Source organism: Bordetella tumbae (assembly GCF_965139195.1).
GTDB classification, from domain to species: domain Bacteria; phylum Pseudomonadota; class Gammaproteobacteria; order Burkholderiales; family Burkholderiaceae_B; genus Bordetella_A; species Bordetella_A tumbae.
In genome coordinates, this window is the sequence record NZ_CBCSJH010000042.1 from 1 (window position 1) to 45,311 (window position 45,311).

General features: G+C 59.8%; 34 protein-coding genes. 21 read left to right on the top strand and 13 right to left on the bottom strand.

Going from position 1 to position 45,311, the window contains the following annotated elements; translation table 11 throughout:
- Positions 1-139 precede the first annotated feature (139 nt).
- Positions 140-880 (bottom strand): 16S rRNA (uracil(1498)-N(3))-methyltransferase, encoded by a 741-nt coding sequence (locus ACNA0J_RS25925; protein ID WP_415821807.1) that lies wholly within the window; start codon positions 878-880, stop codon positions 140-142.
- Positions 881-1,113: 233 nt separating this feature from the next.
- On the opposite strand from ACNA0J_RS25925, the gene tkt reads away from it, so the two are divergent.
- The 4 genes from tkt to ACNA0J_RS25945 all read left to right on the top strand — a co-directional run bounded on the left by tkt (position 1,114) and on the right by ACNA0J_RS25945 (position 7,135).
- Positions 1,114-3,150, top strand: coding sequence for a transketolase (gene tkt / locus ACNA0J_RS25930; protein WP_415821777.1), 2,037 nt, complete (start codon positions 1,114-1,116; stop codon positions 3,148-3,150).
- 15 nt (positions 3,151-3,165) lie between these two features.
- Positions 3,166-4,176 (top strand): type I glyceraldehyde-3-phosphate dehydrogenase, encoded by a 1,011-nt coding sequence (gene gap / locus ACNA0J_RS25935; RefSeq protein ID WP_415821778.1) that lies wholly within the window; start codon positions 3,166-3,168, stop codon positions 4,174-4,176.
- A gap of 6 nt (positions 4,177-4,182) precedes the next feature.
- Positions 4,183-5,376, top strand: a complete 1,194-nt coding sequence (locus ACNA0J_RS25940) for a phosphoglycerate kinase (RefSeq protein WP_415821779.1) — start codon at positions 4,183-4,185, stop codon at positions 5,374-5,376.
- A gap of 395 nt (positions 5,377-5,771) precedes the next feature.
- Positions 5,772-7,135, top strand: a protein-coding gene (locus ACNA0J_RS25945; protein WP_415821780.1) for an IS3 family transposase whose coding sequence is annotated in 2 segments (ribosomal slippage) — positions 5,772-6,234 and positions 6,234-7,135 — 1,365 coding nt in all. Because the reading frame shifts where the segments join, the coding sequence is not laid out codon by codon here.
- A 669-nt stretch (positions 7,136-7,804) separates the two neighbouring features.
- On the opposite strand, the gene tal is transcribed toward ACNA0J_RS25945, so the two are convergent.
- A complete protein-coding gene (gene tal / locus ACNA0J_RS25950; protein WP_415821781.1) occupies positions 7,805-8,758 on the bottom strand; it encodes a transaldolase in 954 nt (317 codons plus the stop codon).
- A gap of 255 nt (positions 8,759-9,013) precedes the next feature.
- Here tal and carA point away from each other — a divergent pair, with 255 nt between their 5' ends.
- The 3 genes from carA (at position 9,014) to ACNA0J_RS25965 (ending at position 14,301) form a co-directional block, all read left to right on the top strand.
- The gene (gene carA / locus ACNA0J_RS25955) at positions 9,014-10,171 is read left to right on the top strand and encodes a glutamine-hydrolyzing carbamoyl-phosphate synthase small subunit (protein WP_415821782.1); all 1,158 of its coding nucleotides are present in this window, start codon (positions 9,014-9,016) and stop codon (positions 10,169-10,171) included.
- A gap of 10 nt (positions 10,172-10,181) precedes the next feature.
- Positions 10,182-13,424 (top strand): carbamoyl-phosphate synthase large subunit, encoded by a 3,243-nt coding sequence (gene carB / locus ACNA0J_RS25960; RefSeq protein ID WP_415821783.1) that lies wholly within the window; start codon positions 10,182-10,184, stop codon positions 13,422-13,424.
- Positions 13,425-13,542: 118 nt separating this feature from the next.
- The gene (locus ACNA0J_RS25965; RefSeq protein WP_415821784.1) at positions 13,543-14,301 is read left to right on the top strand and encodes an SDR family oxidoreductase; all 759 of its coding nucleotides are present in this window, start codon (positions 13,543-13,545) and stop codon (positions 14,299-14,301) included.
- A 211-nt stretch (positions 14,302-14,512) separates the two neighbouring features.
- Here the strand turns inward: ACNA0J_RS25965 and ACNA0J_RS25970 are convergent, their stop codons facing one another.
- The 5 genes from ACNA0J_RS25970 to ACNA0J_RS25990 form a co-directional block, all read right to left on the bottom strand.
- The gene (locus tag ACNA0J_RS25970) at positions 14,513-15,151 is read right to left on the bottom strand and encodes a histidine phosphatase family protein (protein WP_415821785.1); all 639 of its coding nucleotides are present in this window, start codon (positions 15,149-15,151) and stop codon (positions 14,513-14,515) included.
- Between the two features lie 40 nt (positions 15,152-15,191).
- Positions 15,192-16,133, bottom strand: coding sequence for a LysR family transcriptional regulator (locus ACNA0J_RS25975; protein ID WP_415821786.1), 942 nt, complete (start codon positions 16,131-16,133; stop codon positions 15,192-15,194).
- Between the two features lie 8 nt (positions 16,134-16,141).
- Positions 16,142-17,227, bottom strand: coding sequence for an ABC transporter ATP-binding protein (locus ACNA0J_RS25980; RefSeq protein WP_415821787.1), 1,086 nt, complete (start codon positions 17,225-17,227; stop codon positions 16,142-16,144).
- A gap of 2 nt (positions 17,228-17,229) precedes the next feature.
- Positions 17,230-18,933, bottom strand: a complete 1,704-nt coding sequence (locus tag ACNA0J_RS25985) for an ABC transporter permease (protein ID WP_415821788.1) — start codon at positions 18,931-18,933, stop codon at positions 17,230-17,232.
- 76 nt (positions 18,934-19,009) lie between these two features.
- Entirely contained in the window at positions 19,010-20,332 is a 1,323-nt protein-coding gene (locus ACNA0J_RS25990; RefSeq protein ID WP_415821789.1) for an ABC transporter substrate-binding protein, read from the bottom strand.
- Between the two features lie 269 nt (positions 20,333-20,601).
- Here ACNA0J_RS25990 and ACNA0J_RS25995 point away from each other — a divergent pair, with 269 nt between their 5' ends.
- Both ACNA0J_RS25995 and greA read left to right on the top strand, forming a co-directional pair.
- Positions 20,602-21,924 (top strand): solute carrier family 23 protein, encoded by a 1,323-nt coding sequence (locus tag ACNA0J_RS25995; RefSeq protein ID WP_415821790.1) that lies wholly within the window; start codon positions 20,602-20,604, stop codon positions 21,922-21,924.
- Positions 21,925-22,269: 345 nt separating this feature from the next.
- Positions 22,270-22,746 carry a transcription elongation factor GreA gene (gene greA, locus ACNA0J_RS26000; RefSeq protein WP_415807848.1) on the top strand — a complete coding sequence of 159 codons (477 nt, stop codon included), beginning with the start codon at positions 22,270-22,272 and terminating at the stop codon, positions 22,744-22,746.
- Between the two features lie 95 nt (positions 22,747-22,841).
- Here greA and ACNA0J_RS26005 read toward each other — a convergent pair whose 3' ends face one another.
- The gene (locus ACNA0J_RS26005) at positions 22,842-23,450 is read right to left on the bottom strand and encodes a YhbY family RNA-binding protein (RefSeq protein ID WP_415821791.1); all 609 of its coding nucleotides are present in this window, start codon (positions 23,448-23,450) and stop codon (positions 22,842-22,844) included.
- An 18-nt stretch (positions 23,451-23,468) separates the two neighbouring features.
- On the opposite strand from ACNA0J_RS26005, the gene ACNA0J_RS26010 reads away from it, so the two are divergent.
- The 5 genes from ACNA0J_RS26010 (at position 23,469) to ACNA0J_RS26030 (ending at position 29,361) form a co-directional block, all read left to right on the top strand.
- On the top strand, positions 23,469-24,104 hold the full coding sequence (locus tag ACNA0J_RS26010; protein ID WP_094822496.1) for an RlmE family RNA methyltransferase: 636 nt from the start codon (positions 23,469-23,471) through the stop codon (positions 24,102-24,104).
- Between the two features lie 148 nt (positions 24,105-24,252).
- Positions 24,253-26,142, top strand: a complete 1,890-nt coding sequence (ftsH, locus tag ACNA0J_RS26015; protein WP_415821792.1) for an ATP-dependent zinc metalloprotease FtsH — start codon at positions 24,253-24,255, stop codon at positions 26,140-26,142.
- A gap of 27 nt (positions 26,143-26,169) precedes the next feature.
- Positions 26,170-27,012 (top strand): dihydropteroate synthase, encoded by an 843-nt coding sequence (gene folP / locus ACNA0J_RS26020; protein ID WP_415821793.1) that lies wholly within the window; start codon positions 26,170-26,172, stop codon positions 27,010-27,012.
- A complete protein-coding gene (glmM, locus tag ACNA0J_RS26025) occupies positions 27,009-28,352 on the top strand; it encodes a phosphoglucosamine mutase (protein ID WP_415821794.1) in 1,344 nt (447 codons plus the stop codon). The genes folP and glmM overlap by 4 nt, the downstream gene beginning before the upstream one ends.
- A 208-nt stretch (positions 28,353-28,560) precedes the next feature.
- Positions 28,561-29,361 carry a GNAT family N-acetyltransferase gene (locus ACNA0J_RS26030; protein ID WP_415821795.1) on the top strand — a complete coding sequence of 267 codons (801 nt, stop codon included), beginning with the start codon at positions 28,561-28,563 and terminating at the stop codon, positions 29,359-29,361.
- A 146-nt stretch (positions 29,362-29,507) separates the two neighbouring features.
- Here ACNA0J_RS26030 and ppx read toward each other — a convergent pair whose 3' ends face one another.
- Entirely contained in the window at positions 29,508-30,995 is a 1,488-nt protein-coding gene (gene ppx / locus ACNA0J_RS26035) for an exopolyphosphatase (RefSeq protein WP_415821796.1), read from the bottom strand.
- Between the two features lie 179 nt (positions 30,996-31,174).
- On the opposite strand from ppx, the gene ppk1 reads away from it, so the two are divergent.
- The 5 genes from ppk1 (at position 31,175) to pstB (ending at position 37,296) form a co-directional block, all read left to right on the top strand.
- A complete protein-coding gene (ppk1, locus tag ACNA0J_RS26040) occupies positions 31,175-33,244 on the top strand; it encodes a polyphosphate kinase 1 (protein WP_415821797.1) in 2,070 nt (689 codons plus the stop codon).
- A 143-nt stretch (positions 33,245-33,387) separates the two neighbouring features.
- Positions 33,388-34,428: a phosphate ABC transporter substrate-binding protein PstS gene (gene pstS / locus ACNA0J_RS26045; protein WP_415821798.1), complete on the top strand. Its 1,041-nt coding sequence runs from the start codon at positions 33,388-33,390 to the stop codon at positions 34,426-34,428.
- Positions 34,429-34,539: 111 nt separating this feature from the next.
- The gene (gene pstC, locus ACNA0J_RS26050) at positions 34,540-35,556 is read left to right on the top strand and encodes a phosphate ABC transporter permease subunit PstC (protein WP_415821799.1); all 1,017 of its coding nucleotides are present in this window, start codon (positions 34,540-34,542) and stop codon (positions 35,554-35,556) included.
- 30 nt (positions 35,557-35,586) lie between these two features.
- On the top strand, positions 35,587-36,444 hold the full coding sequence (pstA, locus tag ACNA0J_RS26055) for a phosphate ABC transporter permease PstA (protein WP_415807859.1): 858 nt from the start codon (positions 35,587-35,589) through the stop codon (positions 36,442-36,444).
- A 42-nt stretch (positions 36,445-36,486) separates the two neighbouring features.
- Positions 36,487-37,296, top strand: coding sequence for a phosphate ABC transporter ATP-binding protein PstB (gene pstB, locus ACNA0J_RS26060; RefSeq protein WP_415821800.1), 810 nt, complete (start codon positions 36,487-36,489; stop codon positions 37,294-37,296).
- Between the two features lie 194 nt (positions 37,297-37,490).
- Here the strand turns inward: pstB and ACNA0J_RS26065 are convergent, their stop codons facing one another.
- A complete protein-coding gene (locus ACNA0J_RS26065) occupies positions 37,491-39,725 on the bottom strand; it encodes a TonB-dependent siderophore receptor (protein ID WP_415821801.1) in 2,235 nt (744 codons plus the stop codon).
- Positions 39,726-39,916: 191 nt separating this feature from the next.
- Between ACNA0J_RS26065 and ACNA0J_RS26070 the strand changes: the two genes are divergently transcribed.
- Entirely contained in the window at positions 39,917-40,927 is a 1,011-nt protein-coding gene (locus tag ACNA0J_RS26070) for a helix-turn-helix transcriptional regulator (RefSeq protein WP_415821802.1), read from the top strand.
- 26 nt (positions 40,928-40,953) lie between these two features.
- On the opposite strand, the gene ACNA0J_RS26075 is transcribed toward ACNA0J_RS26070, so the two are convergent.
- From ACNA0J_RS26075 to ACNA0J_RS26085, 3 genes are all read right to left on the bottom strand, one after another.
- Positions 40,954-41,811, bottom strand: coding sequence for an amidohydrolase family protein (locus tag ACNA0J_RS26075; protein WP_415821803.1), 858 nt, complete (start codon positions 41,809-41,811; stop codon positions 40,954-40,956).
- Between the two features lie 220 nt (positions 41,812-42,031).
- A complete protein-coding gene (locus ACNA0J_RS26080) occupies positions 42,032-43,195 on the bottom strand; it encodes a mandelate racemase/muconate lactonizing enzyme family protein (protein WP_415821804.1) in 1,164 nt (387 codons plus the stop codon).
- A gap of 34 nt (positions 43,196-43,229) precedes the next feature.
- The gene (locus ACNA0J_RS26085; protein WP_415821805.1) at positions 43,230-44,195 is read right to left on the bottom strand and encodes a Bug family tripartite tricarboxylate transporter substrate binding protein; all 966 of its coding nucleotides are present in this window, start codon (positions 44,193-44,195) and stop codon (positions 43,230-43,232) included.
- A gap of 112 nt (positions 44,196-44,307) precedes the next feature.
- Between ACNA0J_RS26085 and ACNA0J_RS26090 the strand changes: the two genes are divergently transcribed.
- Positions 44,308-45,231, top strand: a complete 924-nt coding sequence (locus ACNA0J_RS26090; protein WP_415821806.1) for a LysR family transcriptional regulator — start codon at positions 44,308-44,310, stop codon at positions 45,229-45,231.
- The last annotated feature ends 80 nt before the right edge of the window (positions 45,232-45,311 follow it).

Consider the following 45,311-nt stretch of genomic DNA (forward strand, 5'->3'; position numbering starts at 1 on the left):
GGCCCGCTTCGCGGGCTNAATCGCNGCTCAACGGCCCGGTGCGGCTTNCAGGCACCCGGCTGGGACTCACAGTAGTGGCATGATGGCCCCTGGCGCTAAAGAACTCCTACGACGAATAATTCCAACACTCCCCGCCGCATTACCAACCGAGCATCGCCGTCACCGCCGAGATCAAGGCGAGCCCTGCCGTTTCGGTACGCAACACACGTGGCCCGAAACGCACAGACTGGACGCCACATTGAGCAGCCAGAGCCAGTTCGGCCTCTGACCACCCGCCTTCCGGCCCAACGAGCAGGCTGAGCGATTGCAGCGGTTCGCGCTCAGCCGACGCGGTGAGGACATCGGCCAATGTCGCAATAGCATCCGGATGGCAGAGCACACGCAAGCCAGTGCCTGGTTGTTCCAGCCATTCACGTAATCCCATCGGAGCATCGACGGCCATGAGCCGATTGCGCCCACACTGTTCCGCGGCGGATTGAGCGATGCGAGTCCAATGTGCCACACGCTTTTCCAGCCGAGCACCGCTGAGTTGCAACACGCTGCGTTGCGCGGCAATGGGTATGACACGGCTTGCGCCGAGTTCGACGGCTTTTTCTATCACCCAGTCCATTTTGTCGCCTGAAGGCAAGCCCTGCACCAGCGTGATGCTGCCCGCCAACTCGGCCTCGCGAGGGTCATGATCGCCCAATTGCGCCCAGGCCGATTTGCCGTCGACGCCGAGCGTCGCGGGATACTCTCCGCCCTGGCCGTTAAAGAGCACAATAGGCTCGCCATCTCGCAGACGCAGCACGCGTACGGCGTGATGCGCCAACGCATCGGGCAGAGTCAGGCGGACGCCCGGGGAAAGCGGGGTATCGCAGAAAAAGCGCGGCAACGGCATGGCGGTAGAGGTAAAAAGGCGCGTAAGGCACGGACGAGCGAGCAAGTGTGTAGCCTACCACTCTGATCACGCGATGGTTGGGGGCTCTGTCCAGCCGCTCGACGGCCAGGCGAAATCCAGGGTTCGGCTCGGCTCCACATCGGGGTATCCCCGGATGCTAAAATCGTAAGCTTCACAATTCCTGTCACCTGGCCCCATTTTTTGACTGGCCAGAGCCTACGAGCCTTTTCCGCATGAGCCCATCCACTGCCCAACCCTTGGCCCTGGCCGACGCCATTCGCGTTCTAGCCATGGATGCTGTCCAACAAGCAAATTCGGGACACCCCGGCGCACCGATGGGGATGGCAGAAATAGCCCAGGCGCTGTGGCTGGGCCATTTGCGGCACAATCCGGCCGATCCGGCATGGGCCAACCGCGACCGCTTCGTGCTGTCCAATGGCCACGGCTCGATGTTGATCTACGCGCTGCTGCATCTGAGCGGCTACGATCTGCCGATCGAGGAATTGAAACAATTCCGTCAATTGCATTCCCGCACGCCGGGCCACCCCGAGGTCGGTATCACCCCGGGCGTCGAGACCACCACCGGTCCCTTGGGCCAGGGCGTGGCCAATGCCGTGGGCATGGCGCTGGCCGAGGCGCTGCTGGCCGCCGAGTTCAACAAGCCCGGCCTGCCGATCGTAGATCACTACACCTACGCATTCGTGGGCGACGGTTGCCTGATGGAAGGCATTTCGCACGAGGCTTGTTCCTTGGCCGGCACACTGAAGCTCTCCAAGCTCGTCGTGCTGTACGACGACAATGGCATTTCCATCGACGGTCATGTCGAACACTGGTTTGGCGACGATACCGGCAAGCGTTTCGAGGGCTATGGCTGGAACGTCATCCGTGGCGTCGATGGCCATGATGTGGCTGCCGTCGATGCCGCGATTGCCCAGGCGCGCGCACAGTCTGACAAGCCCTCGCTGATCATTTGCCGCACCATCATCGGCAAGGGCGCGCCCACGATGGCGGGCACGCACAATGTGCATGGCGCACCGTTGGGCGCCGAAGAAATCGCAGCGACGCGTGCGGCGTTGGGCTGGACGGCTGCGCCGTTCGAGCTGCCGCAGGCCGTGCGCGAGGGCTGGGATGCCCGCCAGGCTGGCGCCGAGGCGCAAACTGCGTGGCAAACCGGCTTTGATGCCTACGCGGCAAAATACCCCGCAGAGGCGGCTGAGTTCACCCGCCGCATGAAGGGCGAGCTCCCCGCAGACATCACCGAAAAACTTCAGGCCTTCATCCAGGCCACCGACGAAAAAGCCGAGACGGTCGCTACCCGCAAAGCCTCTCAGTTCGCAATCGCGGCACTGGCTGCTGCATTGCCCGAACTGCTGGGCGGCTCGGCCGACCTGACGGGCTCGAACTACACCGACTGGAAGGGCGTTGCACCGGTGCGTGCCGGCGAGCAGGGCATTCAGTTTGGCCGTCACATCAACTACGGCGTGCGTGAGTTCGGCATGTCCGCCATCATGAACGGTATTGCGCTGCATGGCGGTTACCTGCCGTTCGGCGGCACGTTCCTGACCTTCTCCGATTACTCGCGCAATGCCATCCGCATGGCCGCGTTGATGAAACAACGTGTGGTGCACGTGTTCACGCACGACTCCATCGGCCTGGGCGAAGACGGCCCCACGCACCAATCCATCGAGCACGCCTCCAGCCTGCGTTTGATACCGAATCTATCGGTATGGCGTCCCTGCGATACCGTCGAGACGGCCGTGGCCTGGGCTACTGCCGTGTCGAGTCCGGCCAGCATCGGCATGGACGTGCACGATGGCGGTCCGACCGCATTGCTGCTGTCGCGCCAAAACCTGCCTTTCGTCCCGCGCGACGCTGACACGCTGAAAGCGATTGTCCGCGGTGGTTACGTTCTGCGAGACGCAGAGGGCGCGCGTGCCGTTATCATCGCCACGGGCTCCGAGGTCGCTATCGCGCTGGCTGCACAAGAGCAGTTGGCCGCACAGGGGATCGCGGTACGTGTGGTGTCCATGCCCAGCACTGACGTGTTCGACCGTCAGGATGCCGAGTGGAAACGCAGCGTATTGCCGCCGGGATTGCCGCGCGTCGCCGTCGAGGCGGGCACCACGGCGCTGTGGCACAAATACGTGGGTCTGGAGGGCGCCGTGGTCGGTATCGACCGTTACGGCGAATCCGCACCTGCGGGAGCCTTGTTCAAGTTCTTCGGTCTGACTGCCGACAAGGTAGCCGAGACTGTCAAGCAAGTTTTGTAAAAGGAGCTCTTAGTCATGACCATTCGCGTCGCCATTAACGGATACGGCCGCATCGGCCGCAACGTCCTGCGTGCCCACTACGAGGGCGGTAAAAAACACGACATCGAGATCGTTGCCATCAACGACCTGGGTGACCCCAAGACCAACGCGCACCTGACGCGCTACGACACCGCCCACGGCAAGTTCCCCGGCACCGTCGAGGTCGAAGGCGATTACATGATCGTCAATGGCGACAAGATCCGCGTCTTGGCTAATCGCAACCCGGCCGAATTGCCCTGGGGCGAGCTGAAAGTCGACGTCGTGATGGAATGCACGGGCTTTTTCACCTCGAAAGAAAAAGCCAGTGCGCACCTGAAAGGCGGCGCCAAGAAAGTCATCATCTCGGCCCCCGGCGGCAAAGACGTGGACGCGACCATTGTGTATGGCGTGAACCACGGCGTGCTGAAAGCCACCGACACCGTCATCTCGAACGCTTCGTGCACCACCAACTGCCTAGCCCCGCTGGTCAAGCCGCTGCACGACGCCCTGGGCCTGGAAAGCGGCCTGATGACCACGGTGCACTCGTACACCAACGATCAAGTCCTGACCGACGTCTATCACGAAGACCTGCGCCGCGCCCGTTCGGCCACCATGAGCATGATCCCCACCAAGACCGGCGCTGCTGCTGCTGTGGGCCTGGTATTGCCCGAGTTGAATGGCAAGCTCGACGGCTTCGCTATTCGCGTGCCGACCATCAACGTATCCCTCGTTGACTTGTCGTTCGTAGCCAAGCGCGACACTACCGTTGACGAAGTCAACAGCATCCTCAAGGCTGCCTCCGAAGGCGAGCTCAAAGGCATCCTGAACTACAACACCGAGCCTCTCGTCTCGGTCGACTTCAACCACAACCCGGCTTCCAGCACCTACGATTCCACGTTGACCAAGGTCTCGGGCAAGCTGGTCAAGGTCTCGTCGTGGTACGACAACGAGTGGGGCTTCTCGAACCGCATGCTCGACACCACTGTCGCGCTGATGTCGGCCAAGTAATCCGCCATGGCCAAGGTCAATACCCTGTCCGCGCTGGCCAAGGCTGGCGCGCTGCATGGCAAGCGGGTGTTCATCCGTGCCGATCTGAACGTGCCGTTTGACGACGCGGGCCAGATCAGCGAAGACACGCGCATCCGCGCTTCGGTGCCGGGCATCCGCCTGGCACTCGATAGCGGTGCCGCTGTCATGGTGACCTCGCACCTGGGGCGCCCCACCGAGGGTGTACTGACCGACGCCGACTCGCTGGCCCGTGTGGGCCAGCGTTTGTCGCAACTGCTGGGCATGCCCGTGCAGTTGGTCAAAGACTGGGTCGACGGCGTGACCGTCAATCCGGGCCAGGTCGTGCTGCTGGAAAACTGCCGCGTCAATCCCGGCGAAAAGAAAAACGACGAAACCTTGTCGCGCAAGATGGCGGCATTGTGCGATGTCTACGTCAACGATGCTTTCGGGACAGCACACCGTGCCGAGGCCACCACGCACGGTATCGCGCGCTTTGCGCCGATCGCATGCGCGGGGCCGTTGCTCGAGGCTGAGCTGGACGCCCTGGGCCGTGCGCTGCACGATCCCAAGCGTCCGCTGGTGGCCATCGTCGGCGGTTCCAAAGTCTCTACCAAGCTCTCCATCCTGCAATCGCTGGCCGACAAGGTCGACCAGTTGGTGGTGGGCGGTGGTATCGCCAATACCTTCATGCTGGCGGCTGGTTTGTCCATTGGTAAATCTTTGGCCGAACCCGATCAGGTCGAACAGGCCCGTGCCGTGATCGACATCATGAAAAAGCGCGGCGCGGAAGTCCCCATCCCGACGGATGTGGTGTGCGCCAAGTCGTTTTCTGCCGATGCCGAAGCCACCGTCAAGGCAGCTGATGCGGTTGAGGACGATGATCTGATTCTGGACATCGGCCCGCAGACTGCACAGCGTCTGGCTGGCATTCTGCAGCAGGCAGGCACCATTGTCTGGAACGGCCCCGTGGGTGTGTTCGAGTTCGATGCGTTTGCCAACGGCACCGAAGTCCTCGCCAAAGCGATTGCCGAATCACCGGCGTTTTCGATCGCAGGTGGCGGTGACACGCTGGCAGCCATCGCCAAATATGCGATCGCTGACAAGGTCGGGTATATCTCCACCGGTGGTGGTGCGTTCCTGGAATTCCTGGAAGGCAAATCCTTGCCGGCTGTGGCTATCCTCGAGGAACGGGCTGCCTGATTGTCGATGGGTTGTCGCTGTTGTTAGCTGGAGAAATGCCAGGCATGTGAAGTGCTTGGCATTTTTTTGTTGATCGGTGTTCAGTGTTCTGTTGGTCGTCGAGCCGAGGCAATCGGCCCGGCCGGGCTTCACAAAGTCGGTCCGGCGCNNNGTCCGCGCCTTCGCGCTACCTNCGGTGGCTGCTCGCTCGACTTTGAGGCGCCCGGCCGGGCCGATTGCCTCGGCTCGACTCGCAGTAANTCAAGCTCATCACACCGCTGGCACGAGTCTCTTGCTTGGCGTTTTTNTGNTGCNCTGATNGTAAAGAGAAAGATCTTGCAGGGCTGCGATTCGCGNGTGCCCTGTGAACTGACCCCCAGAAGTTGGACAAAAATCCAACCTTCGGGGGTTTTTATATGGCGCAGTACGATGAGCGATTCAAGCTCAAGGTAGTCAAGCGGTATCTATCAGGTTCAGGCGGGATCAAGTCGTTGGCCGCTGAGTATGGTTTATACCATTCCGCCGTGCGCAGATGGGTCATGCGCTATCAAGCGCACGGCATGTCAGGGTTGCGGTACAAGAGAGAGAGCTACGACGCCGCGTTCAAGCTGAAGGTGCTCAAGCGGATGTGGCGTGAGGGCTGGTCTCAGACGCAGACAGCAATAGCATTTGATATTCGTTCGGAGTGCCGCATTGGTCGGTGGGAGCGGCAGTATCATGAGGGTGGAAACCAAGCCCTTGAGCGCCGTCGGAGCGGATGTAAAGCCATGTCAGATCACCCACCGAAACAGAAGCCGTTAGAGCCCGCAGTCCAAGAACAGAAAACGCTTGAGGAGGTGCTCAAAGAAAATGAGTACCTCCGAGCGGAGAACGCGTATCTAAAAAAGCTCGATGCCTTGATCCAGCAAAAGAGAGCGGCAGCGCAGAAAAAGCGCAGTTGATCGCTGGGTTGAGGCAAGAACATCGCGTAGGTGTGCTGTTAGCCGTTGCAGGGCTCTCGCGCAGCACGTTCTACTACCACTTGAAGGCGCAGGGCGTGGCAGACAAGTTTGCTGGGCTCAAGGCCAGGATCAATGCCGTCTATGCACGCCACAAGGGCCGCTACGGCTACCGGCGCATCACGGCTACGCTGCGCCAGGCCGGTGAGTGCGTGAACCACAAGACGGTGCAGAAGCTGATGCAGACGATGGGGCTGAAATCTTTGGTACGCCCGAAGAAATATCGTTCGTACCGGGGTGAGGAGGGCCGTGTGGCGCCGAACCTGCTGGCACGCCAGTTCGAGGCCGAGCGGCCCAACCAGAAATGGGTCACCGACGTGACCGAGTTCAATGTACGTGGCCGGAAGCTGTATCTGTCGCCGGTGATGGACTTGTACAACGGCGAGATCGTGGCCTACGAGACCAGCACGAGCCCGTTGTTCGGTGGGCTGGTGCGGAGCATGTTCCAGAAGGCCATACGCCGCCTGTCACCGGGCGAGCAGCCGCTCTTGCACTCGGACCAAGGCTGGCAGTATCAACAATCCAGTTACCGACGCATGCTGGCCGAGCACGGCTTGGTGCAGAGCATGTCGCGCAAGGCCAACTGCCTGGACAACGCCGCCATGGAGAGCTGGTTCGCCACACTCAAGACCGAGTGCTTCTACCTAAACCGCTACGACAGCATCGACCAGTTAAAGAAAGCCATTGGCCAGTTCATCCACTACTACAATCACCAACGCATCCGGCTCAAACTACAAGGCATGAGCCCGGTGCAATATCGGGCCCAGGCCTTGGGTGTTTAGTGTTCTAAACTGTCCAACTTCTGGGGGTCAGTTCACTGCACACACGCGAATCGCTATCGGTCCGGGCATGCAACGGGGTGGCGTGGTGCTTGGTTGGAAGATCTGCNTGGCTAGAGTTGTTGCATGCGAAGAAGCGTCGCACATTTTTGGATATCGCGAAACTGTGGGGCGGACAATCGTCTGCTGATTTATGAGAAAACGTTGTTCGAAAGATCTTCTGCTGGCCTATGAAAAATCGTCGATCGAGAGATCTTCTGTTCATCGCCAACGCCAAAGCCGTCGCATGCAGATCACGAACGCTATGCATAGGCGCGCCCGTAGGCGCCTATGCATAGCCGCCCTGCAAAATATTCATCCTTGCAAAAATCCGATCCTACGAAGCCTACGTAGACCGCTCGTGCCAGCCACGAGGGAATCAGAGACGATGCGAGTCGAAGCGGGGCAGTGACCGTGTTGGCGCGCCTCGGAGTCGCGCGAGCGGAAGTCGNAGGAAGGCCCGAAGGGGCCGTACGAGACGAGCGATGCGGCAGTCGGACGCGAAGGCGGCCGACCGACTCCGTGAAGCACCAACACGGTCACTGCCCCGCTTCGACGCCCAATAGAACTCGATCCCCGCCCTGCCCACAACTGCAAACCTGAACGATCAAAACAGGGTCGATTCAGACCCGACTAATTGGCAGCGGCGAGCAAAGCGTCGAGTTTGACCGCATCGGCCGAGAACAAACGAATCCCCTCGGCCAGTTTTTCCGTCGCCATCGCATTTGCGTTCAACTCGGTGCGGAACCAGATCTCGTCAGCCGTACGGTGCGCGGGGACGTCCGTACCTATATTGTCGATGCTCAAGCGCGCGGGCACATCGCCTTCGGTCTGATCCAACTCGGTGAGCAATTCCGGACTGATGGTCAGCAGATCGCAACCGGCCAAGGCCCGGATCTGGCCGGCATTGCGAAAGCTCGCTCCCATGATCTCGGTCGCGATGCCGTGACGCTTGTAATAACGGTAGATCTCGGTGACGGACTGCACGCCGGGATCATTTTCCCCGGCACGTTCGGACTCGACCCAGTCGGCGCCGGCGGATTTCTTGTACCAGTCGTAGATACGGCCCACAAACGGCGAGATCAATTGCGCGCCTGCGTCGGCGCATGCCATGGCTTGCGGCAGAGAGAACAACAGCGTCAGGTTGCAGCGGATGCCGTCGGCTTGCAGCGCGCGGGCGGCCTGGATGCCTTCCCAGGTGGAGGCGATCTTGATCAGCACGCGTTCGCGCGCAATGCCGGCCGCCTCATAGAGCGCGATCAGGCCACGGCCCCGCTCGATCGTGGCGCGGGTGTCGAACGACAAGCGGGCGTCGACTTCGGTCGATACCCGGCCCGGTACGATTTTCAGAATCTCACGGCCAAAGGCGACCAGCAATCGATCCGTCTGTTCGGCCGCAGACGCGCCTCGATGTTCTTGGACAACCTGTTGCAACAACGGCCGATAGGCGTCTTTCTGGACGGCCTTCAGGATCAGCGAAGGATTGGTCGTGGCATCAGTCGGGCGTAATGCCCGCATGGCTTCGAAATCGCCGGTATCGGCAACAACCGTGGTGTGACTGCGTAAAGCTTCAAGCTGGCTAGACATGGGACGGGTCGGCGTAGGCAAAGGTTGACGATAAAGGCCTAGGGTATCACTACGCGCAGCCCCTTTTTTTGACAAAAAGTACCGCCAAGCTGCGTTTTCGGCTCTCCGCCCTGACGGAGCATTTATTACATTTTGTGGAGGTTCCTCAGCCGAAAATACGGCTCCCGGCCTTAATTGGCGCGGTTTTCGGGGAAAAATGGCCCGAGAGGGTATAATTACAAGGTTTGATTATCGATTCTGAAACCGGGGTTTACTGTGCTGCCGCAACTTTTTCCCGAGGGCGCTGATCGCTTCCCTCCTGCAATTCTAGCTTTGGCGGACGGTACCATTTTCCGAGGCGTGTCCATCGGCGCGCCGGGTCACACAGTCGCCGAGGTCGTGTTCAACACGGCCATGACAGGCTACCAGGAAATTTTGACCGATCCTAGCTACAACGGCCAGATCGTCACACTGACTTATCCGCATATAGGCAATACCGGCGTCAATGCCGAGGACGTCGAAACCTCTCGCGTCCTGGCGTCTGGCCTGGTGGTGCGTGACTGCCCGTCGCGCGTCTCGAATTTCCGTGCGACGCAATCGTTGCCCGACTACCTGGCTGCCCAGGGAGTGGTTGCGATTTCCGGTGTGGACACGCGCAAACTCACGCGTATTTTGCGTGACGGCGGCGCTCAGGGTGCTTGTATCCTGGTCGGCGACGATGCCGATCGCGCCGTCGAATTGGCTCGAGGCTTTCCCGGCATGGCCGGCCAAGACCTGGCCAAGGTCGTTTCCGTCAAAGACTCGCTCGACTGGAAACAAGGTACCTGGCAATTGGGCGAGAGCTTCACGTCGCCCGCCCAAGACCGCTTTCACGTGGTCGCGTACGACTTCGGCGTGAAATACAACATCTTGCGCCTGATGGCCGACCGTGGCTGCCGTATTACGCTGGTGCCGGCCCAGACGTCTGCCGAAGACGTGCTCAAACTCAATCCGGACGGCGTGTTCCTGGCCAACGGCCCTGGCGACCCAGAGCCTTGCGACTATGCAATCGAGGCGACCCGTGTGTTCCTCGAACGCAAGATCCCGACGTTCGGTATCTGCCTGGGCCACCAGATCATGGGCCTGGCTGTTGGCGGCAAGACAGTCAAGATGAAGACCGGCCACCATGGCGCGAACCACCCCGTGCAGGACCTGCAATCCAAGCGCGTGTTCATCACCAGCCAAAACCACGGCTTTGGTGTGGATGCGGCGACCTTGCCGGCCAATACCCGCACGACGCACGTGTCGTTGTTTGATGGCACCTTGCAGGGTTTTGAGCTGACCGATCGTCCTGCTTTCTGCTTCCAGGGCCACCCCGAGGCCAGCCCGGGCCCGCACGACATTATCGTGCTGTTCGACAAATTCATCAGCCTGATGGCCGGCCAGAAGAAATAAATACCGCATTATGCCCAAGCGTACAGACCTAAAAAGCATTCTCATCATCGGTGCCGGCCCCATCATCATCGGGCAGGCATGCGAGTTCGACTATTCCGGCGCCCAGGCGTGCAAGGCGCTCAAGGCCGAGGGTTACCGCACCATTTTGGTGAACAGTAACCCCGCCACCATCATGACCGACCCGGAAACGGCCGATGTGACCTACATCGAGCCCATCACCTGGCAGGCCGTGGAAAAAATCATCGAACGCGAAAAACCCGATGCGCTGCTGCCCACGATGGGCGGTCAGACTGCATTGAACTGCGCGTTGGATCTGGCCCGTCAGGGCGTGCTGCAAAAGCACAACGTCGAGCTGATCGGCGCCAACGAACACGCCATCGAAAAGGCCGAAGACCGCCAGAAATTCAAGCAGGCCATGACCGATATCGGTCTGGAGTCGGCCAAATCGGGCGTGGCGCACAGCATGGATGAGGCCTGGGAAGTCCAGCGCCGCATCGCCAGCGAAACCGGCACGTCGGGTTTCCCGGCCGTGATTCGCCCTAGCTTCACCATGGGCGGCTCGGGCGGCGGTATCGCCTACAACGCCGAAGAATTCGAAACCATCTGCCGTCGCGGCCTTGAGGCCTCGCCGACCAGCGAACTCCTGATCGAAGAATCCCTGCTGGGATGGAAAGAGTTCGAGATGGAAGTCGTGCGCGACAAAGCCGACAACTGCATCATCGTTTGCTCGATCGAAAACCTGGACCCCATGGGGGTACACACCGGTGATTCCATCACGGTGGCGCCTGCTCAGACGCTGACCGACAAGGAATACCAGATCATGCGTAACGCATCCATCGCGGTGCTGCGCGAGATCGGTGTGGATACCGGCGGTTCGAATGTGCAGTTTGCGGTCAATCCGGACAATGGCCGGATGATTGTCATCGAGATGAACCCGCGCGTATCGCGTTCGTCGGCACTGGCCTCGAAGGCCACCGGTTTCCCTATCGCCAAGGTCGCCGCGCGCCTGGCCGTGGGCTATACCCTGGATGAGTTGCGCAACGAAATCACCGGCGGCGCTACGCCGGCTTCGTTCGAACCGTCCATCGACTACGTCGTCACCAAGGTGCCGCGTTTCGCGTTCGAAAAATTCCCGCAGGCCGATTCCCGCTTGACCACCCAGATGAAGTCTGTGGGCGAAGTCATGGCCATCGGCCGCACGTTCAAAGAGTCCTTCCAAAAGGCTCTGCGCGGCCTGGAGGTCGGTGTCGACGGCCTGAACCAGAAAACCACCGATCGCGAAAAACTGCAGATCGAGTTGGGCGAGCCGGGCCCCGAGCGTATTTGGTACGTGGGCGATGCGTTCGCACAAGGCTTCACCCTGGAAGAAGTCCACCAGATCACGCACATCGATCCGTGGTTCCTGTCGCAGATCAAGGAAATCGTCGACATCGAGCTCGCGCTCGAGCAAAAGACGCTGGCCGATCTGGACTACGACACGCTGTGGCACCTCAAGCGCATGGGTTTCTCGGATCGCCGCCTGGCGTTCCTGTTGGATTCCGTTGAGTCCGAGATCCGCAAACTGCGTCATCAGTTGAATGTGCGCCCGGTCTACAAGCGCGTAGACACCTGCGCTGCCGAGTTCGCCACGCGTACTGCCTACATGTACTCCACGTACGAAGACGAGTGCGAGGCGCAGCCGACCGATCGCAAAAAGATCATCGTGCTGGGTGGCGGCCCGAACCGTATCGGTCAGGGTATCGAGTTCGACTATTGCTGCGTGCATGCGGCATTGGCGTTGCGCGAAGATGGTTACGAAACCATCATGGTCAACTGCAACCCTGAAACCGTGTCCACTGACTACGACACGTCCGATCGTCTGTATTTCGAGCCGTTGACGCTCGAAGACGTATTGGAAATCGTGCACAAGGAAAACCCTGTCGGCATGATCGTGCAGTATGGCGGTCAGACCCCGTTGAAACTCGCGCGTGCGCTCGAGGCCAATGGCGTGCCCATCATCGGCACCAGCCCCGAGTCCATCGACGTCGCCGAGGACCGCGAGCGTTTCCAGAAGCTGCTGAACAAGCTCGGCCTGCGTCAGCCGCCCAACCGTACCGCTCGTACCGAAGGCGAGGCGCTCGCCCATGCCGCCGAGATCGGTTATCCCTTGGTGGTGCGTCCCAGCTATGTGCTGGGCGGCCGCGCCATGGAAATCGTGCACGAGCAGCAGGATCTCGAGCGCTATATGCGCGAGGCGGTCAAGGTCAGCAACGATTCACCCGTGCTGCTCGATCGCTTCCTGAACGATGCGACCGAAGTCGACGTGGACTGCCTGGCCGACGGCGAAACCGTGTTCATCGGCGGCGTCATGGAACACATCGAGCAAGCCGGCGTGCACTCGGGCGACTCCGCCTGCAGCCTGCCGCCGTACTCGCTATCGCCTGAGATCATTGCCGAGATCAAGCGCCAGACCTCGATGATGGCGCGTGCGCTGAACGTCAGCGGCCTGATGAATGTGCAGTTTGCGATCCAGGGCGGCGACGTCTACGTGCTCGAAGTCAACCCGCGCGCATCGCGTACGGTGCCTTACGTGTCCAAGGCCACCGGCCTGCAGCTTGCCAAGATCGCGGCTCGCGCCATGGCAGGGCGTACGCTGGCCGACCAAGGCATCACGCGCGAAGTCGTGCCGCCGTATTACTCCGTCAAAGAAGCTGTGTTCCCGTTCGTGAAATTCCCGGGTGTGGACACCATTCTGGGACCGGAAATGAAATCGACCGGCGAGGTCATGGGTGTGGGCATGAGCTTTGGCGAGGCTTTCGTCAAATCGCAGCTTGCAGCCGGTGTGCGTTTGCCCGAAAACGGCACTGTCTTTATCAGCGTGAAAGACCAGGACAAAGCCCGCGCCGTCGAAGTCGCGCGTGGTTTGCACAACTTGGGCTTCAAGCTCGTGGCGACCCGCGGAACTGCCGCGCAGATTTCCGCTGCCGGCATTCCGGTGCAAATGGTCAACAAGGTCACCGAAGGCCGTCCGCATATCGTGGATATGGTCAAGAACGGCGAGATCTCGCTGGTGATCAATACCGTCGAAGAACGCCGCAATGCGATCGCCGACTCTCGTACGATCCGTACGCAGTCGCTGGCCGCTCGCGTGACGTTCTTTACGACGATCGCCGGTGCTCGTGCCGCGGTCGAGGGTATGCAATACCTGCGCCAAGGCCTCGGCCTGCAGGTGTATCCGCTGCAGGAACTGCACGCCAGTTTGCCTCAGCAATAAGCTCATCCGTCGCGCTGCGGTAAAAACAGGCCCTGTATGGGCCTGTTTTTATTTCTGGCTCTACTATCATTGACGAATATCCTCCTGGCCCGTGTTTGGGTCGATCTTGCGAGTTGCCATGACAGCGGTTTTTATTACGGGTGCTTCCAGTGGTCTAGGCCGGGCCTTGGCGTGGCGTTATGCCCGTTCGGGCGCACGGCTCGGCTTGGTCGCGCGACGTGGCCAGGCGCTGCGTGAGTTGGCCGATGAGTTACCGGGAGAACACCTTTGCTATGCGCTGGATGTGCGCGACCGCGATGCTTTGCATGCTGCCGCCCAGGATTTTTTGGCGGCGAATGAGGGGCGAGTCGATGTCGTCATTGCCAGTGCGGGAATCAGCGCGGGGACACTGACTGAGTACACGGAAGACTTCGACGTTTTCAAAGCCATCGTCGATACGAATCTGCTGGCTACTGTCGCTACGTTCGAGCCGTTTATCGAATCGATGAAGCGGGCGCAGAACGGCCGGCTTGTCGGTATTGCCAGCGTAGCGGGGATTCGAGGCTTGCCTGGCGCGGGTGCCTACAGTTCATCTAAAGCCGCGGTGATCACCTATTGTGAAAGCCTGCGGCTGGAGCTCGCGAGTGCTGGGGTCGATGTGGTCACGATTGCGCCAGGCTACGTAAAAACCGCCATGACCGAGAAGAACCCATACGGTATGCCGTTCTTGATGGAAGCCGATGCGTTTGCCGCTCGTGCTCAAGTGGCTATCGAACGCGGGGTGTCGTATACCGTCATCCCTTGGCAAATGGGCGTTGTGTCAAAGCTAATGCGCCTGCTGCCGAATTGGATCTACGATCGCGCGGCGCGCAATGCGCCGCGGAAGCCCCGGCGCTGATTGATGTTGGGCGCTATTGGTCGTTTGCTGGCGGAGATCAGCGCTTTGGGGGACGTCCCTGGCGGGTGCCTGNAAGCCGCGCGTTACGGGTCAAGCGGTCCGCGCGAGTGTCAAACGTTGCGTGTTACGGGTATCAAAGGTTGCGCATTACGGGTATCAAACGTTGCGCATCAAGGGTGTCAATCGTTGCCGATCGCTGGGGTGGTGGCCGTTATGGCACGATGTCGCTTGTTGATTCCATGTCCAGGTGGGCGATGTCTGCCCATTCCAGGACGTGCCATTGGCGTCCCTCGATGCCGATGCGGTTGATGCTGGCGTTGAGTAATGGCACGGGACGCGGGCCGTCCAGGGCCACGCTGGAGGCGTGGCGCCAGATGATGTCCAGCACGCCGCCGTGTGTGACGGCGAGGATGCGTTCGTTGGCGTGGCGTTGCGCGAGATCGTTGACGGTGGCGATGACGCGGGCTTGGAATTGGCCCAGGGATTCGCCGCCTTCGATGGGGCGGTGCGGGTCGCGGCTTTTGCGGGCGGCCGCGGCTTCGGGCGCGAGTTCGTCGATGCGTCCCAGGTCTAGGCCTTCCAGGACGCCAAAGCCGCGTTCGCGGATGCCGGGTTCTGTGCGTATGCGCAGGCCCAAGCCGGCGGAGATGGGCTCGGCGGTGGCGTAGGCGCGCTGCAAATCGCTGCTGTAGAGCGCGTCGAAGGTCTGTTCGACAGTAGCGATGCGTGCGGCCAATTGGGCTGCCTGTTCGCGCCCGCTAGGGTTGAGTTCGATGTCTTGCCAGCCTTGCAGGCGGCCTTCGCGGTTCCAGGAGGTTTCGCCGTGGCGAATAAACCAGATTTCAGTCATGCGAGTGGTGGTGAAGGATAGGCCCGGAATGGGCGGTAGGCTATAGGGTAACCCGGTTGGTGGTTTGCTCGGCCGTAGCCTCGGGTTCCATAGGCAGTCGCCGCGATTTCCAGATTTTCTGCATGAGGGAGCTCAACGCGACCAGGACGGGTTCGCTGGCGCGTTCGTGGGGCATCATGAATCCCAATGTGGCGTCGGCGCGAGCCTGCCCCCAGACGATGAAATCTCCGCCGGCAGCACCCGCGAGGGCGGTTTCCTCCCGGAGCAGGGCGCAGCCGGCACCGGCTCGGACCAGTGCATCCAGGTTGGCCTGGTCGTCGTGCTGCATGACGATGCGCGGGGCCAGACCATGCCGTTCGAACATGTCGCGCAGCAATAAATGGGCGTGACTGCCCGCCGGGCCATCCAGCCAGGGAAGCTGCGCGACTTCGCGCCAGCCGCCGCGCTTGAGCGCGTTGGCCAGCGGTAACGGGAGCGCGATCCGGTAGCGGACGCTGCGTAACGGCATCCAATGCACGGCGCGAGGCGGATTGGCGGCGATGGTGAGCGCCGCATGCAGCCGGCCGGTGCTGATGTGTTCGTGCAGGACCGAGGTGGGCAGTGTCAGGGTCTTGAGTTCGATGAGCGGCAGTTGTTCCCGCACCGCCGAGGCGAGCTCACCTAGCCGCAGAAAATCCGGTTGTTCGCTGGGAACGCCCAGTTCGATGGCGCCGTGCAGGCTGCCTTGCAGTTGTTGCGCCTCGGCTTTGAGCTGAGCACCCAGGACCAGCAAAGATTCTGCGGTCGGCAACAACACCTCGCCGGCTTTGGCCAAGGTCAAGCGGCCTGCGGCGCGCTCGAACAGTGCGACGCCGAGGCTCTGCTCCAGGGCTTTGATCTGGGCTGTGACGGCGGGCTGTGTGAGCGAGAGGGCATCCGCAGCCTTGGTCAGGTTGCCCAGGCGGGCTACCGTGACAAAGGCGCGAATTTGATAGATCTCCATGACGGCGATTATGCCGCCAGTAGGCGAATCTGAGAGGGCTCCAGTCCGATCGAGACCGGCGACCCAACGGGAAAGGGCGATAGGCCCGCCAGATGGGACTGATCGGCAGTAACGCGATGATCGCCCACCTGTACCTGATAGCGGGTGAATTCGCCCAGGAATTCGCTGGTTTCCACCACACCTGGCAGCCAGACGTAGCGTGCATCTCCCAGTCCATCGGCCATGTCGATCTGGACCGTGTGCGGGCGAAAACTCGCGGCGAGTTTGTCGGAATCGGGAGCTTCGTTTGTCAGAGGCAGATGCAGGTCGCCGACGCCGGGTACGGCCAGTATCAGATTGCTGCGACTGCGTTCGCGCACCGTGCCCTCCAGGACGTTCATCGTGCCGACAAAGTTGGCGACGAAGCGATTGACGGGGAAGTCGAACAATGTGGTTGGCGCACCGATCTGCTGGACGATGCCGTGATCCAGAACAGCCATGCGATCGGCTGTGGTCATGGCTTCTTCCTGGTCATGAGTCACGAAAATGGTCGTGATGCCCAGGCGGCGTTGCAGATTGAGCAAGTCCTGGCGCATCTGTACGCGGAGCTTTTTATCCAGATTGGATAGCGGCTCGTCCAGCAACAGCACCTGGGGCTCAATGACTATCGTGCGGGCCAGCGCGACGCGTTGTTGTTGTCCTCCGGATAGTTGATTCGGCCTGCGGTTGCCGTACTGCGACAAGCCGACCAATTCCAGTGCGGCCTCGACTTTATTGCGTATCTCGGCACGCGGCAGGCGGCGCTCGACCAGACCAAACGCGACGTTGTCCCATACGGTCATGTGCGGCCACAAGGCATAGTTCTGGAACACCATGCCGATATTGCGTCCCCACGGCGGCGTGTTGCCAATGTCCTTGCCGTCGATCAGCAGTTGGCCATGGCTTTGTTGATTGAAGCCGGCAATCAAGCGCAGCAGGGTGGACTTTCCTGAACCAGAAGGACCGAGCAAGGCGAAAAACTCGCCCGGCTCGATGTGAATATTGACGTCTTTCAGGACTTCGGTTTTGCCATAGGACAGCCGGATATTGCGGCATTCGACGCTGACTTTTTTCATCGTTATTCCTCATTGCGCACAGGGCGTTGGCGCGCCGACGCGCGCTCGACCAACAAATGCGATACGTATGTGCCGATGCCAACCGCGATGACGGCCAGTACGCCTAGCGCAGCGCCGGGACCGCGTCCGGCAGCGCTTTGCATGTAGAGATAAATGCCATAGCTCATGGGGGCCTGGCTGTCGCGGGTCACCAGCATGATGGTCGCCGATAACTCCACCGCCGCCGTGACGAAACTGGTCACAAAACCCGCCAGCATGCCGCCGGCCATGAGCGGTATGACGACACGCCGGATGGTGCTCATCCGGTTTGCCCCCAGCGACTCAGCGGCCTCCTCGAGCGAGACATTGATTTGCTGCAGCGCCGCCACGCATGATCGCAACGCGTACGGCAGCCGCCGCACCGAATACGCGATCATGATGAGCAGCCACGACGATGTGATCAAGGTCCCCGTCAACGGAAACTCGAGCCCGCGGAAAGTACGCAGCATGCCGATCGCCAACACAATGCCCGGGATAGCCAGCGCGGCAGATGCGAGAAAATCCAGCCATTGCCGGGCCGGCAGACGCGTACGCAGCATGAGATACGCAATCGCTGTTCCCAGGATCACGTCTACCCCTGCCGCCAGACCGCAATACAGCAGCGTGTTGGTGATCATGCCGTGTGATTCGGTAAAAATCGCGGCGTAGTGTTCCAGGGTGTAGCCATCAGGCAGCGGGGCATAGCTCCATACCGTAGCGAGCGATAGCAGCAGCACCCCGAAATGAGGTGACAGCACCAACAGCAGGACCAGCGCGATCCAGCCATAGGCGAGGATGCTTTCTCCCGTGTTGAGTTTGCGTTTCTGGATCGAGCTGCCGCCTTTTTGCAGCGTGGAGTAGTCCTTGCCTTTGAGGACGCGCGCCGATAGCCATAGCGCCAGAATGGAAAAACCGATCATGATGACGCTGATCACATAACCCAGCGGGTCTTCCAGGCCGACTTGGGTAATACGCAAATAGGCTTGAGGCGCCAGCATATTGGTGGTGCCCAACACCAGCGGCGTGCCCAGATCATCAAAGACTTTCACAAACACGAGCGAGGTGCCCGCGACGTAGCCGGGCAGGGCCAGTGGAAAAATCACGCGGCGAAACAGCCGAAAGCCACGGGAGCCCAAGTTGAAAGCGGCTTCTTCCATGGACCCATCGATGTTGCGCAACGCGACGACCAGGTTCATCAGGATGAACGGAAAGTAGTGCAATGACTCGACAAAGATGACCCCGTTCAGGCCCTCCATGAACGGGATGGTGAATCCGAACCAATCATCCAGCAATAGATTGACTGTGCCTGATCGGCCAAAGATCAATTGCATCGCCACTGCGCCGACAAAGGGCGGCATGATCAGAGGCAGCACGCCGAGCGTCTGAATCAGCAAGGCGCCGCGAAACTCAAAGCGCACAGTGAAATACGCCAACGGCACGGCGATGAGCGACGCCAATAGCGCCGACCAGCCCGCGACATAGAGGCTATTGAAAAAAGCCTCTTGCATCAGCGGCTGGGCGAAAAAAGCGCCAAAATGCCCGAGCGTGAAGCTGCCGTCGGCGTTGACAAAAGCGGTGTAGAACACCGTGCCCACCGGTACCACCAAGAACAGGCCCAGAAAGGCCAGTACCAGTAGCGCCGTCAGCAGCGGACCGGCGGGCAGGCGCGAGCGGCTCGCGAACGTCATCAATGGCTCCGAGAAAGCCCCGCGAGTTCACGCGGGGCAGGATGTCAAAACATCATCGCAACAGTTTGTGCGGCCATTACAGCGCGGCGGCTTGCCGAGCCAGTTTGACCGCTTGCTCGTAGTTCGCCTTGGCTTTGCCGCTCCACTCGCCTTCGAGTTGGGTGATCTGCTTGTTGGTCGAGGCGTCCTTCTTGTCGCGGGTAAAGACTTTCAGGAACTCCGGATCCGCGGCGGTTTTGGGATCGATCAGCGGCGACCATGCCAGCTTGCGGGCTTGGTCCAGCAGCTCGGCAGCCTGGCCTGTCTTGGCCTTGTCGCCGAGTTTTTGCTCGGCTTCGTAAATGGCTTTGGTGGCGGCCTGCAGATCGCTTAAGCGAAACGTGATGGTCTGGTCGAACAGCGCTTGGACGACGTAATAGCGCGTCTGGGACAAGTCGGCATCGAAATGCACCTTGCTGCGCTGGGCAATTTCAGCGGGATCCGGATAACCCTGCGGAATCTTTCCGGCCAAATCCTTGTAGGGCAATACCGGCAGCCGCGAAATCTTGGGCTCCAGCAGCAGTTCCTGCCCGGCTTTGCTGAGCGTGAATGCGATGAATTTTTTGCCTTCTTCGGTATTCTTGGCGCCCGCAATCAACGCAATATTTGCGGGCACGACCGAAGTTTCAGACGGATAGACGAACTCGACCGGGAACTTGGAATATTTGCTGGACAAGCCAAAGAAATCGATGACAGGGCCGGCTCCGAATTGGCCGTTGTTCACTCCATCGGGGACACCAAATGATCGCTCTGTCATCTGGCTGGCGTTACCCGACATGCGCAGCAGCGTTTGCCATCCATCGGCCCAGCCTTCGCCTTGCAGTATGGTCTCGACGGTCAAGTGCATGGTGCCCGAGCGTGACGGCGCGGTCATGCCCAGGTGGCCAAACCATTGCGGCGCCAGCAGATCTTTCCATTCGACCGGCGGCGTGAGCTTGTGGGCTTTGATGTACCGGGTGTTGTACATGATGCCGTAGCCGGCCAGGGCCTGACCCATGTACAAGCCGCCCGGATCATTGATGGGATAGCTGCCGATTTTGTCCGGGACCTCGGCATTGGCGGCGTCGGGCGCGGGGCTCAACAGTTTTTCGCGGCCCAGCACTTCAAAGGCATCGGGGGCGCTGGCCCAGAACACCTCGGGCCGTTGGCCTGCTGGCGTCTCGCGTACGTAGGCAATGCCTGACACCGTGTTTTTGTTCAGGATTTCCAGCGTGATGCCGGGGTTGGCTTTTTCGAATGCTGATTTATACGCCTGGGTCAGGTCCTTGGGAAAAGACGTGATGACCGTGACGGTGCCGGCCAGCACGGGCGCGCAGGCAGCCAGCAGGGCTGACGCGAGGACAGTGCGCATGATGGGCATGATTTGTCTCCGTAGTGTTTTGAAATTGTTGGAACAAGGTAGCGACGGAGGTGCCTAGCGTCCAATCACAAATTTTGATGCGGCCCATTAGTCAGCGTGGTTTGCTGCAATGCATTTGAATGTGCATCGGTTCGTCGATAGCGGGCTTATTTACTCAATATGATCAGCGTCTTTCCCGTTCACGGGCTTAACCGGATTGCCGGCAAACGCGCTGGCCCCTACACTTCCGCCCGCCGACCAATTATTCCTGTCTGAATACAGGGGATTCCATGCCCAATTCTTATTTTCCGCGTTGGAAACTGGCCGACGATACCGTGCCTGGCGTCGTCATTGCGCCCGATGAGCGCCTGTCCGGGCCCAAAAACATTGCCATGGGTGCTCAACACGTGGTGGCCATGTTCGGCTCGACCGTACTGGCGCCGTTGATCATGGGCTTTGATCCTAATGTCGCCATCCTGATGTCGGGGATCGGCACGCTGATCTTTTTCCTGTTTGTGGGCGGTAGGGTGCCGAGCTATCTCGGATCCAGCTTTGCTTTTATCGGCGGCGTGGTGGCCGTCACTGGCTATGCGGGATCGGGCCCGAACGCCAATATAGGCATAGCGCTAGGCGCCATTATTGCGTGCGGCCTGGCCTATACCCTGATCGGGATCATCGTGGCCGCGGCCAATGCGCGGGGCGATGGCGGCGCTGCCTGGATCGAACGTCTGATGCCGCCGGTCGTGACGGGCGCGGTCGTTGCCGTGATCGGACTGAACCTGGCGCCTATCGCAGCCAAGGGCGCGATGGGCAGTTCGGGGTTTGAAACGGGGATGGCGATCGTGACCGTGTTGTGCGTGGGCGGGATTGCCGTCTATACGCGTGGCACGATTCAGCGTCTATTGATCCTGGTGGGGCTGCTCTTGGCCTGCGTGATTTATGCGGTGTGCGCCAATGGCCTGGGCTTGGGCAAACCCATCGATTTTTCGGGGGTTGCCGCGGCGGCGTGGTTCGGTTTGCCTCACTTCACCGCGCCCGTATTCAAGGCCGACGCCATGGGCTTGATCGTACCGGTTGCGATCATCCTGGTGGCCGAGAACCTGGGGCATATCAAGGCCGTCAGCGCCATGACCGGGCAGAATCTGGACCGTTACATGGGACGTGCCTTCATCGGCGATGGGGTCGCCACGATGGTGTCCGGCGCGGTCGGTGGAACGGGCGTGACCACCTATGCGGAAAACATCGGCGTGATGGCCGTGACGCGCATCTATTCGACGCTGGTGTTCGTGGTGGCGGCGGTGATTGCGATCCTGCTGGGGTTTTCGCCTAAATTCGGCGCGTTGATTCAGACGATTCCGGGGCCGGTATTGGGCGGTATGTCAGTCGTGGTGTTCGGGCTGATTGCCGTCGCGGGCGCGCGGATCTGGGTGGTGAATCAGGTCGATTTCAGCGATAACCGCAATTTGATCGTGGCTGCCGTGACCTTGGTGCTGGGAGCCGGCGATTTCACGATCAAACTCGGGGATTTCACCCTGGGGGGAATCGGTACTGCCACGTTCGGCGCGATCATTTTGTACGCTTTGTTGCAACGCAGCGGCCGCCAGGTGGTGTAAAGCCCTAGAGGCTTTTTGCGCTGAACTGCCTGGAATAAGGGGTTCCTGGACGGCTTGCAATTCTGGCGGATTTTGACCACAATGATGTCTTGCTTGCCCCGGTTCCAAATCCGAGCCGGGGTTTTGTTTTGGTCGCCGGCATACGTATTTGTGCCTATGGGCTGACCGGGACGAGAGGCCAGGAACCCTACTAATAATCGGGCCCGATATCGTTCCTGCCTGTTCGATCTTTAGTTTGTATCATTGACTTGTCCCGCCGTCGTGGCGCAGGGCTTAAGTCTGATTGCCTTTTTTTACCGAAACGCTCCCATTCGGGGCGTTTTCTACTTTTTGTTGGGAAACGACATGTCTGCCATTCCTCTGACCGCGCGCGGAGCCGAGCGTTTGCAAGCCGAATTGCACAGGTTGAAAACCGTTGAGCGCCCCTCCGTGATCAATGCTATTGCCGAGGCCCGTGCCCAGGGTGATCTGTCGGAAAATGCCGAGTACGATGCTGCGCGCGAGCGCCAAGGCTTCATCGAAGGCCGCATTTCAGAGCTCGAGGGCACGCTTTCCAACGCGCATGTGATTGATCCGGCTGCATTGAATGCAGAGGGCCGTGCGGTATTTGGCGCAACGGTGGATATCGAAGACCTGGATTCGGGCGATCGCCTGTCCTATCAAATCGTGGGGGATCTCGAGGCTGACATCAAATCCAACCTGATTTCGGTGTCCAGTCCGGTCGCTCGTGCGTTGATCGGCAAGTCCGAAGGCGATGTCGTCGAAGTAAAGGCCCCCTCGGGCATTCGCGAATACGAAGTCCTGAGCGTTCGCTACCTGTAATGTGATGGGTATCCGCCCCAAGCGATGCCAGGCCAGAGCGGGTGTTGGCATTGAGTTGGGGCTGGCCTGCTGCCAGGCCAGCTTGCTTCACTGTTTTATTTTTTGGTGGTCTTGCGTCCTGCCGAGGCGCGCAGCCCGCTGCGGGCGCCGGCTCGCAGGCTGAGCGCGCTGCCCGAACGGCGCGGAATGCCATGCGCTGTGGTGCTGGATTTTTTCTTGGTCGACGGGCGCATCGGGCGGCCAGCGCTATTGAGGTCATCGCGTCCGACAAAGGACTTTTTGGCCGGCGCTTCGGGCGTGGCTCGTTTGCGAGCGGGCGCTGATTTGGACACGGTTTTGCCCTCGGCCGCCATTTTCTTGGGGGTATGAGGGTCGGATGCCTTGCGACGTGCGGGGGTGCCTTCTGCCGGGGCAGAGGCTACATTACCGGACAGCGGGCGGAACAAGATCAACATCTTGCCCAAATGATGCACCGGTGCGCACGACAGCGTGTCGCAAATGGTCGCCAGCATGGCCTCGCGCTCGTCGCGGTCGGCGCCGCCTGCGCGTACCTTGATCAGCCCGTGGGATGTCAAGGCGCGGTCGATTTCTTTCAAGACCGCGTCGGTCAGCCCGTTGTCTCCGATCAGGACGACCGGATTGAGGGGATGGGCGGCCGAGCGCAATTCGCTGCGCTCGCGTGAGGTGAGTTCTAATATAGGCATGCGTGGAATTGTACGGTAATGGCCAAAAAGAAATTCTCTAAAGACTGGATCCACCAGCACATCAACGACCCATATGTGAAGATGGCGCAACAAAAGGGCTATCGGGCGCGTGCTGCCTTCAAATTGATCGAGATCCTCGATGCCGAAAAACTGATGCGCCGGGGCAACATCGTGGTCGATCTCGGCTCGGCGCCAGGCAGTTGGTCCCAGGTGGCGCGCGAGCGTCTGGCCGGTCCCGGCGGCGCAGTCGATGGCCGCATTATCGCGCTGGATCTCCTGCCTATGGAACCTGTCGCCGGCGTCGAATTCATCCAGGGTGATTTTCGCGATGACGACGTTTTGCAACAGTTGCAAGAATTGGTGGGTGGTCAACCGGTAGACCTTGTTATTTCGGACATGGCCCCCAACTTGTCAGGAGTTGGTGTCGCCGATTCGGCTCGCATTCAGCATGTTTGCGACCTGGCGCTGGAATTTGCCTGCAACCACCTCAAGCCCGACGGCGCGCTGATCGTCAAGGCTTTTCACGGCAGCGGTTTTTCGCAGATCGTGCAAAGCTTCAAACAGCGCTTCAAGCGTGTGGTGGAACGCAAGCCCAAAGCCTCCCGGGACAAGTCCTCGGAGACATTTCTAGTGGCGCGTGACCTGAAACTTTAGGTTTTTTGACAATGATGTATCAGGCGCCTATCGGGCTTTCAGACGGAACCCCTCCCGACAGGGTAGAATGAACTATTGACATACTTGTGACTGTGCCATATGCGCGGGGGCGCGGTCACCGGTCGGAATCAAAAGCAGGAGATCGACCTTGAACAACTCATTTTCTAAAGTCGCGGTCTGGATGGTGATCGCACTGGTCCTGTTCACGGTATTCAAACAGTTCGATGGGCGTGCGCAATCGCAAGACGGCGTGAGTTACACCCAGTTCATGGAGGATGCCAAGGCAGGCCGTATTCGCAAGGTAGACGTGCAGGCGGATGTTCTGTATGTCACCCCTGATACGGGCCGTTCGTACACCCTGACGTCGCCGGGCGACATCTGGATGGTGTCCGATCTGCTGAAGTACGGCGTGGACGTCTCGGGCAAGGCCCGCGAGGAGCCGTCCCTGCTGATGAGCATCTTCGTATCGTGGTTCCCCATGCTGCTGTTGATTGGCGTCTGGGTATTTTTCATGCGACAGATGCAGGGCGGTGGCAAGGGCGGGGCGTTCAGCTTCGGCAAATCGCGTGCCCGTATGCTGGACGAGAACACCAACCAGATCACGTTTGCTGACGTGGCTGGCTGCGACGAGGCCAAAGAAGACGTCCAGGAACTGGTCGATTTCCTGCGCGATCCCACCAAATTCCAGAAACTCGGCGGGCGTATTCCGCGCGGCGTGCTGATGGTCGGTTCGCCCGGTACTGGTAAAACCCTGCTGGCCAAGGCCATCGCTGGCGAGGCCAAGGTCCCGTTCTTCAGTATTTCAGGTTCTGATTTCGTCGAAATGTTCGTCGGCGTGGGCGCTGCCCGCGTGCGCGACATGTTCGAGAACGCGAAAAAACAGGCGCCTTGCATTATCTTTATCGATGAAATCGACGCCGTGGGGCGCCAGCGTGGTGCTGGCCTGGGCGGCGGTAACGACGAGCGCGAACAGACGCTGAACCAGATGCTGGTCGAAATGGACGGCTTTGAGTCGGGCCAGGGCGTGATCGTGATTGCCGCGACCAACCGTCCCGATGTGCTGGATCCTGCTTTGCTGCGTCCGGGTCGTTTCGACCGCCAAGTCGTGGTGCCGCTGCCCGACATCCGTGGCCGCGAACAGATCCTGCGCGTGCATATGCGCAAGGTTCCGCTGTCGACCAACGTCGATGCCAGCATCCTGGCGCGCGGTACTCCGGGTTTCTCGGGCGCTGACCTGGCCAACCTGGTCAACGAGGCCGCCTTGTTTGCGGCGCGCCGTAATGGCCGCACCGTCGACATGACCGACTTCGAAAAGGCCAAAGATAAGATCATCATGGGCGCCGAGCGCCGCTCGATCGTCATGCCCGAAGAGGAACGCAAGAACACGGCGTACCACGAGTCCGGCCATGCCATCGTGGCCCGCATGCTGCCCAAGACCGATCCCGTGCACAAGGTCACCATCATCCCGCGCGGCCGTGCCCTGGGCGTGACAATGCAGTTGCCTGAAGGCGACCGCTACAGCATGGACAAGGACCGCCTGCTGAACACGATCGCCGTCTTGTTCGGTGGCCGTATTGCCGAAGAAATTTTCATGAACCAGATGACGACGGGCGCTTCGAATGACTTTGAGCGCGCCACCGCCATTGCCCGCGATATCGTCACCCGCTACGGAATGACGAGCGAACTGGGCCCCATGGTTTATGCCGAAAACGAAGGCGAGGTGTTCCTGGGCCGCAGCGTGACCAAGACCACCCATATGTCCGAAGCCACCATGCAAAAAGTGGATTTCGAGATCCGTCGCATCATCGACGAGCAATACGGTGTGGCGCGCAAGATCCTCGAGGATCACCGCGATATGGTCGAGGCAATGACCCGCGCGCTGCTCGAATGGGAAACCATCGACGCGGATCAAATCGAGGACATCACCTCGGGCCGTCCGCCGCGTCCACCCAAGACGCCGCAAGGCCCGGCAGACAGTACCGATACGCCTCCCTCCGGGTTGGCGCCGGGTGGCAGTGGTACGCCAGCCGCGGTCTAAGCTGCTTTCGAGTTTTTATCGTTTTCTATGGCCAACACCTTTTTGTGCGGGCGCTTCGAGTTTGATCTCGAGCGCCCGCTCGTCATGGGCATCGTCAATATCACGCCCGATTCGTTTTCCGACGGGGGCCAGCACGCAGATACCGATTCTGCAGTGAGCCACGCGCGGCGTTTGATTGATGAGGGCGCGCAGATTCTGGATCTGGGCGGCGAGTCCACCCGGCCGGGAGCCGATCCAGTGCCGGTTCAGGACGAGCTGGCGCGTTTGCTGCCTGTCATCGAGGCGCTGCGCGATTGTGGCGTCCCGTTATCCATCGACACTTTCAAACCAGAGGTCATGCGCGCTGTGCTGGATGCGGGCGCCGACATGATTAACGACATCTACGGCTTTCGCCAGCCTGGGGCCATCGAAGCCGTGGCGCAGTCGCGTTGCGGGCTGTGCATCATGCACATGAAGGGTGAGCCCGGCACGATGCAGCAGGCGCCGGAATACATCGATCTGCTCGGCGAGATCGGCGTATTCCTGGGGGCTCGTGCGCAGCGTCTGCGTGCCGCCTGGGTCGATCCGCGGCGTATCGTCCTGGATCCGGGATTTGGCTTTGGCAAGACGGCGGATCACAACTATCAACTATTACGCAGGCTCTCCAGTCTGCGCGTATCCAGTTATCCATTGCTGACAGGGTTGTCACGCAAAACCATGATTGGCGACGCTACCGGCAAGCCCGTGGCCGATCGCCTGGCCGGCAGCATTGCCGGTGCGCTGGCCTGCGTGGCGCACGGATCCTCGATCGTGCGCGTGCACGACGTGGCCGAGACGGTAGATGCCCTGAAGGTCTGGTACGCATCTGAACAAGGAGCTATTCGAGCATGACGCAACGCAAGTATTTCGGGACTGACGGGGTGCGCGGCGAGGTTGGCGGCGAGGTGATCAATGCGGCTTTCGCTTTGCGTCTAGGATACGCGGCAGGACGTGTGTTGGCGCGGCAGTACAGCGTGCGCGGCCACGGCCGCCCGCAAGTAGTAATCGGCAAGGACACGCGTATTTCCGGTTACATGCTTGAGTCGGCACTGGAGGCGGGCCTGTCCGCCGCTGGCATCGACGTGTTGCTGGCCGGTCCTTTGCCGACGCCGGCCGTGGCGTACCTGACCCGCACGTTCCGCTTGGCGGCGGGCATCGTGATCAGCGCGTCGCACAATCCTTACCAGGACAACGGCATCAAGTTTTTCTCGACGCAGGGCATGAAGCTGCCCGATGAAGTCGAGGCCGAAATAGAAGCTGCGCTGGACGAGCCCTTGGGTTGCCTGGGGTCTGAAGCACTGGGCCGCGCCCGCCGGATGCAAGATGCACAGGGTCGCTATATCGAGTTTTGCAAAAGCACGTTTCCCAACGAGCTGGATTTGAATGGTCTGAAGATCGTTGTCGATGCCGCGCATGGCGCCGCGTATAACGTCGCACCGCACGTATTTCGCGAGCTGGGCGCCGATGTGCACGCCATTGGCGTTTCGCCTGACGGTTTCAACATCAACAAAGGCGTGGGGGCGCTGCATCCCGAGTCGTTGGTGAAAGTCGTCCAGGCGCGGGGCGCAGACTTGGGCATCGCCCTGGATGGCGACGCCGACCGGCTGCAGATGGTCGATGGCGAGGGCCGCATCTATAACGGTGACGAGCTGCTGTACGCCATCGTGCGCGAACGCATGATGCAGGGGCCGGTCGCCGGTGTGGTCGGGACCTTGATGACCAACTATGGTTTCGAGCGGGAAATGCAACGCCTGGGTGTCGGGTTCGAGCGCGCCAAGGTCGGCGATCGCTATGTGCTGGAGCAAATGCAGGCACGCGGCTGGTTGTTCGGCGGCGAGAGCTCCGGGCACCTGTTATGCCTGGATTGCCATACCACCGGCGACGGCATCATTGCCGCCTTGCAAGTGCTGACGGCTTTGCGCCGCAGTGGCGAAAGCTTGGCCCAATGGCTGGGTGACCTGCGCATGTATCCACAGAAAATGATCAATGTCGCCTGGACACCTGGGACTGACTGGAAATCGCATCCGGGCCTCGTAGCGGCAGCGCAAGCCGTCGAAGCCGAATTGGCAGGGCGTGGCCGTGTGCTCATTCGAGCGTCTGGCACCGAACCTAAATTGCGATTGATGGTCGAAGCAGAAGACGCTGCTTTGGCTGAGGCTAGCGCTGAAAAATTGGCGGCCAGTCTCAACTGATTCACTGTCATGAGTACTAAAGGGGGGCCGGGTCCTGGTGGAGCCGGCCCTTTATTCGTCAAACGGGTTTGTTTGATTTATTTTGATTTATATTGCTTTAATTCGAGACTATTCGGATGGGCGTAAACTTCATAGTCATGTCATATTTTTGTCAGAAGCCTGACATATCCGGCCTCCACACTGTGCATACCTCAAGGAGTCCTGTGCAATGCTCGAATTAGCACGTATCGATGCCCGGCGTGACAACGCCGAACCCTGGACGGGTTCTGCGGCGCACGTCCTGGTCGTTGGCTTGGCGAGCACGGCCGATGAGGTCGAGCAGATTCAGCGCCTGCGGTACTCCGTTTTCACCGAGGACATGGGGGCGGTATTCCCTGATGCGCATGACGGCATCGAGCAAGACCGCTTCGATCCCTGGTGTGAACACCTCATGGTGCGGGAGCTCGAGACCGGCCGGGTAGTGGGCACCTATCGTATCCTGACCCCCGAAAAGGCCCTCGCAGCGGGCGGGTATTACTCCGAGTCCGAATTCGATCTATCCGGGTTGGGCGCGCTGCGCGGGGAATTGGTCGAAGTCGGCCGTTCTTGCACGCATGCGGCACACCGTAGTGGCGCTGCAATCATGTTGCTGTGGTCGGGTCTGGCAGAGTTCATGCGTCGCGGCGGCTATCGCTATATGCTGGGTTGTGCCAGCGTCAGTCTGCGCGATGACGGTGTGACGGCTGCCGAGGTGTGGCGCAATGTCGCCACCCACCTGAAAGACCTCGACGCTCCGCGCGTCAAGCCGCTGCATCGTTATCCCGTCGAGTTGCTGAACAGCACGTTGCCCGCACGCGTGCCGCCGCTCATCAAGGGCTATATGAAGCTGGGCGCGCGTATTTGCGGTGAGCCCGCCTGGGACCCGGATTTCAATGCCGCGGATTTCCCGGTGCTGTTGGATATGACCCAGATGGACAGCCGTTATCGGCGCCATTTCGGGTTGGATTCCGCCCCTGTCGAGGTGATTTGATCATGCGAGGGCTGCTCTCAAGGAAACGCGGAGTTGCCCCCAAATCCCTTTCTGCCCGAGGAGGGCGGAGTGGGCGCAGCCCCGTTCAGAGGGCCCTCAGAAGACTGCGCATCCGGCTCATTCGGCGGGCCACGCGTCCGTTCCGGTTAGAACTCAAGCAGCTCGAAAGAGAAACCGACTTTTCGCCATTCTGATTCTTCGGCACGCAACGTAAAGTCGCTGAGCGGATGCTTGGTCAGCCATTCTTGCTTGACTCGCACCACGATCGACTCGCCTCGCACCGACACGCTGAGCGGCAGTTGCGGAATGTCGGTGCGGCGGCGCATCAGCAGCACCGCCAGGCGCAGGCACAGGATGGCAACCCACTGGCTGCGGTCTCGGACCAGCATTTCGAGTTTTGCCAGCTTGCCTTGATGCCCCAATGCCAACAACGCCAGCAGTTGCTGGTCGGCCCGCGAAAAGCCGGGCATGTCCGCGTTGTCTAGCACGTAGGCTGTGTGCTTGTAATAGGCATTATGGGCGATTGACAGCCCGACTTCGTGCAGATCGGCGGCCCAGCCCAATGCGTTGCGCAGCTCGCTGTGGCCCTCCTCAGCGGGATAAATCGAGTCGAAGAACGTGAGCGCCGCCTGGCGTACACGTTGGGCCTGACTGCTATCAATGTGATAACGCTTCATGAACTGGTGAACGGACTCGTCGCGCTTGTCGTGTGCGGCGTCGCGGCCCAGCAGGTCATACAGCACGCCGACGCGCAGAGCGCCTTCGCCAGTGTGCATCCGATCGATGCCCAATTCATCAAAGAGGGCGCTCATGATCGCCAAGCCGCCGGGCAATACGTCGGCGCGTTCCAGCTTGATGCCGGGGAGCTCCTCGGGAATAACCTGGCCCGAGCGGATGATGCGTTCTTTCAGTTTGTTCAGGCCCGCGCGCGTGATGGCGTCTTCGGAAAAACCGCACTCTGTCAGGATCGCATACAGTGCCTTGGCCGTACCCGAGGACCCGTAGGCCTCTTTCCAGCCGGTCTTGCGGTATTGCTTGGCGATGACTTCGATTTCCCGGCGTGCCATGAGTTCGGCTTGCTTCATCTGATGGGCGTCGACCACGCCGTCCGGGAAAAACTGCCGGCTGTAGCTGACGCAGCCCATATAGAGCGATGACATCAGGCCCGGCTCAAAGCCCTTGCCGATGATGACCTCTGTCGAGCCGCCGCCGATGTCGATCACCAGCCGCTTGTTGGCCGACGGAGGCAGGGAATGCACCACGCCCAGATAGATGAGCCGGGCTTCTTCGCGCCCCGCAATCACCTCGATCGGAAAACCCAGCGCCGCCTCGGCGCGGGGCAGAAATTCCTGGGTATTACGAGCGACGCGAAACGTGTTGGTCGCTACAGCGCGCACCCGGCTGGGATGAAAGCTGCGCAGGCGCTCCCCAAAACGCTCCAGGACAGACACTGCGCGGTCCACCGCCTCGTCGCTGAGCTGTTTGTCCTGATCCAGTCCCGCGGCCAGCCGCACCGTTTCTTTGAGGCGGTCGATCTGATAGATCTGGGGACCGCCTTCTTGTTGGACGACGCGTCCGATAGACAGGCGAAAACTATTGGAACCGAGGTCTACGGCGGCCAGGAGGTGGTCCATGCGGGATGTCGATAAGGCTGTAAGAGCGCCAATTATAAGGAACCGATGTGACAGCGCCCCACAATCGCCACCGGATGTCATCGTTTTGGCGTAGGCTAGGCATATATTTCAGACTGTCATGGAATAGTCACACAATTGCAGTAAAACCGCAGCCTTTGTCTCTAGAATTGGAACCCGGTATGTCTACGTCGCTGGTTGAGCCTCCGTTTTTGAACCGTGAACTGTCCTTGCTGAAGTTCAATGAACGGGTGCTGGCGATGGCGGAAAATCCTCAGGTGCCGCTGCTCGAGCGCTTGCGCTATGTCTGTATCGTCAGCTCGAATCTGGACGAATTCTTCGAGATCCGTATTTCCAGCCTCAAAGAGCAACTGCGTCAGAATCCTGCCTTGGTCGGCGCTGACGGCCTGACGCCGGCAGAGGCTTTTGCGCGTGTCCAGGAAAAGGTCCACGTTCTGGTGGACCGCCAATACAGCCTGCTCAACGATGAGATTTTTCCCTGCCTGGATGCCGAGGGAATCGCGCTGTTGCATGCTTCGGAATGGAATGCCGAGCAACAGCAATGGGCGCACGAGGTATTCAATCGCGACGTGATGCCTTTGCTCACGCCGATCGGTCTGGACCCGGCTCACCCCTTTCCGCGGGTCTATAACAAGAGCCTCAACTTCATTGTGGCCTTGTCAGGCGCTGACGCGTTTGGCCGCCAGGCCTCGATTGCCATCGTGCAGGCGCCTCGGGCCCTGCCGCGATTGATCAAGATGCCGCCCGAGCTCTCGGGCAAACCCGACGGCTATATCCTGCTGACCTCGTTGCTGCGCGCCTTCGTCGGCGAGTTGTTCCCGGGGCTGGAAATGCTGGGTTGCTATCAATGGCGTGTGACGCGCAACAGCGACCTGTTCGTCGACGAAGAAGAAGTCACCAACCTGCGCCACGCTCTGCAGGGCGAACTGTCGCAGCGCAACTTCGGTGCGGCCGTACGTCTGGAGATCGACCGGTTGACGCCCGATGATCTGGAAACCTATCTGCAACGGGAATTCTCGCTGACGGCCGATGATACCTATCGCGTGAATGGCCCCGTCAACCTGTCCAGGCTGATGCAGTTGTGCAACGTCGACAACCGTCCGGATCTGTTGTTTACGCCTCACCACGGCTCTGTCCCTGCGCCGCTGGACCGGGTTGCGGACAAACCCGCAGAGTTGTTTGCGGCCGTCGCCCGTGCCGACCAGTTGCTGCATCACCCCTATCAGTCGTTCCAACCCGTGATCGATTTCCTGACGGCAGCGGCAGTGGATCCGGACGTGATGGCGATCAAGCAGACCATCTATCGCACTGGCGAAGATTCCGAGTTGATGAAAATCCTGCTGGCTGCGGCGCGCGCCGGTAAGGAAGTGACTGTCGTGGTGGAGCTCATGGCCCGTTTCGACGAGCAGACCAATATCAATTGGGCTGCTCGCCTGGAGGAGGTGGGAGCACACGTGGTGTATGGCGTGGTGGCGCACAAGACGCACGCCAAGATGGCATTGGTGCTGCGCCGCGAAAAAGGGCGGCTGCGCCGGTATGCTCACCTGGGCACCGGCAACTACCATCCGCGCACGGCGCGCCTGTACACCGATTTTGGCCTGCTGACTTCGGATCCCGACCTCTGCGAGGACATGGACAAGGTCTTTGCCCAGCTGACGGGGTTGGGCGCCCGCCGGACGCTGAAGTCGTTGCTGCAATCGCCGTTTACCATGCACGAGACCATGATGTCTCTGATCCAGGCCGAAATCCGTGCCGCGAAAGAGGGACGCAAGGCCAAAATCATGGCCAAAATGAATTCTCTGCTCGAGGAACAGATCATCGCCGAGCTCTACAAAGCCAGCCAGGCGGGGGTCAAGATCGACCTGGTGGTGCGAGGCGTATGCGCGCTGCGGGCCGGGGTGCCGGGCCTCTCGGAAAACATCCGGGTACGGTCCATCGTGGGGCGGTTCCTGGAGCATTCCCGCGTGTTTTATTTCTATGCCGATGGCGACGAGCCCGTGTATTTGTCCTCGGCCGACTGGATGGACCGGAATTTCTTCCGCCGCGTCGAAATAGCGTTCCCGGTACGGGACAAGGATCTGAAAAAAAGGGTCATAGACGAGGCTTTCACCTATGCCTGGCGCGACAATCAGCTCGCCTGGGACCAGCAGCCCGACGGCACCTATAGCCGCGTGCGCAACCGCCGTGCGGCGTTCAATATGCACGAATTCCTGATGGAACGCCTGAAATAAGGCCCCATACCCAGCCTGACACATTTCGTGTATGTGACTGTCATGGTCTTGTCATGTTGGGATTCTAAGATTCGTTACGTCGATGATCGGACGGGCGGAAACAGCCCGCCGCGACCTCCTAAACGAACACAGAAGGAATTCGAATGTTCAACCGCGTATTCAAACAAATTACCATCGGTGTTGCGCTGAGCGGCGCCGTTTTTGCTGTGCAGGCTGCTGATATCACCGGCGCTGGTGCTTCGTTCCCGTACCCGGTCTACGCCAAGTGGGCGTCGGAATACAAGGCCGCGACCAATACCGCAGTGAACTATCAATCGATCGGTTCGGGCGGCGGTCAGCAGCAGATCAAGGCCAAGACCGTTGATTTCGGTGCTTCGGACGATCCTCTGAAGGCCGATGACCTGGAAAAGAACGGCCTGCTGCAATTCCCGGCCGTGATCGGCGGTACCGTGGCCGTGGTCAATATCGACGGCGTTCAGCCGGGCCAACTGAAGCTGTCGGGTCCCGTATTGGGCGACATCTTCCTGGGCAAGATCAAGAAATGGGACGACGCCGCGATCAAAGCGCTGAACCCCGACGTGAAGCTGCCCTCGGCTGACATCATCGTGGTGCACCGTTCGGACGGCTCGGGTACGACCTTTGGCTGGACCAACTACCTGTCGAAAGTCTCGCCTGAGTGGAAAGAAAAGGTCGGCGAAGGCAAAGCCGTCAAATGGCCCACCGGCCAAGGCGGCAAGGGTAACGAAGGCGTCGCCGCCTACGTTGGCCAGCTGAAGAATTCCATCGGCTACGTCGAATACGCCTACGCCAAGCAAAACAAGCTGGCCTGGACGCAACTGCAGAACAAAGACGGCAAGTTCGTGCAACCCGAACAAACCGCTTTCGCTGCCGCTGCCGCGAACGCTGACTGGAAGAGCGCACCTGGCATGGGTGTGGTCCTGACCAACGAACCGGGTGCCGCTTCGTGGCCCGTGACGGCTGCTACCTTCATCCTGGTGCACAAGGTTCAAGACAAGCCCGAGCAAGGCCGCGCCGTGCTCGAGTTCTTTGACTGGGCCTTCAAGAATGGTGCCAAGTCCGCCGAAGCGCTGGACTACGTGCCGCTGCCTGACAACGTGACGGCAGAAATTCGCGCCACCTGGAGCGAAATCAAGTCCGCTGACGGCAAGCCCGTCTGGAAATAAGCGTCTTAGTAACCACTAAGACTTAACGATGCGCGGGCCCATCAAGGTCCGCGCATCGTCTGCGCCGCCAGGCCCGAGTATCTCTAAGCGTATTTCAAGGAAAGCCCATCCATGAGCGCGGTAATGGATAATGGTGTGCCACGCCAGTCTCATCAGACGGACTCCGTCACTACCGGTACGCCTTCGCCTATGAAGCAAAACAATAACGCGCTAATGGATGCGCTGTTCAAGAACGCCACCCGGCTTTTTGCCTTCCTGGTGTTCATCCTGCTGGCAGCCATTATGCTGTCCCTTATTTACGGCAGCCGCGAAACACTGGCCAAGTACGGCTTGTCGTTTCTGTGGACCAACGATTGGGATCCTGTCCAGCAGAACTATGGCGCGATTGTTCCGATTGTCGGCACGCTGCTGACCTCGGCGATTGCCTTGATCATCGCGGTACCTGTGTCATTCGGTATTGCGATATTTTTGACCGAGTTGTCACCCGCATGGCTGCGCCGTCCCTTGGGTACGGCCATTGAAATGCTGGCTGCCATCCCGTCCATCATCTACGGGATGTGGGGCTTGTTCGTTTTTGTGCCCATTTTCCAGCAATATGTGCAGCCGACCTTGATTTCCGTGCTGGGCGGCATTCCTGTGATTGGCGGTATCTTCGCAGGGCCTCCGTTCGGGATAGGTATTTTCACAGCCGGCCTGATCCTGTCTATCATGGTCATTCCGTTCATTACCGCCGTGATGCGCGACGTGTTCGAACTGGTGCCCACCATGCTGAAAGAGTCCGCCTATGGCCTGGGCAGCACGACCTGGGAAGTCATGTGGCGCGTGGTGTTGCCCTTTACCAAGACGGGCGTGATCGGCGGCATCATGCTGGGGCTGGGCCGGGCACTGGGCGAAACCATGGCGGTGACCTTTGTGATCGGCAACGCCTTCCAGTTTCCGGGCTCGCTGTTTGCGCCGGGCAACTCGATTGCGTCTGCACTGGCCAACGAGTTCAACGAAGCCGGAGGCCTCCAGAAATCCGCGTTGCTGGAACTGGGTCTGATTCTGTTCCTGATCACCACCGTCGTTCTGGCTCTGTCGAAAGTACTGCTGTTGCGTGCGACAGCCTCCGAAGGCAAAAAGAGCTGATCGGTCTGCCGGACGTTAATGGGAAGAAACATGGCTGAATCTGCAATCAACATGAGCAACGGCATTTATCGCCGTCGCAATCTGGTCAACAAGGTCATGTTGACCATCTCGCTGACCACGCTGGTGTTCGGATTGTTCTGGTTGTTCTGGATCATTCTGACGCTGCTGTTCAAAGGCGCACCCGCCTTGTCGTTCACACTGTTCACCGAGATCACGCCGCCTCCGGGCCAACAAGGCGGTTTGATCAACGCGGTGGTCGGCAGCGTGCTGATGGCCGGTGTCGGTACGCTGATTGGCACGCCGATCGGCGTGCTGGCTGGTACCTATCTGGCCGAGTATGGCCAGCGCGGCTGGCTGGCGCCGGCGACGCGTTTCTTGAACGACGTGCTGTTGTCCGCGCCGTCGATCATCATCGGCTTGTTCATCTATGCCGTATACGTGTCCCAGGTCGGCCACTATTCGGGCTGGGCTGGTGCGCTGGCGCTGTCCATCCTGGTGATTCCGGTGGTGGTGCGTACGACGGACAATATGCTGCTGTTGGTCCCCAATAGCTTGCGTGAGGCGACGGCAGCCCTCGGTTGCCCCAAATGGCGCATGATCACCCTGGTCTGCTACCGCGCTGCCAAGACCGGCATCATCACCGGTATCTTGTTGGCCATCGCCCGCATCTCGGGTGAAACCGCGCCGCTGCTGTTTACCGCACTGTCGAATCAATTCATGTCGTGGAACATGAATGCGCCCATGTCCAACTTGCCGGTTGTGATTTACCAATACGCGGCGAGCCCATTCAAAGACTGGAACGATCTGGCCTGGGCCGGTGCCACGCTGATTACGCTGCTGGTGCTGAGCATCAACATCCTGGCTCGCAGCCTGTTCCGCAAATCGTAATTGCCATGCCGGCGCCGTGGGGCGCCGGTGATAGGAAGACAAATGCAAAATACTGTTCTCGCCGACAAAGCAGCCAACGCGGCCGCCGCTTCCGCAGCCAAGTCCAAGCTCGAAGTCAAGAACCTGAATTTTTACTACGGCAAGTTCCATGCGATTCGCAATGTGAACATGTCGATTCGTGAGAACAAGGTCACCGCGTTCATCGGCCCGTCGGGTTGCGGCAAATCGACCTTGTTGCGCACGTTCAACCGCATGTTCGAACTGTATCCCGGCCAACGTGCCGAGGGCGAGATCCTGCTCGATGGCGAAAACCTGCTGACGTCCAAGACCGATATTTCCTTGATCCGCGCCAAGGTCGGCATGGTGTTCCAAAAACCCACGCCGTTCCCCATGAGCATCTACGACAACATCGCTTTCGGCGTAAAGCTGTTCGAGCGTCTGTCCAAAGGTGAAATGGACGAGCGTGTGGAATGGGCCTTGAGCAAGGCTGCGCTGTGGAACGAGGTGAAAGACAAGCTGCATCAAAGCGGCAATAGCCTGTCGGGTGGTCAGCAACAACGTCTGTGTATCGCACGCGGCGTCGCCATCAAACCCGAAGTACTGTTGTTGGACGAGCCTTGTTCGGCCCTGGATCCGATCTCGACTGCAAAGATCGAAGAACTGATCGCCGAGCTCAAGAGCGATTACACCGTCGTGATCGTGACCCACAATATGCAGCAGGCCGCTCGTTGTTCGGACTACACCGCCTATATGTATCTGGGCGAGCTGATGGAATTCGGCGACACCGACCAGATCTTTGTGAAGCCGGCTCGCAAGGAAACCGAAGACTACATTACGGGTCGTTTCGGTTAATAGTTGGCAGCACAAAAAAACGCCAGACATGTCTGGCGTTTTTTTTGTTGCCGGGCCGCCCCAAAACAAAAATACCCCCTTGGGGGGCAGCAAGCCGAAGGCGCAGCGTGGGGGCTTTTTTCCTCCATCCGCCGAGAAAATCGGCGATTCAGTCAGAGCGAAACTCCTGTCGGAGATTCGCCCTGAGCCTGCGATCAGTACGTCACGGTCATCGTCGCATAATAAGCGCGGCCAGGCTCGTTGTACGTCGCAGCGCCCGCGGAACTGGCGTTGCCTTCGCGGTACTGTTTCTTGTCGAACAGGTTGCTCACCCCGACGCGGAAACGCAGATGGCTGTTCGGCTCGTAGCCTACGCTCAGGCCGACCAGGGCGTAGGGGCTGATCGTCTGGCGGCCATCGCCTTCCAGGGTTTCACCGGTACGTTGGTTCATCGACGGGCCTTCCTGCTTGCCGTAGTACGTCACGTTTGCCTGGAACGACCATTCGGGGGTGTAGAACCAGTCCAGCGTGCTGTTGATGGTGTACTTCGGAATGACGCTCAGCGGCTCGCCCGTGTCCTTGTTCTTGGTCTGCATCATGTAGGTGAAGTTGGTGTTCCAGTCCAACGTCGGGGTCAGGGGGATGAACAAGTTACCCTCAAAACCTTCTACTACTGCTTTACCGCTATTACCCCATTGCAGCACGCGCGCGCCGTTGTTCAAGCGGTACAGATACTCGGTATCGGCAACGATCTTGTTTTTGTAATCGTTGCGGAAATACGCTGCGCTGGCTCGCCACGTGCCCGGGTCGTATTCGAAACCGATTTCCTTGTTGACGCTAATTTCGGGGCGCAGGTCTTCGTTGCCCGCGAGGTAGCAGCCGCCCGAGTTGCTCTCCGCAGCCCAGCAACCCTGTCCACGGCTGTAGAGTAGGTAATTGGGATTGGACTGATACAGGTTGGGCGCCTTGTAGGCGCGAGCGATACCGCCTTTCAGGCGCAGCGAATCCGTCGCTTTGAACGACAGGTTCAAACTCGGGCTGAAGTTGCCACCGAATTCACTGTTGTGGTCGTAGCGCAAGCCCGGGGTCACGATAGTGCGCGTGCCAGCCTGGATGTTGTCCTCGAAAAAGAGCGCATAACTGTCTTGACTGGTCCGGGTCGGACGCTCGCCGCTCGCCGTGCCGTCGATGCCGTTACCCGTTGTCCCAGTATCGTAGGACTGACGCAAGGACGACGGATCGTCCAGCGATTCATGCAGGTATTCCACGCCGACGGTGGCGACTTGCTGGAAACCGAGCGTGAAGGGGACGTTGACCTCACTGGCGGCACGCAGGCTGCGCAGGCGTGCCGTCGATTTACCCAGGTCAGTAGGCGCGCCTTCGGGGCCACCGGCCAGGCCTTCGGCCTGACGAGCGTTGCGCGTATAGTCGTACGACAGTTCTGATCGTGACGTGCCCCAGTCGTAGTTGCCACGGTGCGTCAAGCCGAAATTCTCGCGGTACATGGCATTGGTTTCTTTGCCATACAGGCTATCGGAGAACTCGCTGTTGGCGTTGTTCATCGTGTCGCCGGCATAGATGTTGCCTTGGCGGCTGAAACTCATTTCGAATTCGAGCGTGTTCTGGGTATCCGGGCGCCATGCAAACAGGGCATTGATGTCCTGATTGATCACCCCTTCGCGGCCAGAGGTATTGGCAACGCCGTTTTCATCGACCGTCGCATGACCCGCGTTGATGTTGCGGTCATCGGCATTGGTCTTGCTGTAGTTGGCATAGACCCGCATGCTGAGCGTGTCGGAGATCGGCGTGGACAAACGCGCGTTGACACGGTTGGTATTGCCCTCGTCGCTGTCTTCCGGCTGGTTGATGTAGTAGGTGGCGGAGGCCGTGGGTTTGTCGCTGGGCTGTTTGGTGATGATGTTCACCACACCACCCATCGCACCCGATCCATAGCGTGCGGCGGCAGGGCCGCGGATGACCTCGATGCGTTCGACTTCTTCGGCGGGGACCCAGTTGGTATCGCCGCGGGTGTCGCGATCGCCGTTCCAGCCGTAGCGTACGGAGTTGCGCGACTCCACCGGTTTGCCGTCGATCAGGATCAGCGTGTTTTCCGGGCCCATGCCACGGATATCGATTTGGCGGCTGTTGCCACGTGCGCCGCTGGAGCTGTTGCCCGTCAGGTTCACGCCGGGTTCGCGACGGATGATGTCGGATAAATCATTGGTGGGCGGGCGGCGCTGAATTTCTTCAGCAGTGATGACGGACACCCCCAATGATTCTTTCACTTCTTCTTCGGCCGTACCGAGAACCTCAACGGCAGACATTTCCTGTACGACGGCAGGGTCGTTAGGCAGGGGAGCGTCAGCCTGGCTTTGGGCCAGAGCGGTGCCTGAGAGGGCGAGAGTGATCAGGGCGCCTAGATACTGGCGCTTGAAGGGTGGCGTGGACATGCCGATTTCTCCGGAGTGCGCAATAGATAGCGCGCCACCCGTTACAATTTGGGGCGCGCCTGATAGTGTTATTAGGAATGATTTACAATATCATTTTGACGTCAGGATTATGTCAGCAAAGTTCAGGTACGGGCTTTGCCTGCACACTAGATTGTTTTGCTAAATCCCCATTTCTCTCTTTTCGTATCTGTATGAGTTCGGTATCGCTCAGTCGTAGCGCGGCATTGCGCCGCAATGCACCCTTGCTCGACGAACCCGCCTTGCACCGGCAGGCACGTCATAGCGCGGAGCACTACGCCGTGGTGGCGCCTGGCGCCAACCGTCCCATGTTTGAGGGGGTGGTGGACACGGTGCAATTGGCCGACGGTCTGAGTCTGCATCGTGTGGACGCCCGCGACCTGCAGGGCGTTGCCGTGCATGCCCACCTGCAACCTGGGCTGCGTATCGCCCTGACTGTGGGTGGCAAGGCCGATGTCAGCTATGACGGATACCGTTTGCTGTTAGGGCCACGGCCCGATGGCGGCGCATGCGGGGCGGTGGTGGCCTTGACGCAGCCTGCTGCGTTCAAGCGGCAGTCCCGTCGAGGCGATATCGAGCGCAGTGTCAGCCTGACACTGAGTGAGGCGTGGTTGCAGCAGCGTTTAGGGGAGGCTTTGCCGTCATGCCTGGCATTCGCTCGCCAGCATCTATCAGTCCATCCTTGGAATGCGTCTGCGCACGCCGTTGCGTTAGTCGAGCAACTGTTGGCTCCGCCCGAGCTGGACGGCGCATTGCTGCGCATGTATCAAGAGTCCCGGTCGCTGGGCCTGGCGGTGGAGGCGTTGAGCAGCGTGAGCGGCGCGGTGCTGGCACCAGTGGCTCACGGGTTGCGGCAGCGCGAGCGGTCTCGGATGGAGCAGGTGCGCGAGTTGCTCGACAGTGGCCAAGCCGATGAGATGAGTCTGGTGCAGATTGCGAAGCATGCCTGCCTGAGCGTGAATACCCTGCAGCGCCATTTCCGTGCGGTCTGGGGCAAAACGGTGTTTGCCTATCTGCGCGATGCACGTCTGGACCGTGCGCGTATGGCCCTGGAGCGCGACGCGATCAGTGTGACCCAGGCGGCATTGATTGCCGGCTATTCCAGCCCGGCGAATTTTGCGACGGCATTTCGTCAGCGATACGGCATACCGCCCGGACTGGCTGGGCGGCGGATGCCCGACTGACGACGCTCAGGCATTTTTTCAGGGCTTCAGAATCCGTACAGTTCCGCCGGGTTATCCACGAGGATGCGAGCGCGTAATGTGCTATCTGGCACCCAGGCGTGAAGCGCCGCCAATGTCGATGCGGTAGCGGGCGGCGCGGGCATCTCCGTCGGGTGGGGCCAATCGGATCCCCACACCAATCGTTCAGGTGCAGCCTGCAATAGTTCGTTGGCGACAGGCGCTGCCGAGTCCACGCCGCCTGCCAGATAATGACCCGATAGCTTGACCCAGCCTGTGCCTCGTTGCAGCCGTGTATGGACGACTCGCCGCGCTGCTTCATAGGTCTCTGTCATTGGCGCCATACGACCCAAGTGATCAAACACCACCGTGCAGGGCAGGCGCAAAATCATGTCGGCATTTTCCGCAATCTGGGTGGGTGTCATGTGCAGTTGTACGTGCCACCCCAGCGAGGCAATGCGCTTGGCCAGCGGCTCGATCATATCGATACGCACAATCGAGGTATGGGCGATGGCGACAGTAAAGCGAATGCCGCGGATACCGCCTTGATGCAGCGTTTGCAATTCGCTATCAGACACGTCAGGGAACACCACACCGACACCGCGCGTCTGGCTGGCGCCCAACTGTTCGATGGCGTCCAGCGTGACGCGGTTGTCCGTGACATGCGGCGCGGGCGTGACGACCACGGCGCGCTGCAGGCCCAGGCTGTCTCGTACTTGCCGATAGGCCTGCGCGGTGCAGGAGGCGAGAGGATTGGGCGCGGCGGGTGCAGCGATCAAGTCCGGGTTGTAGATGTGGATGTGTGAGTCGCAGGCATTTGCGGGCAGAGGTCGTGCCTCGTGCGATGTGGCTGGGGATTCAGGGGCGGATTGAGTCGGTGCGGTCACGAGAATTCCTGCGTGCTGTCAATAAGGCGAGCTCGGTCCATTGTGGACGGCAAACCCTGATTTTAAGCATGTGAGAATAAAGGTCCGTCTCGTGCGGGCACGGTGGCCTTCAATATCGCGCCTTTTTGCCGGTGGCTCTATCAGAAACAATTCACGCGAGAGGCCCATGGCATATCGCCGGCTCGCGGCACGAGCCGGCGCATGGGTTCTGCTGTATCGCTTATTGATCGACGACGAAGCCGTCAAAATGATGTCGCATTGAAATGGGTTTGGTCAGCGGTGGACGAATCTTTTGGGCATCTGGCAGCAGATTCATACCTAGGCCTGGCCCTGTCGGGATGTCGACGAAACCATCTTTCGGCAGAGGCACTGTATCGACGACGTCGCTGCCCAGGTGTTCTGCGCGGGATTCGAAAATCCCTGCCTCGAACCCCGTTGCATACTCCTGAATGGCAAAGTTGGGAATGGCGGCAGCGACCTGCAAGCACGCCGCCAGCCCGATAGGCGAGAGGGGGTTGTGCGGCACGACCTGGACCTGATGGGCTTCGGCGATGGCCGCGACCTTTTTGGCGCCCGTAATGCCGCCGCATAGACACAGGTCTACGCGTGCGTACTCCGCGCCGTTTCTCGCCAGCAGCGCTTCGAACTCATACAGCGTCGAAAAACGTTCGCCCGTCGCGATCGGAATATTGATTTTCTCCGCCACACGCGCCATCGCATCGTTGCTTTCAGGGCGAATGGGGTCTTCGATGAACATCGGATGAGTGTGTTCGATACCGTGGGCAAAGGTAATGGCCTCTGCCGGCGTCAGCCGCCGATGGATTTCGATCAGCAGGTCCACGCGGTCTCCAACGACCTCGCGCATACGCTCCGTGTTGTCGATCGCATCACGCATCTTTTTGATATGCGTCTTGAAGTAGACCTGATCGTGCCCTTCGTCCAGGAATGGATTCAAATGACCAAACGCGGTGAAGCCGGCATTCATTTTTGCTTCGCATTCGATCAGCATTTTTTCTATGGTGTTTTCGTAGATATGGCCGTAGATGCGAGCTTTGGTGCGCGCTGCGCCACCGAGCAGTTCATAGACCGGCACGCCTAGGGCCTTGCCTTTGATGTCCCACAATGCCATATCGATCGCAGAGATGGCGGCGTTTTCTGCGAGCCCCTGAAAATAGCTGAAACGATGCATGACGTTCCAATGATGCTCGATGGGGAAGGGGTCTTTGCCCTCTAGATACTCTGCAAAACGGGCAATGCAGGCCCCGGCCGCCTGGATGTGCCCCCAGGTCCCGGCTTCACCGAAACCGATCACGCCCGCGTCGGTCGTGATGCGGACAAACATGAATTGGCCTACGTGCAAAGGTTCTACTTTCTTGATCTTCATGCTGCTGAGTTCCCTATCGTTGATGCGTGGACTGTCAGTTATTGACGATGTTGGCTTTCTTGATGAGCGCGCCCCATCTCTGGGCTTCGTTCTCGATGAATTGCTTGGTCTGCTCTGGCGTCATCGTGACGGGCTCCGCACCCGCTGCGATAAGTTTGTCGCGAAAGCTCTGCTTATCCAATGCTTGCTTGAGGTCTGCAAATAAGGTCTGGCTGACCGCGCTGGGTGTTCCTTTGGGTACGGCAAATCCGAACCAATTGGCGACGCGAAACTCGGGGAAGCCGGCTTCTGCCGCTGTGGGTACCTTGGGCAAGGTGCTGACGCGTTTGTCGTGCGCGACGGCCAATACCTTGAGTCGGCCGGAATCGACATAGGGTGCGGCCGTGGGGGCGGCAGTAATCAATACATCGACTTGGCCGCTGAGCAGATCATTCAGCGCCGGCCCCGAGCCTTTGTAGGGCACGTGAGTCATATCGATGCCTGCGACGGATTTCAGGAGTTCGCCCGCCATGTGGGGGCCGCTGCCGACACCGCCCGATGCGAAATTGACCTTGCCGGGATTGGCTTTGGCATAGTCGACCAGCTCTTGCAGCGTGTTGACGGGCAGTTTTGAGCTGACGGTCAGTACATAGGGAGCTTCTGCATAGATAGAAACTCCGTCCAGATCTTTGATGGGGTCGAAGGTGAGGGACGGAAACAGACTGGGCACGATGGTCTGCGTCATTTCGTTGGACAGCAGGGTATAGCCGTCGGGCTGCGCGTTGGCGACGAAACCCATGGCGATCGTGCCGCTGGCGCCACCCTTGTTTTCGACCACAAAGGATTGGCCCGTGGACTCCATGAGCGCTTGCGAGGCAATGCGCGCCATGATGTCCGTTGTCCCTCCAGGGGAATAAGGAACGACTACGGTGACGGGGCGTGTGGGATAGGTCGTGGTGGCATGCGAGGCAAACGCAGCTACGCACGCGCCTATCAGCAAGAGTTTCTGTAATTTATGCATGTTGTCTCCGGTTTGTTTTATGAGTGGAAGTACTACATGCAGAAATTAGACACGCGTTATGGGTGTTTAAAATGGCTCAAAACTTACTCTACTTTTCAGCTCTAGGTTAATAATGAACGAGTTGACGGGCGCTTCTGCCGAGATGGCGTTTTTCAGTCTGTTGGTGAATGCGGGCAGCCTGACTGCAGCGGCCCGTGAGTTAGGGATTTCTCCGCCGGCTGCGACGCGCCGCCTGAAATTGTTGGAGGAACGGCTAGGCGTGGCGCTGTTGGCGCGGACGACACGGCGAATGAGCCTGACGGCAGAGGGGGAGGAATATCTCAGCCACGCCCGGCGCATTCTTTCGGATATTCAGGATTTTGAGCACTATCTATCAAAATCGCGGGTTGAGCCTCAGGGATTGTTGAGAGTCAATGCCACATTGGGTTTTGGGCGCAACCATATTGCGCCTCTGATATCGAGGTTCTATCAGCGTTATCCCAAGGTGCATGTCGAGCTGCAATTGACCGTCAATCCGCCGCCGGCATCGGATAACTCTTTTGATGTGTGTATTCGTTTTGGCGAGCCTCCCGATTCGCGTATGGTCGCGCGGAAATTGGCAGACAATCGGCGGCTATTGTGTGCGTCGCCGGATTATCTGCAAAAGCACGGGGTACCGAAGACGCCGCGCGATCTGGCGCGTCATCATTGCATTGCTATTCGGCATGGGGATGAGGCGCATGGCCTGTGGCGATTGTCCTCGGCGCAAGGGTCGGAGTTGGCCAAGATCAACGGGCCGCTGGTGACGAATGATGGCGACATCGCGGTGCAGTGGGCACTGGATGGGCTGGGCATCATCATGCGGGCGGAGTGGGATGTTGCCCGGTATCTGGAGAGCGGGCGATTGCAGGTGGTGCTGAGGAACTATCGGACGCCTGAGGCGAATATTTACGCGGTTTATCCGCAGCGACATCAGATGGCGCGGCGGGTGCGGGTGTTTGTCGATTTTCTTGGGGAGGCGTTTGTTCGGCTGTCCGGTGGGGCGGTTTGGCGGTAAAGGAGGGGGGCGCCGGGCGAGGTGTTCGTTGCCGTTCGTGGGCGTTTCTATGGAGACGTCCCNGTCGCGTGCCTGGGCGG

Coding starts and splice junctions, on each gene's coding strand:
- ACNA0J_RS26010 (WP_094822496.1), top strand. CDS start 23,469: ATGGCCAAAAAGAAATTCTCTAAAGACTGGATCCACCAGCACATCAAC.
- ACNA0J_RS25995 (WP_415821790.1), top strand. CDS start 20,602: ATGCCCAATTCTTATTTTCCGCGTTGGAAACTGGCCGACGATACCGTG.
- ACNA0J_RS26085 (WP_415821805.1), bottom strand. CDS start 44,195: ATGCATAAATTACAGAAACTCTTGCTGATAGGCGCGTGCGTAGCTGCG.
- ppx (WP_415821796.1), bottom strand. CDS start 30,995: ATGGACCACCTCCTGGCCGCCGTAGACCTCGGTTCCAATAGTTTTCGC.
- ACNA0J_RS26005 (WP_415821791.1), bottom strand. CDS start 23,450: ATGCCTATATTAGAACTCACCTCACGCGAGCGCAGCGAATTGCGCTCG.
- ACNA0J_RS25980 (WP_415821787.1), bottom strand. CDS start 17,227: ATGAAAAAAGTCAGCGTCGAATGCCGCAATATCCGGCTGTCCTATGGC.
- tal (WP_415821781.1), bottom strand. CDS start 8,758: ATGTCTAGCCAGCTTGAAGCTTTACGCAGTCACACCACGGTTGTTGCC.
- folP (WP_415821793.1), top strand. CDS start 26,170: ATGGCCAACACCTTTTTGTGCGGGCGCTTCGAGTTTGATCTCGAGCGC.
- ACNA0J_RS26090 (WP_415821806.1), top strand. CDS start 44,308: ATGAACGAGTTGACGGGCGCTTCTGCCGAGATGGCGTTTTTCAGTCTG.
- gap (WP_415821778.1), top strand. CDS start 3,166: ATGACCATTCGCGTCGCCATTAACGGATACGGCCGCATCGGCCGCAAC.
- pstB (WP_415821800.1), top strand. CDS start 36,487: ATGCAAAATACTGTTCTCGCCGACAAAGCAGCCAACGCGGCCGCCGCT.
- pstA (WP_415807859.1), top strand. CDS start 35,587: ATGGCTGAATCTGCAATCAACATGAGCAACGGCATTTATCGCCGTCGC.
- ppk1 (WP_415821797.1), top strand. CDS start 31,175: ATGTCTACGTCGCTGGTTGAGCCTCCGTTTTTGAACCGTGAACTGTCC.
- carB (WP_415821783.1), top strand. CDS start 10,182: ATGCCCAAGCGTACAGACCTAAAAAGCATTCTCATCATCGGTGCCGGC.
- ACNA0J_RS25970 (WP_415821785.1), bottom strand. CDS start 15,151: ATGACTGAAATCTGGTTTATTCGCCACGGCGAAACCTCCTGGAACCGC.
- ACNA0J_RS26080 (WP_415821804.1), bottom strand. CDS start 43,195: ATGAAGATCAAGAAAGTAGAACCTTTGCACGTAGGCCAATTCATGTTT.
- glmM (WP_415821794.1), top strand. CDS start 27,009: ATGACGCAACGCAAGTATTTCGGGACTGACGGGGTGCGCGGCGAGGTT.
- ACNA0J_RS26065 (WP_415821801.1), bottom strand. CDS start 39,725: ATGTCCACGCCACCCTTCAAGCGCCAGTATCTAGGCGCCCTGATCACT.
- pstS (WP_415821798.1), top strand. CDS start 33,388: ATGTTCAACCGCGTATTCAAACAAATTACCATCGGTGTTGCGCTGAGC.
- ACNA0J_RS25975 (WP_415821786.1), bottom strand. CDS start 16,133: ATGGAGATCTATCAAATTCGCGCCTTTGTCACGGTAGCCCGCCTGGGC.
- tkt (WP_415821777.1), top strand. CDS start 1,114: ATGAGCCCATCCACTGCCCAACCCTTGGCCCTGGCCGACGCCATTCGC.
- ACNA0J_RS26030 (WP_415821795.1), top strand. CDS start 28,561: ATGCTCGAATTAGCACGTATCGATGCCCGGCGTGACAACGCCGAACCC.
- pstC (WP_415821799.1), top strand. CDS start 34,540: ATGAGCGCGGTAATGGATAATGGTGTGCCACGCCAGTCTCATCAGACG.
- greA (WP_415807848.1), top strand. CDS start 22,270: ATGTCTGCCATTCCTCTGACCGCGCGCGGAGCCGAGCGTTTGCAAGCC.
- ACNA0J_RS25925 (WP_415821807.1), bottom strand. CDS start 880: ATGCCGTTGCCGCGCTTTTTCTGCGATACCCCGCTTTCCCCGGGCGTC.
- ACNA0J_RS25990 (WP_415821789.1), bottom strand. CDS start 20,332: ATGCCCATCATGCGCACTGTCCTCGCGTCAGCCCTGCTGGCTGCCTGC.
- ACNA0J_RS26070 (WP_415821802.1), top strand. CDS start 39,917: ATGAGTTCGGTATCGCTCAGTCGTAGCGCGGCATTGCGCCGCAATGCA.
- ACNA0J_RS25985 (WP_415821788.1), bottom strand. CDS start 18,933: ATGACGTTCGCGAGCCGCTCGCGCCTGCCCGCCGGTCCGCTGCTGACG.
- ACNA0J_RS25965 (WP_415821784.1), top strand. CDS start 13,543: ATGACAGCGGTTTTTATTACGGGTGCTTCCAGTGGTCTAGGCCGGGCC.
- ACNA0J_RS25940 (WP_415821779.1), top strand. CDS start 4,183: ATGGCCAAGGTCAATACCCTGTCCGCGCTGGCCAAGGCTGGCGCGCTG.